This window comes from Streptomyces sp. NPDC087300 (assembly GCF_044744425.1).
In the GTDB taxonomy this organism is placed as follows: Bacteria; Actinomycetota; Actinomycetes; order Streptomycetales; family Streptomycetaceae; genus Streptomyces.
Map to the genome: position 1 here is coordinate 1 of NZ_JBIUYI010000024.1, position 43607 is coordinate 43607.

46 protein-coding genes and 6 pseudogenes are annotated in these 43607 nt (G+C 68.1%); 31 read left to right on the forward strand and 21 right to left on the reverse strand.

What is annotated here, in order from left to right:
• Positions 1 to 951 precede the first annotated feature (951 nt).
• Complete coding sequence (locus ACIO9J_RS43240; protein WP_402011394.1) at positions 952 to 1461, forward strand: hypothetical protein; 510 nt, start codon at positions 952 to 954, stop codon at positions 1459 to 1461.
• Between the two features lie 325 nt (positions 1462 to 1786).
• On the opposite strand, the pseudogene ACIO9J_RS43245 reads toward ACIO9J_RS43240, so the two are convergent.
• Positions 1787 to 2027 (reverse strand): annotated as a pseudogene (locus ACIO9J_RS43245) (IS5/IS1182 family transposase); the annotation flags it as partial.
• Between ACIO9J_RS43245 and ACIO9J_RS43250 the strand changes: the two are divergent.
• The 4 genes and pseudogenes from ACIO9J_RS43250 to ACIO9J_RS43265 all read left to right on the forward strand — a co-directional run bounded on the left by ACIO9J_RS43250 (position 2005) and on the right by ACIO9J_RS43265 (position 4173).
• Complete coding sequence (locus tag ACIO9J_RS43250; RefSeq protein ID WP_402011397.1) at positions 2005 to 2445, forward strand: RHS repeat-associated core domain-containing protein; 441 nt, start codon at positions 2005 to 2007, stop codon at positions 2443 to 2445. The pseudogene ACIO9J_RS43245 and the gene ACIO9J_RS43250 overlap by 23 nt on opposite strands.
• Before the next feature lie 404 nt (positions 2446 to 2849).
• Positions 2850 to 3296, forward strand: coding sequence for a hypothetical protein (locus ACIO9J_RS43255; protein ID WP_402011399.1), 447 nt, complete (start codon positions 2850 to 2852; stop codon positions 3294 to 3296).
• A 25-nt stretch (positions 3297 to 3321) separates the two neighbouring features.
• Positions 3322 to 3725 (forward strand): annotated as a pseudogene (locus ACIO9J_RS43260) (transposase); the annotation flags it as partial.
• Positions 3726 to 3795: 70 nt separating this feature from the next.
• Entirely contained in the window at positions 3796 to 4173 is a 378-nt protein-coding gene (locus ACIO9J_RS43265; protein ID WP_402011402.1) for a hypothetical protein, read from the forward strand.
• Between the two features lie 9 nt (positions 4174 to 4182).
• On the opposite strand, the gene ACIO9J_RS43270 is transcribed toward ACIO9J_RS43265, so the two are convergent.
• Positions 4183 to 5000 (reverse strand): IS5 family transposase gene (locus ACIO9J_RS43270; protein ID WP_402011404.1). Its coding sequence is split into 2 segments (ribosomal slippage): positions 4183 to 4658 and positions 4658 to 5000, totalling 819 coding nucleotides; the frame shifts between segments, so codons are not numbered across the junction.
• A 77-nt stretch (positions 5001 to 5077) separates the two neighbouring features.
• Between ACIO9J_RS43270 and ACIO9J_RS43275 the strand changes: the two genes are divergently transcribed.
• On the forward strand, positions 5078 to 5731 hold the full coding sequence (locus ACIO9J_RS43275; protein WP_402011407.1) for a hypothetical protein: 654 nt from the start codon (positions 5078 to 5080) through the stop codon (positions 5729 to 5731).
• A 17-nt stretch (positions 5732 to 5748) separates the two neighbouring features.
• On the opposite strand, the pseudogene ACIO9J_RS43280 reads toward ACIO9J_RS43275, so the two are convergent.
• A pseudogene (locus ACIO9J_RS43280) lies at positions 5749 to 5832 on the reverse strand (IS5/IS1182 family transposase); the annotation flags it as partial.
• A gap of 262 nt (positions 5833 to 6094) precedes the next feature.
• Between ACIO9J_RS43280 and ACIO9J_RS43285 the strand changes: the two are divergent.
• From ACIO9J_RS43285 to ACIO9J_RS43300, 4 genes and pseudogenes are all read left to right on the forward strand, one after another.
• Positions 6095 to 6955 carry a hypothetical protein gene (locus tag ACIO9J_RS43285; RefSeq protein WP_402011410.1) on the forward strand — a complete coding sequence of 287 codons (861 nt, stop codon included), beginning with the start codon at positions 6095 to 6097 and terminating at the stop codon, positions 6953 to 6955.
• A 358-nt stretch (positions 6956 to 7313) separates the two neighbouring features.
• Entirely contained in the window at positions 7314 to 7577 is a 264-nt protein-coding gene (locus tag ACIO9J_RS43290; RefSeq protein ID WP_402011413.1) for a hypothetical protein, read from the forward strand.
• Positions 7574 to 7939 (forward strand): hypothetical protein, encoded by a 366-nt coding sequence (locus tag ACIO9J_RS43295; RefSeq protein WP_402011416.1) that lies wholly within the window; start codon positions 7574 to 7576, stop codon positions 7937 to 7939. Before ACIO9J_RS43290 ends, ACIO9J_RS43295 begins: the two co-directional genes overlap by 4 nt.
• Before the next feature lie 112 nt (positions 7940 to 8051).
• Positions 8052 to 8222, forward strand: a pseudogene (locus ACIO9J_RS43300) (IS5/IS1182 family transposase); the annotation flags it as partial.
• Positions 8223 to 8280: 58 nt separating this feature from the next.
• On the opposite strand, the gene ACIO9J_RS43305 reads toward ACIO9J_RS43300, so the two are convergent.
• Positions 8281 to 8823 carry a GntR family transcriptional regulator gene (locus ACIO9J_RS43305; RefSeq protein WP_402011418.1) on the reverse strand — a complete coding sequence of 181 codons (543 nt, stop codon included), beginning with the start codon at positions 8821 to 8823 and terminating at the stop codon, positions 8281 to 8283.
• 379 nt (positions 8824 to 9202) lie between these two features.
• The gene (locus ACIO9J_RS43310; RefSeq protein WP_402011421.1) at positions 9203 to 9736 is read right to left on the reverse strand and encodes an NUDIX hydrolase; all 534 of its coding nucleotides are present in this window, start codon (positions 9734 to 9736) and stop codon (positions 9203 to 9205) included.
• 62 nt (positions 9737 to 9798) lie between these two features.
• Between ACIO9J_RS43310 and ACIO9J_RS43315 the strand changes: the two genes are divergently transcribed.
• Positions 9799 to 10230: a flavoprotein gene (locus ACIO9J_RS43315; RefSeq protein WP_402011424.1), complete on the forward strand. Its 432-nt coding sequence runs from the start codon at positions 9799 to 9801 to the stop codon at positions 10228 to 10230.
• Positions 10231 to 11009: 779 nt separating this feature from the next.
• Here ACIO9J_RS43315 and ACIO9J_RS43320 read toward each other — a convergent pair.
• The 4 genes from ACIO9J_RS43320 to ACIO9J_RS43335 all read right to left on the reverse strand — a co-directional run bounded on the left by ACIO9J_RS43320 (position 11010) and on the right by ACIO9J_RS43335 (position 13241).
• Complete coding sequence (locus ACIO9J_RS43320) at positions 11010 to 11390, reverse strand: hypothetical protein (RefSeq protein WP_402011426.1); 381 nt, start codon at positions 11388 to 11390, stop codon at positions 11010 to 11012.
• A gap of 10 nt (positions 11391 to 11400) precedes the next feature.
• Positions 11401 to 11958 carry a hypothetical protein gene (locus tag ACIO9J_RS43325; protein WP_402011429.1) on the reverse strand — a complete coding sequence of 186 codons (558 nt, stop codon included), beginning with the start codon at positions 11956 to 11958 and terminating at the stop codon, positions 11401 to 11403.
• A 469-nt stretch (positions 11959 to 12427) separates the two neighbouring features.
• Positions 12428 to 12685 carry a DUF6192 family protein gene (locus tag ACIO9J_RS43330; RefSeq protein WP_402011503.1) on the reverse strand — a complete coding sequence of 86 codons (258 nt, stop codon included), beginning with the start codon at positions 12683 to 12685 and terminating at the stop codon, positions 12428 to 12430.
• Positions 12686 to 12707: 22 nt separating this feature from the next.
• Positions 12708 to 13241 (reverse strand): DUF6192 family protein, encoded by a 534-nt coding sequence (locus ACIO9J_RS43335; protein WP_402011432.1) that lies wholly within the window; start codon positions 13239 to 13241, stop codon positions 12708 to 12710.
• A 471-nt stretch (positions 13242 to 13712) separates the two neighbouring features.
• On the opposite strand from ACIO9J_RS43335, the gene ACIO9J_RS43340 reads away from it, so the two are divergent.
• Positions 13713 to 14180: a hypothetical protein gene (locus tag ACIO9J_RS43340; RefSeq protein WP_402011434.1), complete on the forward strand. Its 468-nt coding sequence runs from the start codon at positions 13713 to 13715 to the stop codon at positions 14178 to 14180.
• Positions 14181 to 14280: 100 nt separating this feature from the next.
• Here ACIO9J_RS43340 and ACIO9J_RS43345 read toward each other — a convergent pair whose 3' ends face one another.
• Genes ACIO9J_RS43345 through ACIO9J_RS43360 form a run of 4 tightly spaced genes read right to left on the reverse strand, consistent with a single transcriptional unit; the run spans position 14281 to position 15633 of the window.
• Positions 14281 to 14655 carry a hypothetical protein gene (locus ACIO9J_RS43345; RefSeq protein ID WP_402011436.1) on the reverse strand — a complete coding sequence of 125 codons (375 nt, stop codon included), beginning with the start codon at positions 14653 to 14655 and terminating at the stop codon, positions 14281 to 14283.
• A 41-nt stretch (positions 14656 to 14696) separates the two neighbouring features.
• Positions 14697 to 15197 (reverse strand): ATP-binding protein, encoded by a 501-nt coding sequence (locus ACIO9J_RS43350; protein WP_402011506.1) that lies wholly within the window; start codon positions 15195 to 15197, stop codon positions 14697 to 14699.
• A gap of 42 nt (positions 15198 to 15239) precedes the next feature.
• On the reverse strand, positions 15240 to 15401 hold the full coding sequence (locus ACIO9J_RS43355) for a hypothetical protein (protein WP_402011439.1): 162 nt from the start codon (positions 15399 to 15401) through the stop codon (positions 15240 to 15242).
• Positions 15402 to 15456: 55 nt separating this feature from the next.
• Positions 15457 to 15633 carry a hypothetical protein gene (locus ACIO9J_RS43360; protein WP_402011442.1) on the reverse strand — a complete coding sequence of 59 codons (177 nt, stop codon included), beginning with the start codon at positions 15631 to 15633 and terminating at the stop codon, positions 15457 to 15459.
• Between the two features lie 115 nt (positions 15634 to 15748).
• Between ACIO9J_RS43360 and ACIO9J_RS43365 the strand changes: the two genes are divergently transcribed.
• Positions 15749 to 16384 carry a DUF6461 domain-containing protein gene (locus tag ACIO9J_RS43365; RefSeq protein WP_402011444.1) on the forward strand — a complete coding sequence of 212 codons (636 nt, stop codon included), beginning with the start codon at positions 15749 to 15751 and terminating at the stop codon, positions 16382 to 16384.
• 242 nt (positions 16385 to 16626) lie between these two features.
• Here the strand turns inward: ACIO9J_RS43365 and ACIO9J_RS43370 are convergent, their stop codons facing one another.
• Positions 16627 to 16929: a hypothetical protein gene (locus ACIO9J_RS43370; protein WP_402011509.1), complete on the reverse strand. Its 303-nt coding sequence runs from the start codon at positions 16927 to 16929 to the stop codon at positions 16627 to 16629.
• Between the two features lie 235 nt (positions 16930 to 17164).
• Here ACIO9J_RS43370 and ACIO9J_RS43375 point away from each other — a divergent pair, with 235 nt between their 5' ends.
• The 9 genes from ACIO9J_RS43375 to ACIO9J_RS43415 all read left to right on the forward strand — a co-directional run bounded on the left by ACIO9J_RS43375 (position 17165) and on the right by ACIO9J_RS43415 (position 27443).
• A complete protein-coding gene (locus ACIO9J_RS43375; protein WP_402011447.1) occupies positions 17165 to 17557 on the forward strand; it encodes a hypothetical protein in 393 nt (130 codons plus the stop codon).
• A 492-nt stretch (positions 17558 to 18049) separates the two neighbouring features.
• A complete protein-coding gene (locus tag ACIO9J_RS43380; protein ID WP_402011449.1) occupies positions 18050 to 18913 on the forward strand; it encodes a hypothetical protein in 864 nt (287 codons plus the stop codon).
• A gap of 114 nt (positions 18914 to 19027) precedes the next feature.
• On the forward strand, positions 19028 to 19360 hold the full coding sequence (locus ACIO9J_RS43385; protein ID WP_402011451.1) for a hypothetical protein: 333 nt from the start codon (positions 19028 to 19030) through the stop codon (positions 19358 to 19360).
• Positions 19361 to 19647: 287 nt separating this feature from the next.
• Entirely contained in the window at positions 19648 to 20391 is a 744-nt protein-coding gene (locus ACIO9J_RS43390) for a conjugal transfer protein (RefSeq protein ID WP_402011512.1), read from the forward strand.
• On the forward strand, positions 20391 to 20693 hold the full coding sequence (locus tag ACIO9J_RS43395) for a hypothetical protein (protein WP_402011454.1): 303 nt from the start codon (positions 20391 to 20393) through the stop codon (positions 20691 to 20693). Before ACIO9J_RS43390 ends, ACIO9J_RS43395 begins: the two co-directional genes overlap by 1 nt.
• Positions 20690 to 21340 carry a hypothetical protein gene (locus tag ACIO9J_RS43400; protein WP_402011457.1) on the forward strand — a complete coding sequence of 217 codons (651 nt, stop codon included), beginning with the start codon at positions 20690 to 20692 and terminating at the stop codon, positions 21338 to 21340. The genes ACIO9J_RS43395 and ACIO9J_RS43400 overlap by 4 nt, the downstream gene beginning before the upstream one ends.
• An 18-nt stretch (positions 21341 to 21358) precedes the next feature.
• The gene (locus ACIO9J_RS43405; RefSeq protein WP_402011460.1) at positions 21359 to 23911 is read left to right on the forward strand and encodes an ATP-binding protein; all 2553 of its coding nucleotides are present in this window, start codon (positions 21359 to 21361) and stop codon (positions 23909 to 23911) included.
• Entirely contained in the window at positions 23908 to 26334 is a 2427-nt protein-coding gene (locus tag ACIO9J_RS43410) for a hypothetical protein (RefSeq protein WP_402011463.1), read from the forward strand. The genes ACIO9J_RS43405 and ACIO9J_RS43410 overlap by 4 nt, the downstream gene beginning before the upstream one ends.
• Positions 26331 to 27443, forward strand: coding sequence for an NlpC/P60 family protein (locus ACIO9J_RS43415; RefSeq protein ID WP_402011466.1), 1113 nt, complete (start codon positions 26331 to 26333; stop codon positions 27441 to 27443). Before ACIO9J_RS43410 ends, ACIO9J_RS43415 begins: the two co-directional genes overlap by 4 nt.
• A gap of 97 nt (positions 27444 to 27540) precedes the next feature.
• Here the strand turns inward: ACIO9J_RS43415 and ACIO9J_RS43420 are convergent, their stop codons facing one another.
• The 3 genes from ACIO9J_RS43420 to ACIO9J_RS43430 form a co-directional block, all read right to left on the reverse strand.
• Positions 27541 to 27996, reverse strand: a complete 456-nt coding sequence (locus ACIO9J_RS43420; RefSeq protein WP_402011469.1) for a hypothetical protein — start codon at positions 27994 to 27996, stop codon at positions 27541 to 27543.
• A gap of 287 nt (positions 27997 to 28283) precedes the next feature.
• Positions 28284 to 28610, reverse strand: coding sequence for a nucleoside triphosphate pyrophosphohydrolase (locus ACIO9J_RS43425; RefSeq protein WP_402011472.1), 327 nt, complete (start codon positions 28608 to 28610; stop codon positions 28284 to 28286).
• A 242-nt stretch (positions 28611 to 28852) separates the two neighbouring features.
• Positions 28853 to 29431, reverse strand: a complete 579-nt coding sequence (locus ACIO9J_RS43430) for a TetR/AcrR family transcriptional regulator (protein ID WP_402011474.1) — start codon at positions 29429 to 29431, stop codon at positions 28853 to 28855.
• 91 nt (positions 29432 to 29522) lie between these two features.
• Between ACIO9J_RS43430 and ACIO9J_RS43435 the strand changes: the two genes are divergently transcribed.
• A complete protein-coding gene (locus ACIO9J_RS43435) occupies positions 29523 to 29969 on the forward strand; it encodes an anthrone oxygenase family protein (protein ID WP_402011478.1) in 447 nt (148 codons plus the stop codon).
• Positions 29970 to 30132: 163 nt separating this feature from the next.
• Here ACIO9J_RS43435 and ACIO9J_RS43440 read toward each other — a convergent pair.
• Positions 30133 to 31111 (reverse strand): annotated as a pseudogene (locus ACIO9J_RS43440) (IS5 family transposase); the annotation flags it as partial.
• Between the two features lie 277 nt (positions 31112 to 31388).
• Positions 31389 to 31778, reverse strand: coding sequence for a VOC family protein (locus ACIO9J_RS43445; protein WP_402011481.1), 390 nt, complete (start codon positions 31776 to 31778; stop codon positions 31389 to 31391).
• A gap of 204 nt (positions 31779 to 31982) precedes the next feature.
• Here ACIO9J_RS43445 and ACIO9J_RS43450 point away from each other — a divergent pair, with 204 nt between their 5' ends.
• Both ACIO9J_RS43450 and ACIO9J_RS43455 read left to right on the forward strand, forming a co-directional pair.
• On the forward strand, positions 31983 to 32477 hold the full coding sequence (locus ACIO9J_RS43450) for a DinB family protein (RefSeq protein ID WP_402011482.1): 495 nt from the start codon (positions 31983 to 31985) through the stop codon (positions 32475 to 32477).
• A 168-nt stretch (positions 32478 to 32645) separates the two neighbouring features.
• Positions 32646 to 34093: pseudogene (locus ACIO9J_RS43455) on the forward strand (NF041680 family putative transposase).
• 247 nt (positions 34094 to 34340) lie between these two features.
• On the opposite strand, the gene ACIO9J_RS43460 reads toward ACIO9J_RS43455, so the two are convergent.
• Positions 34341 to 35378 carry a hypothetical protein gene (locus ACIO9J_RS43460; RefSeq protein ID WP_402011484.1) on the reverse strand — a complete coding sequence of 346 codons (1038 nt, stop codon included), beginning with the start codon at positions 35376 to 35378 and terminating at the stop codon, positions 34341 to 34343.
• 161 nt (positions 35379 to 35539) lie between these two features.
• Between ACIO9J_RS43460 and ACIO9J_RS43465 the strand changes: the two genes are divergently transcribed.
• The 4 genes from ACIO9J_RS43465 (at position 35540) to ACIO9J_RS43480 (ending at position 39034) form a co-directional block, all read left to right on the forward strand.
• Complete coding sequence (locus tag ACIO9J_RS43465) at positions 35540 to 36145, forward strand: helix-turn-helix domain-containing protein (protein ID WP_402011487.1); 606 nt, start codon at positions 35540 to 35542, stop codon at positions 36143 to 36145.
• A 51-nt stretch (positions 36146 to 36196) separates the two neighbouring features.
• Positions 36197 to 36919, forward strand: coding sequence for a hypothetical protein (locus tag ACIO9J_RS43470; RefSeq protein WP_402011490.1), 723 nt, complete (start codon positions 36197 to 36199; stop codon positions 36917 to 36919).
• Between the two features lie 57 nt (positions 36920 to 36976).
• Positions 36977 to 37450, forward strand: coding sequence for a hypothetical protein (locus tag ACIO9J_RS43475; protein ID WP_402011492.1), 474 nt, complete (start codon positions 36977 to 36979; stop codon positions 37448 to 37450).
• A 912-nt stretch (positions 37451 to 38362) separates the two neighbouring features.
• Complete coding sequence (locus ACIO9J_RS43480; protein WP_402011494.1) at positions 38363 to 39034, forward strand: hypothetical protein; 672 nt, start codon at positions 38363 to 38365, stop codon at positions 39032 to 39034.
• A gap of 753 nt (positions 39035 to 39787) precedes the next feature.
• Here ACIO9J_RS43480 and ACIO9J_RS43485 read toward each other — a convergent pair.
• Positions 39788 to 40288, reverse strand: a complete 501-nt coding sequence (locus ACIO9J_RS43485; protein ID WP_402011497.1) for a hypothetical protein — start codon at positions 40286 to 40288, stop codon at positions 39788 to 39790.
• Between the two features lie 639 nt (positions 40289 to 40927).
• On the opposite strand from ACIO9J_RS43485, the gene ACIO9J_RS43490 reads away from it, so the two are divergent.
• On the forward strand, positions 40928 to 41317 hold the full coding sequence (locus ACIO9J_RS43490) for a hypothetical protein (protein WP_402011500.1): 390 nt from the start codon (positions 40928 to 40930) through the stop codon (positions 41315 to 41317).
• 173 nt (positions 41318 to 41490) lie between these two features.
• Positions 41491 to 43257, forward strand: a complete 1767-nt coding sequence (locus ACIO9J_RS43495; RefSeq protein WP_402011515.1) for an ATP-binding cassette domain-containing protein — start codon at positions 41491 to 41493, stop codon at positions 43255 to 43257.
• Positions 43258 to 43607: the final 350 nt, after the last annotated feature.

The following is a 43607-nucleotide window of genomic DNA, read 5'->3' on the forward strand; positions in this document are numbered from 1 at the left end:
GGCAACGGCGTTCACCAGGCCATGCTCGGCATCGCCCGGCTACACAACCTGGCCCTCACCCGATAACTCACGCCCCATACGGGACAACCTCTAGTTGCAACGATTCCGACATGGGGCTTGCACCGCCGAGGGCTGGCCCCTGCCCGGGTTACTGCGGACTCCAACCAAGGCCAACAGCGGCAAACGGTCTCGCGTTGCAGCGCGGGACTGCCAGGAACCGGTGACCGCAGTGACGGTGCCGGCTCTTTTGGTGCGTGCCGACTCGAGCGCGGGATCGGCATATCAATAAGCAAGTTGCCGATATGGCGTGACCTACGAGGTCTTGCCCTGCGCTTTCGGCTCTCGTGGCAGATCCCGCGGACCCACCCGTCGGACAGAAGAGCCCTGTCCCTCTGCGGAGAAGAGGTGTCAGCAACCGGAAAGAATGTCAAACACGGTACGACCTGCACAGATTATGCCGTTCACCCGAATCAGTTGGTACTCAGGCCGGTACCTGCACCGGTATCTACGCCGGTATCTACGCCGGTATGTACGGCGGAACCCACACCGGCACCGCCAAAGTGGCCATGCCCGCAGCTCATTACTGCTCTCTGCGTGACCGCCTACGTGTTCGCCCGCTCCCCGACCCAACGGAGGAGTTGCTTCCCGGCGAGGAAGCGGCAATGACCAGGGTGACGGCAGCAGGAGCGGCGGGCTGGCTACCTGCACTGCCCAGCCCGGAAGAGAACTGGATCGCGGGAGATTTCACTGACGCGGCCAGAAGGCGACAAGCCGTCCGAACTCGGTCAACTGCGACGGCGTCGACCGGTGGGAGTCGGCGATGTACCGAAACTGCTGCGGGAGCGGCTTGATGTCATATTCAGCCTGCCCCCTCTCAGCTACCCCTCCCCCAGCGACAGATGCGAGTGCTCGCTGTCAGTGGCTGCGTGAGCCGGGCAGACGCTCGAGGGCGTGCAGCCTGGCAGCCTTCCCGACGACCACGAACAGATCGTCGCCAGCACTTGGGCGCTGTCCATCGACCGCGCCAACACCGCCGACCCCGCCGGGATGGCGCGCCCGCTCCTGGAACTGCTGTCGGTCCTGGACCCCAACGGCATCCCCTATAGCGTCCTCACCAGCCCGTCTGTCCTGGCGCGCCTGGCCGTCGACACCCCTGACCAGGTTCGGAGAGGGCTACGGGTACTGCACGGATTCAACCTCATCACCCACAACCCCGACGCCACCCATCGCGAAATCCGCGTCCACCAACTCATCCAACGCGCCACCTACGAAGCCCTCACCCCCGATCAACAACTCGACACCGCCTACCTCGCCGCCGACACACTCCAACAGACGTGGCCAGATATCGAGAGCGATGAACTCGGTACCATCCTCCGCGCCAACATCACCGCCCTACGGGAAACCACCGGCACCGCCCTCTGGCAACGTAACAACGAAATCCACCGAGCCTCGCTCGGCTAGCTCGCCTCGGCACTGACAACTCCAAACGGCCTATGGGACAAATTGTTCTGATGCACCGGCAGGACCAAATGCGGGCTTACTTTCCGTAACAAGGGCGTTGGATGTGTCGGTGAGTGGTCGGGCAGACGGCGGGCCGGAGGAGGGCTTCGTGGGTGTCGTCGCGTCGTTGCCGGCGGATGCGCAGGCGGCGAATGGCGTGCAGCCAGGCGATGGCGCGCTCGACGATTTTGCGGAAAATGCCCAGGCCGGTGTCGTGCGGCTCGCCTTGTTTCGCGATCACGGGCCGGATTCCGCGCTGCACGGGCAGGTGCTGGTACTTGTCGTGGTCGTAGCCGCGGTCGACCAGCGAGCGCCCGGTCACAATCACCACACAGGTGTCGGCGTCGATGACAATCTGGTGGTTGGTGGAGTAGCGGTAGTTCTTCGGCTGCCCCCGGCGATGCTGCGGTCGCGAGTGGGTACCAAGGTGTCGTCGCCGAGGAGCACGTGTCTTTCGCCAACCGCTGGCGCGGCGGCAGAGCAAGCTGCGGACCGAGGCGGTCGATGACTCGGTCGGCGACCTGGCGTGGCGATGCCACTCTGTGGGGCGTCACGGCATGGCCCGGGGAAACGGACAGCGCGTATACGCCGCTCCGATTCCCCGGACAGTATTTCGCCCCCGAAACCCAGTTTCATTACAACTACTTCCGGTACTACGACCCGACGACGGCGCTCTGCCTCAGCCCCGACCCCCTCGGAATGAGCGCGGGACCCAACCCCCGTGCGTATGTGCTCAATCCCCTGGGGCGGATAGACTATTTGGGCCTTCTGGCCTGTCGGCAGGATGCGCGAAGGCTCCGCAGAAACATGCGATTGGAAGGGCGCCCACCGACGCGTGGCGAGGCGGCGGCGCACCTCGTTCCGTCCGGTGGCTCGACCAGTGCCTGGGCACCCGGCGCCCGGAGCAGGACCCTGCTGGACAGATACGGAGTCGATACCAAATGACGCAGCCAACGGAATCGGCCTCGGGCATCCGAGCCCACACAATTACACCCGCTCCGGGCCCTTCATCGACCGCGTCAACAATCATCTGCGCGGGATCGAGGCGAACCGTCTCGCCCGTGGATTCGGCAACCGCGCCATCCGTACGGAACTCAGGCGCGAGCCGCGGAAGGCAGGTCTCACAGGAACTCTCGACCGGCCATCCAGGACCCGACGCGTATGGGACGGCGTAATGTCTGAGAACTCCCACGAGGCTCTCTCGGTGTACCGGCTGATGCCCAGCATTAGCGGCCCTCGCAAGCTTCAGTACGACCGCTCGCACGTCACGCTGATCCGCTGGCAGATCAACGGCTCCGTCCCCGCGGACAAGCCGACATCCATCAGCGGTGAGTGGATCGGGGACCCGCATGCGCGGGCCTCCGAATTCCCGTCGGGTACTCCGGGGGGCTCCGGCGCTCAACGAGGGTGTCGCCGAGCGGTGGAAGGCGGAACTGGCCTCAGCGGGCTGCCTGTTGCCGGTCCGCATCACCAGCGAGGACCCCGCGGCGTCGGCCCCGGGCGCCTACGTGCTCTATCTCGTGAAGAGCGTCGTCGACTGCTTGGACCTGCGGAGATCCTCGAAGCCGAAGAAGACGACAGGGGAGATCAAGCAGGCCGTCTTCCTGCGGGACGCCCTGCCGAGCGGCCTTCCCGCCTTCCGGATTCCTCAATACCCGACTGCCGTCTTCTGGAACGGCTGGGCGGTGGAGCGGCTGAGGGACCTTCTAGGTGACTGCGCCGGCGACATCGAGGCCCGCCTGGTCTGGTCCGAGGACCCGGAGCTCACACCGCATCCCCACCCGTGGGGCTTTTGACATGACGTCGCTCCGGAACCCGATGCGGGTCCACTTGGCTACAGAACGGACCGATCTGCCGCTCACGATCGGGATCCCTGCGGCAAACACCCACAACAGCCTGGGACTTGAGCCCCTTGTGCTCGAGGTACCACCGATCCGGTCCTGCCGCGGTCCCCGGCGACGTATGCCCGCAAAGCTTCACGCGGATAAGGGCTACGACTACGACCTCCTGCGGCAATGGCTCCGCACTCGCCGCATCCTCCCGTGCACCGCCCGCAAGGGCATCGAGTCCTCGGCCCAACTGAGACGGCACCGATGGACTGTCGAGCGGACTGTGAGCCAGCCGGGCGGAGTCCGCCGCTTGCACCGGCGCAATGAACGCCCGAGCACCTCATTGCCTTGGCTGGTATCGCTGCAGCCCTCATCTGCTACCGCCGTCGGCCCCAGCCGAGGCTCCAAAAGTTGACACTCCGGCCGCCGCTGGTCCGCGAGGTCGCAATCCGGAAGGCTGGGTAGCATGCTGCTGCCGCCCACCCATAGGAAGACCGAACTCATCGAGGTCATCCGCATCACCGACCCTGCCAGGCACCTCAATTCGGAGAACTTGGCCGGCGACACTGCCGCCATCTGGGAAGGCGACCAAGCCAAGCAGGCCCTGTCCTTGATCGTCGACCTACCAGGAAGTGAGCTGTACCGCTGCTTCCTCCCGGGCTGGGGTATCCGAGCGCACAGCACCACCGATCAGCTCTTCGAGATCGCCTTCTGCTTCCGCTGTCACGGTGCCCGCATCTGGGGGCCGGAACTTCCTGCCGAACAACGAGGCCAGACCTTCGACGCGGAGAGCCCTGCCGCGCTTGAACTGCTCCGCCGATTTCGCTCTTGCCTGTCGGACTAAGACCGTGTCCTACGTGGTGAGGCGGACGAGCCGTTTGTAGCAGCACAGGGCGGCGGCGAGGCCAAGAAAGGCCAGGTAGTTGCGGGGATTGCGTTCATAGCGGGGGCTGAGTCGGCGGTAGCCGGACAGCCGGGACATGGTCCGCTCGATCACCCAGCGGCGTCGCCCTAATCGTTCGCTGGACTCGATCCCTTTGCGGACGATGCGCACTCCGATCCGCTTCCACCGAAGCCATCTGCGCAGGTCGGCCCGATCGTAGGCTTTGTCCGCGTGCAGGCGCTGAGGCTTGAAGTACCGGCCGCGGTAGGGGTCGTGTCTCGTTTGGTGACCCTCGATCATGGGCTTCAGCCCTTCACTGTCGTGGGTGTTGCCGGCCGAGACACCGACGAGAAGGGGCAGTCCGTTCGCGTCCGACAGGACGTGCATCTTGGAACCCGGCTTGCCTCGGTCCACGGGACTCGGGCCTGTGTGTTCGCCCCCTTTTTAGCCCTAACGTGCGCAGTGTCGAGCACGACGCGCGTGACGTCGATGAGGCCGGCGTGGTCGAGCCGGTGCAGCACGGCCTCGTGCAGGCGGCCCCAGACACCAGCCCTCGACCAGATCAGGAACCGGCGGTGAGCCGTCGACTTCGATATGCCGAAGCACGGCGGAAGTTGGCGCCATCCGCAGCCGCTGACCAGGACGTAGATGATGGCCGCGAACAGCGTCTCATCAGGCGCGTTCGATGTTCCGCCGCCCTGTGGCCGTGCTCGTTGCTCTGGGATCAGCGGCCTCGCGATCTCCCACAAGCCGTCCGGCACGATCCAACTCCACGTTCCCCGCCCCATGCCGAGTCAACGTCCGCCTCACCACGTAGGACACGGTCTAAGATGTCGCTTCTTTTGGTGGCGGTAGGGTCACGATCATGGCGAAGGGGTTGTGGCAGTCGGGGCTGGATGACTGGTACGGGCCCGGGACCCGGGTTGTTCAGCGGGTGCGGGGTTACCGGCCGAACCGGCGAGGCCAGATCAAGCTGGCCCGCTGGCTGCGTGTAGGGCTTCTCAGGGGTCTGTCCTGCGTCGCGGCCTGCGCCGTTCTGGTGCTGGCGGTGGATCCGTCGGTGGTGCATCCATCAGTCGGCGAAGTGGAGCGCTCCTTGGTGTGCGCCTTCGTGTTGGCTTGGGCGTCGTTTCTGTGGCGTGGCTCGCTGATCAGGGTGGTGCTCCGGCCAGGAGAGATTGTGCGTCATGGCGTGTGGCGGCATGTGGTGGTGCCTTGCTCTGACGTGAAGGAGTTGCACCGCAACTCGTGGCGGGGTGGCCTTGTCCTGGAGACCCGCACCGGTGAGAAGGTCGACTTTCTGTGGTTTGACCAGTCCTTCTGGGACCTGCTGTATGACTTCTCTGATGTCTGTGCTCATGCCATGCGGTGTCATGCGCGGGCCGCGTCCACGAGCGGGCGGGCTGAGGTGTCCGCCGGTCTTCAGCGGCGCTTTACCTGGTCGCTGGGTGCTGACCTGCTGGCGGCCGGTGCCACGGTCTTTCTCGGTCTTGCCCTGCTCGCAGCGGTTCGTGGCTGACCAGCCTGGTGATGTGCCAGGCGGCGATGGCAGATGAGCGCTGCGGCGATGCCGACGAAGGCGAGGAAGTGCTCGGCGGCCTTGCGCTCGTAGCGGCGGTGAAACAAAAACGAACGACGTCAAGAACGGGTGTCTCCCCCACTGCTGATGACCGACCCGCCAGATATGTGCCCGGCGATCATGGCGCGCAATGCTTGCGTTCGCGCACAGCGGCCAGCGCGTGCCGAGCCCGGCTCGGACTTCGCCCGGGTGTCGGCGGACCGTGCCCCTGCACCGGCGAGAACCTGATGGCGGAAGCCTCGGCGCCCCGGCCCGACTCAGCGGGCCGAGTTCGGTATGGGTTCCGGTGCTACGTTCGCCCGCATGACGCTCTCGGCATCCTCGGCGCGCGCCGTCGACTTGCGAGTTGAACCGGTCGACAGCGTCCTCGATCACGTAGAGCGATCCCTTCAAGTCGAGCTGGATCGGGACACGGTGGTACGCAAACGCCGCTCGGTCGGGGCGCGGACGGACCGGCGGACGTGGATCCGTATCGAGCGGCGCGGGCTCGACAAGATCGGCGTGCAGGGCTGGAACGGCACCGAGTGCGCCGCGCGTCTCGAAGGCATCGCGCAGCCCCTCTGGCGAGGGTGCGTGGTCTGGCCGGATGCGGACGAACCCGTGATGTGGCGGGCGGATGAGACCGAGCTCCTGCCGAGCGCGCCCGTCGGCAACGCGATCCTCAGCGAGGACCCCGAGCTGCAGGACACGTGGTGGCAGGCGTTCAACGCCTCCCTGGACGCGCTTGCCGCCCAGGACACGCGGCGCATCGCCACACCCGACACCACCACCATCACGCAGGCTCTCGTCACCGAAGCCATCCGCAGCGTCTCCCCCACCGACGGCTTCGGCACGACCGTCGAGCGGTGGGCGCCCGCCCATGCGGACCTGAACTGGGCCAACATGACCGCGCCGACGTTCTCCCTCTTCGACTGGGAGGACTGGGGCAACGCGCCACGCGGCCTGGATTCCGCCTCGCTGTGGGGCAGCTCCCTGGCCGTCCCCGCCCTGGCCGATCGCGTACGGCACGAACGACGCCACGACTTCGAGAGCCGGGACGGCAAGCTGATGACACTCTTCGCCTGCTCGAAGATCCTCGGGCCGGACGCGCACCCGCAGGATCCCCGGCTGGGGCCCGCGCGCCGCATGGCAGAGCAGGTCATCGCGGAGCTTCAAGCAGGCTGACCACGCGATCGGGCCCGGATGAGATCCCGGTACCCCCATCCACCAGGCTGGCCAAGGCTTCCGTCAGCAGGCTGGCCCCAGAGGCCTGGGACGGACAAGGGTGCCGTCAGGTGCCGTGACCGTGGGCGCGCGCAGAGGTAGGTCCTGCCACAGGAGGCGGAGTTCGAGTTCGTCCTTCTGTGCCCTGCGCCGTCCGAGATCGTGTCGGGCGGGTGGCCTCGTCGGCCCTGATGCGCCCGACGTCGGTGTGGTCTCAGGCCGGCGCTTCTGCAGATCACACGCGGGAAGGCGAGCTATCGGCGCGCTCATCCAGCTGCCAGCTAGCAGCCGATACCAATACCTAGCTATGGTGATGCGTATGGGAAAGCAGACAAATATCCGACTGGACGATGCCGTCAAGGCGGCCGCCGAGGAGCGGGCCAAGCGCCGCGGTCTGAGCCTGCAAGGGTACGTGGCCGACTTGATCGAGGCCGACGTGAACCAGTCGCGTGCCGCTTTCATGGCCGGTGCCGCGACGTTCCTGGCCGAGTACGCGGACGCGTTCGAGGCAGAGGTCGGAGAGGACCGGTACCCCGGCCCTCTGGAAGGGCCGGCAGAGAGCGCGCCGAGGGACGCCGCGTGAATCTCCGCATCGACCTCGCCTGGATCTTGGCAGTGGCACAGCAGATCCCGGGAGATCCGCAGGTTGTCGACTACGGCGTGCCCGTCGCCGCGGAGGCTCGCCACCGGGCGGAGGTCCTGGACCGGGAGGTCTATCCCGAGCCCCATCACAAGGCTGCCGCGCTGCTCTGCGAGCTGGCTCGAAACCCCAGCCTGGAGGCCCGCAACCTCTTGTTCGCTGCCACGGTTACCGCGGCCTACCTGTCGGCGTGCGGCCTGCCGGTGAGCCCCGGGCTGGACAGCGTTCTCCCCTTGGCCCGTGCGGCACGGGACGGACTCCCGGTGCGGGAGGTCGCCTCTCAGATCAAGACCTGGACGAGCTGATCCAGCCGGCACGCCCCGGGCGCGCGGCGCGGCGCCCGGCAGGGGTCCCGCCCCTCGACCTGGCGCACCGCTGTCCGCACCGCCACCACATACCGAGATCATCGCGACGCGGGGCGAGGGAGCGCACAACGCGGCGCGGCGCCGGGTGCGGGCCCGGGTCGAGCATGTGATCGGACAGGCGAAGAACCACAGGATCCTGCGCGGCTGCCGACAGCATGGCGACGGCCTCCACCACGCCGTCCAGGCCGTCGCCCACCTGCACAACCTCGCTCGCGCATCATGACCAGGGAACCGTGGTCACGGGCTCTGCCCTGATCGAACACGGCCTTGTACAACACGCTTTAGGCATTGAACTCGTAGCGGAGTTGGTAGCGCTGGGGGTGCAGCACCATCTCATTGACCTCGATGGCTCGCCCTGTGGCGTCGCGGGCGGTACGCGTGACTTGGATGAGTGTCTGGCAGGTCCGCAGCCCGAGCTGGTCGGATTCCGTGATGGTGGCCGACCGGGCGATCACATCTTCGGTGAAGCGGGCAGGTGCGTGTCCGATCTCGGCGAGTCGTGCGTAGGTGCCGCCTGGACCGGCGTCGGCCTGGGTGATGGGGGTTCCGTGCACGAGGTCGAGCAACAGGTATGAGGTGGCCATCTGAACTGGCCGGCCGCCGGTCTCGTAGGTACGGCTACGCCTCACGACGAGCCCTCCCTCGCCGAGGCCGAGAGCTTGGGCGATGTGATCGGGTGCGGCGATTTCGTCGACGCGAACTCCTGTGACCTCAAGGGTTCGTCCGCCAGTATCGGAGGCCTGGATAGACCGCCCGGATTCCCACACAGCGCGGCTGAGCCGCTGCGGGTTCGTGCGGATGATGCGCTCGCCGCCTGCCGTCATGAGGCCGCCTCCTGATTCGTTCGCCGCGACGCCAGTAGTACAGCGCCACGCTTCGCCTGCTCGCGGCGATGTCACCCGCCTCGTTCTACCCAGAGGAGACCACGGTGCACGTGTTCTCTTGGTGCATGTTGCAGGCTGCTGACGTACAAATTCTCGGTTCTGAGAATCTGTCACATGCTCTCGGCGGGTCTCGGCCGGTCTGATGTAGCGGGTTCTCGATGGCGGGTTCTTGAGGGCGGTTAGGTTCGGGCACTGCCGCACCTGGCGTCCGAGCGCGTAACGGGACAACTCAGGGAGTTCTACGACCGGTTGGCCCAGCACAGACGACAGCCTGCAGCCCTGGCCTTCTATGCACGGCCACGGGCGCTTCTCCCACCGGTCAGCGGATCGATTCGTCCATGAGCAAGTACAGGAGGACGACGAGCGATCCACTGCTCACGATCTCCTTGCGGTCGATCATCCCTCGTACCTCGGGGAGGGGAATCCATTCGATGCGGTCGGACTCGTTCTTCTCAGTCGGCGGCCCTGCGTAGGTGGCCCCGTCGATGCGGAAGCCGTGGTGCTGTGAGTCGGTGATTCCGTTGGCAGGCTCCGCATAGTTGAGCGACTTGACGGGGCCAGGCTGGTAGCCCGTCTCTTCCAGGACCTCGCGCGCCGCCGCCTCTTCCGGAGTTTCGCCCTCTTCCACCAGGCCCATGGGCAGTTCCCAGGACCACGAGCTCGTGATGAAGCGATGCCGCCACATCATCAGAACCTCTTTCCGATCGTTCACCACGGCCGCAACAGCCAGGTGCCGAAGGCGTACGACGTGGTACTCCCACCTGCGCCCGTCCGGCTGTTGAACATCGACCAGACACAGATTCACCCATTTGTTGGTGTAGACCTGACGCTCACCTTGGGTCTTCCACTCCATAACCTGCGGCCCCTCTCGACCGACACCCAAGATCTCAGGCCGATCGGGAAGTGGACTCAAGTTTGGACCTGTTTGCGTCCGCTGCCCGCTGGTGGGAGAAACGCCTCGCCGACCTGGAGGAGCTGACCGGGCACACTGTGCGCTCGGAGTACAAACTCCCTGGTGAAGCCGATGCCCTGCCTAAGGCCAGCGCGATGCTCGTGGCACCAATCTCCAGCACAAGCCTGAACAAGTGGGGCGCTGGAATCGCGGACACCCTGGCGATCGGGCTCGTCTCAGAGTGTGTGAACATGGGAGTTCCCGTGGTGGCGATGCCGTATTTCAACCACGCCCAGGGAGCACAGCCTGCGGTGAAGAGAAGCATCGCGGCCCTGCGCGAGCAGGGCGTGCAGTACTTGGACGGCGCCGACGGATACGAGCCGCACCCCCCGAAGCGCGGGAATCCTGAAGTCTTCCCCTGGCACCGGGCGCTGGCCGCCCTGCCGAAAGCCTGAGACACGCAGAAAGGCCCTCTCCCGCCCGAAGGCGAGAGGGGGCGTCGTCACGCGTACTGGCGCCGTGTGGGATCGAGCCCCGCAGCCTGCGGCGCGTGGGGGCGGGCTCCGGATCAAACGCCCCATCACGACGGCACGCGAGCGCGTCGAGGTCGGACGGCGGTGCCTGGAGGCTGTACCCGTCCGGGCAGGTCTGCCGGTTCTTCCCGTCCGCGCCCGCCGGGCCGGGCTCACCCTGCGGGCCCGCGGGCCCCGGCTCGCCCTGCGGCCCCGTAGCCCCCGCCGCGCCGTCCGCACCCGGCGATCCCGTCTGGCCATCGGCACCCGCCTCACCCACACCAGCCGCGCCGTCGCTGCCTGGCTTGCCGATGTCACCCTTCTTGCCGGGCTTCCCCGAGGCACCGGCAGGGCTTCTACGGCCCGGTCACAGAGCGCCCGGACGACGAACCCACCGCATGACGAAGGCCCCGCCCTCACCGAGGAGCGGGGCCTCACCACGACGACAGCAGCGCTAGACGACGCAGTCCTTGGCTTCCTCGTCGTCGGACTTCGAGCAGCCGACCGTGCCTGCGGCGAGGAGCAGGGAGGTGGTGAGCAGGGCGATGGTGGTACGGCGCACGGTGCCCCCAGGCGTGTGGTGAGCCCGGATCGTAGCGGCGCGGTGCGCTGGTGGGGGGAATGCCAAGCCCCGCCGCGACGGGGTGCGCGGCGGGGCGGCACTGTCTGCCGGGCTCAGGGGGCATCGCCCCAGAGTCGCGGCCGCTCTTGTTGGGCGGTGCCTAGAACATGCCCGGCCATAGACCAGCGGTTCCACCGCCGATGATTGGTACCGCAAGGACGAGCCAGGCTCGAATGCCGCGTGTGGGCAGTTCCTCTTGGCGAAGCAGGAGTGCCAGAGCCATACCTGCCGTGGCTGGCAGGAGGACTCCGAGGATTCCCAGTGAGGCGAGGCTCGACACGCCTTGTCGGCTGATGACCCAGCCGACCCCCAGGCTAAGGGTGGCGACGGCGAGCAACCTGGTCGTCGGTTCCAGCAGTTGATGCCGGACTCTGCGCGCTCCTGCAATGCGGACACCGCTGCGGATACCGATCAGCATCCATGCGACCCCCGAGATGACGAGGGCGAGCTCGACGATCAAGACAATTTGCACGGCCAGCATTGAATACCTTCTATGAACAGGCTGTTTTGATCTTGTCCACGCCAAGGAGGATGAGCGCCGCGTCCTTCAAGTCGTTGGGGTACTTCTTCCCCAGGCCCTTGCGGATCCCGAGGACCGCGCTGGCCACTCGCTTGACGCTGTAACGCTTGGCGATCATGGCAAGCTTGACGACCTTGCTGGCAGGGATCAGTGCTCCTGCGACTGCTGCCCCCACGAGACTGACGCATTCAAGGCTCGGCAGCTTCAGCCTGTTTGGGCCGGTGAGACCTGAGTGGGTGGTGTTCAGGTAGGCGAGAGTGGCATCCTCCCCCTGTTCGAGGACCTCGTCGGGTATCGCCGCGAGGAGCCCCAGGAGCTCCTCTATCTCGGCGTCCGAGAGGGCGTTGCCGCTTTCGTGCCGCACACCTTCGATCGTCGAGGCGGCTGATGTTTCGTTCGGCAGCCTGGGCGCCTGGATGTCGGACGCATGTGCGGCCGCTGACGTCGCGAAGATGGCGCCTGCGGTGATCATTGCGAGTAACGCGGATGTGCGCCCAAATATGACGCGGTTGAGCGGGGTCTTGCGCATGCTTCGGTAGACCTCGTGCTTGATGGCCAGACGTGGGCTGGCGTGCTCCCCTTCAAGGGGCGAGACGTACTCGCCTGCCTGTCGAGGCCGACTGCTTGAAAGTAGCAGAACTAATCGGACAAGCAGCAATAGAGGTTCACATATTGCAGCAGTTCATATGTTTGTCATCTGTAACCCATTGCACGGGGCCCGTAGCCGCTCACCTTTCGGGTGGTTAGTGACCGCCGTGCCCTGGGTCGTAGACCGTCTCGAACTACCGTTCATCCGCTGCCGGTTCAGCCTCATCGCCCACGTCGCTCACCGGGTCGCCCTGGCACTGCTCTGTCATGTTGTGTTCCTGTCTCGTGTGGGGATCCGGGGCGGCCGTCAGCTGACAGGCCGGGGGCCGCCCCGGGGCGTGTGGTGGATCAGCAGTAGCCGTGCACGCGCGCGGACGCCAAGCAGGCCGCACGGAGCCCGTTCTCGGGGCTCAACTCCTGCGCGAGATCGCGCTCGGCGGCGTCCAAGTGCGGGTAGTGGTCTGGCTGGTCGGCAATCCGGTGGGGCTGGCTTCCCTCAGCGAAACACGGACCAGGTTGCCGTAGTACTCCGAGAGCGGCTGCGGAGGGCGGCCGCACGCCACGGCCTGCTCGCCCTTGACCAGCCGGGCCAACTGCTCATCCTGAGCGAACTCGCCGTTGTCGAGCGCCCCTTCGAGCCAGTCCGCCGCGGCCCGAACATGCCCGATCTACCGTCGGAGGGTCTCCAACTCATCCTCGGTGAACTCCTGGCCGCACAGGCGAGGAACGAGACAGCCCAGCGTTGCCACGTAGCTGTGGCAGGAAGCCGACCGGGCCCAGATACTCGATGGTGTGCTCGATCTTGCGGATCGCCGGAGTCCGCTCACGGATCCGATCACGAGTCTCCTCGGAGTTGTCGAACTGGACATGGTGACGACCATCCGTACGGTGTTCGTCCCGCATCGCCCGCCGGGCGCCCGCGGGCCGCTTCAGCAGATCGGTTGCCGCCTCCAGAGCGGCCTCGTCATCCCGGGTGAGCTCTTGGACCACCGTCATCCGATCCTGTGCCGGGACCTTCGCAGCCGCCGCCGGCTTCCGCAGCAGGTCCGCAGTCGCCGTTGCCGTGCCCTCGTCATCGCTGGTCAGGTCGGTGACCGTCCGGATCCATGCGACAGCTGACACGGGCCTTCCAGAACGACCCACGCGCCCGATTCGAACAGCAGCGATAGCTGACAGTCGACGGTGATCTCGGTGGCGTCCAAGCCCCGCAACCCCAGGGCCCATCGGTCTTCATGCTCGGTGAGGGCACATGCGCACCACCGCAAAACGGGGCCACACCTCGCTCGTGACGCCGCGGAGAGGTTGTACTCGTCCAGGGTCCTTGAGCGATCCGATCAGCTGGCGGGTCATGAGCGTGATCGTGGCCGCCCAGGCGATGTGGCTGCGACTCCGGGGCAAGTCGTAGCCACCAGAAAAAAGCACTTCGACGCCGACTACGCCTCCAGGGGGCTCAAGTGCGCCCCGTACCCCGTTCCATTCGCCTACTCAAATAGCGGCCCGCCCAACGCGGGAACTCTGCCCGAACCTTCGACCCGGCGGACAACAGGCGTGGAGAAGCCAAGCTGGGACAGCCCTACGATCGGCAACGGATCAACGATAGCGACCCGTTCTTCGGATCGTGCCCCAGCGGTAGCTGGCCCCGCCAGCCACCGAAGCATCAGCCCAGTCCTGCAGCGACGCTGGAAGGGTCGCCACATGACTACCCTCGGCCCGAGGGCCACTGTCAACGGCGCGACACCGCGCATTGAGTACCACCAGTTCAAGCTCGTCGACCTGGACGGCACACTCGACGTTCCCAACAACTGGCCCCAGCATTCCCGCATCGCCACAGCGGCAGGGCATGGGGTGCTGTTCCACACAGCGGGCAACGACTTCCACCCCTTCGTCCGGCTTGAGGCCTGGCCGACAGAGCCGCCACGGCAAGCCGACGGTCTCTGGGAGGTAGCGGGCGAAGCCGAATTCCTCAGTGACACTGGAACATTGCTTCTCCGCGAATGGGACAGCGGCCCCGCCTGTGATCCCATATCGATTGGTCTGCCCGGGGCCTACCGTCTGCGCGCGTACTGCCGAGGGCGCGCCGAGGCGAAGGCGCTCATCGGGCAGGAGATGTACTACGAAGGTGTTGAAGAGTGGCTTCTGCAAGTGTGGCCGCTCACCTGCTAGGCGCCCATATGTCCGCCACTTCGCAACTGAGTGGGCCTTTGTCGACAACGGCGTAATTCCCCAGGGGGTGTGACCAGCCAATTCCCCAGGTGCTCAGCTGTCAGCGGTCGATCGACCAGGCTGCGCCAACAGGTGGGAGCCCCGTGTCGAGAATGTGGCTGATGATGCGCAGAGCCTCGGTGAGGGGGACGGTGTCCTCGTCGGGATATTCGTCGTGCTGCCCGTTGACCAGCACGAAGCCCATGCTTGATCCGTCGGCTGCCGGGCTAATGGCGTGCTGGCCAGGATCGTCTTCGCTGTCGAGCAACAGCACCATCGCGCGGTCCGTGTTGCTGAGGACGGCCAGCGAGCGGCCGCGGGAGCTCGTGAACCAGGTCTCGAGTTGGCCGGCTGTGATCCGGTCGCGCAGCATTTGCGGCGCCACGGCGGCGGTTGCCGGCACGGCGCCGTCGTTGAAGACCCAGGTCTCGATCATGGGGAGGACTCTCTCATGGGGCCGGGTGAGAGAGCCGTGGCCTATTTGGCAGGCGGCTTGTCGGTGGGGTTCTTGGGCCGCTTGTTGGGGCGGTAGCTAGGCCCGTTCATGATCACCTGATGGCTCGCGTTGATCAGCCGGTCCAGGAGCGACTCGGCGACGACGGGGTTGGGGAAGAGGGGATACCAGTCGCTGGGCGCCCTGTTGCTCGTGATGATCACCAACCGGCCCTGCCTCTCCGAGACGAGCTCGTAGAGGTCATCGGCCTGCTGGGCGGTCAGTTGACGCATGGCGAAGTCATCGAGGATGAGCAGGTCGGGCCGGATGATCTCACGCATCCGCCTGTCCCAGGTGCGGTCCGCGTGGCCGCCGGCGAGTTCGGCGAGGATGCGGCTGGTCTTGGCGAAGCGGACGTGGGCGCCCTGGCCGATGGCGAGGTGCCCGAGGGCCTGGGCGACGTGCGTCTTGCCGACGCCGACGGGCCCGAACAAGATGACGGACTCGCCGGAGTGGAGCCAGCTCAGGGCGGCCAGATCGCGGATCTGGGCGGCGGGTAGTTTCGGGGAGGCGTGAAGTCGAGGCCTTCAAGGGTGGCCTGCTACTCGAACTTGGCTTTGCAGCCGCCGTTCGAAGGCGACGGTCTCGCGGCGGATGATCTCGTCCTGGCAGAGGACCTGAAGGAAATCGAGATGGCTGAGCTCGCCGCCGTGGGCCTGGGAGAGGCGGGCATCGAGGGTTTCGAGCATCTCCCCGAGAGCCGCAGGGTCTTGAGCGATTCGCGCAGAGCGGTGTCCATCACGCTCATCGGGCGGCCTCCTCGGCGTCACCGTGACCCTGGTCATCGTGGTATTCGCCTGTCGTCTGGGTGGGGATGTCGGCGGCGAACAGGCCCTCGGGGCCGTGCAGGAAGGCGGCCGCTCCGGCGTCGCCGGTGTCGGGACGGAGATCGCACCCACGACTCCATCCCGTCCCGTCCACCTTCTCGTACTTGACCGAGTTGCGAGGCGTCTGTCGGCGGTGTCAGCCCTCATCACTATGGTTCCTCACCCAGGCCCGTCATCGCGACGGGATCACCGTGCAGGAGGGCGGCCTGATGAGCCAGAGGTCCACAGATAACGGGCTGCGCTGGATAGCGGACGCCTACAACAGCAGCTTCACGCTCACCCTCAGCCACGGGCTCTCGCCTCACGAACTGCTCCGCAGTATGGGTGCCGAGGAACGTTTCATCGTGCCGCTTTCCCGCTCCGCTGCGTATCAGCTGCTCCTCAGGGACGCGGAAGACCACATCAGTGATCTGGACTTCCTGGACTGGGAAGACGAGACGGCGGTCGCCCAACTGACCAGCGGGGGCTTTCTGCCGGCCCCGCCGGACACCATCGTCAGAGCGGGTGCGGTCGCGGAATGGGCGTATGCGCTAGAGGAGTTCAGCTGCCGTGCGGGGAGCCACCTCCCGGCCCTGTCCGAGCGGGGGCAGGCATTTTGCGTGCATCGCAACGCGAAGGGCTTCAGCCGCGTCGACTATGCCCTCCACGGCAGCGCGGTGACCTCGTTCGAGCCTGGGCTGCCGCACCTTACGAACGGGCCCTCGGCCGAGGAGGTGCTCGGCTTCATGCACCATGACGAGGAGATGCCTGATGTTGCATTCCTCCGTTTTTTGGAAGACAAGCTAGGGATCTGTCTGTCCTGGCAGGAGACCGAGGCGTCGTTGCCTGCCGCCGCGTTCGCTTGACGCCGACTGGCCTGTCCAGAACGAGGGCCGTATCTCTGCGTGGCCGGTTTGGCGGTGGCCGACGCCGGAGGCACACACGACCGGAGCAGCGGCTGCTCCGGATGCCTGTTGGCGTGCTGTAGGGCCTCGCGGCCCGTGGCATAACGCAGCGTGTTGAACAGCAGGTTCTCGGGCTGTCTCAGACATTGGCCAGACGCTCCCGTCTCACGAGGAGCGGCATTTCCGCACGCCCGCTTCGGAGGTCATGATGGCCCGGCAGTGATCTGCCGACGGGCGGAGTCCCAGACCTCCTCGAACTCCTCGGAGGTCAGCTGCTCCGGATCGTGCCCCTCCCACTCCGAGACGGGCAGTTCTGCTGTGATCCCGAGCCTGCTGTCGTACTCATCGAGGCGACCTGCCTCGTAGGCCCGCTGCCATTCCGTGAGGGAGGCGGCTGCGACCGGAGTCAGCGCTGGTCCTTCGAGCTCGACCTGCCGAGTCACCCAGCCTTCGGTGTCGACCTCGAAGTAGAACCAGACGTCTTCCTCGTGCCAATAGCAGCGCATCCATGTCGTCACCAGCCCATGATGGCGGAGCCCTCTGGCTGCTCGTCGAGTCGGTGTCAGAGCGGTATTGGAGGATCAAGCCATGCTGATTGCAACTGATGAGGCGGGGCGCGTGGTGAAGAAGCCCACGAAGCCGGCAATAGGCAAGATGCTGGCCAACCTGCAGTAGGGGGAACGCGCATATGGTCCTGGAGCGCGTGGAGGAGGGTATGGAGGGCAACTGGTATGTCCAGGTGTGCGGCGCGAGGACAACACGTACCAACTCGAATTCCGGGACGGTGTGGCGGCCGAGCACCATCAGACTCGGACCATCTCCCAGGAGAAGGTGCAGACCGCCATGCTCGGCTGGGCAGCCAGCAAGCCGGACTGGAAGGACGGCTTCATGTGGAACAACATCGGCGCACTGGTGGGGGCGGGGGGTGACGATTCCGCCGGCGAGGTTGTCGAGCTGGTGAGCGATCGCGACGCGCCCTTTGACGCCCTGCGCCCGGGACTTATCGAAGTCGATGGAGCGCTCGGGTACTTGGGCTTCCTCCTACTCAGCCTTCGTAACCGGGTTACCAGATGGTGCTCTCCCCTTCCCGGGGTCACCAGCCGGTGTAGCGGTGCTTGGCGTTCGCATTGGTGACCGCGGTTCTCTCGGCGAAGACACTCCGCCAGGCGAGCAGCCGGAGCCCGACGGCAACAGGCAGCAAGCAGCAGGCGTGTAGTCCGGGGCGTGCCGCGGCTTGTCCACGCTGGACGCCGCGTGCTGGCCCGGGCCCTGGGTACGGACGTGCCTTGGATACCGCACCGGCCAGATCGTGAGGCATGCCGTGCCCTGGCATGACATGAGCGTCGGCGCGAACCATCGTGCGGCCCAGGTGGGCCTGTGGTGATGGGTTTGCAGTATGCGCCCACGGGCCGTCGTCGGCGCCGAATGGCACGGGCCACGGGCCGTTGGTCCGTTGCTTATCGGCAGAGAGCTGGCATTGCGTCCGGCTCCGGTTACCCGTGGTGCTCCGCGTCGGTAAATTCGCGGCTACCCGGCGTTGACCTGCGTTCTTGCCCTGTCTGGGGAAGCGGTTGGGTAAGGGGAGCCCGGGATGGTTCACGGAAGTTGATCCGAGAGGAGCCTGCCGTGAACACCGCGTACGTCGACACCCATGTGGTCGATCGCCTCAACGCCGAGTGGCGTTGGCTGTGCGACCGTCCCGTCCCGGCCGCCCAGGTGCGCGCCTGGATGCTCCAGGCCGCAGTGGTCGATGAGCGGGCCCCGCACCACCTGGACGACCTGCACGAGCACCTGCAGCGGCGCTCGCGGGCTGAGGGGCGGCGCTTCAGTGACACCTGGCTGACCGTCCTTTTGGAGCGGGCGGTGGGCGAGGGCGAGCAGGCACAGCTGGCGGCCCGGGTGGTGGTCCAGGCGATGCTGCCCGGTGCGGTGCGGATGACGCGCCGCTGTCTACGGGCGGGCGAGGAGTTCGCTGAGGTGGCGCAGCTGGTGATCGCCGCGCTGTATCAGGTGGTGCGCTGTTTCCCGATCGGGCGGCGGCGTCGGCAGGTGGCGCGGAACCTGCGCCTGGAGTTGTGGCATGTCGTCTCGCGGGAGCTGGGAAGGGAGTTCGCGCCAGGCGGCGAGGAGCTGCCCGGCGAAGGAGAGCTCGTCCAGGACGTGGTGGCCGATCCGCTGGCGTGGGCGGAGGTGGTGCTGCTGGCCGATGCCGCGCAGGCCGCCGGGCTGCACCGGGCCGGGGAGCCGGTGGAGGTCCTGGCGGGGGCGCGGGGCGAGTTGGTCGAGCTGCTGGTGTGGGCGCTGGCGCAGAAGGTTCTCACCCAGGACGCGGCGGCGGCGATCGCGGATCACTACCGGGAGGCCGGTGCGGTCACGGATGTGTCGGCGGCTCGCGCGGCGGGGGTGAGCGAGGCGGCGATCCGGCAGAAGCGTCGGCGGGCGGTGGCGCGGCTGCGTACGGCGGTGCCGCTGTGGGCGGCCGCCGCATGAGGCGCGGCCGGAGAAATCTTCGGCCCGGTCTGTCACATCCGGGCCGGGCCGCGTCCCCTTCCGCTGATGTGCGGACGGGCTACCGGCGGGCGGCTGGGAGCAAGGAGTCACGCGATGAGTGAGGAGCCGGACAGCGTGGAACTGCAGGCGGACGAAGAGCGGTTGGTGGAGATCAAGCGGCGGGCGATGCTGGTGGCCACGGCGCTGGTGAAGGAGCCCTTTGCCGCGCGGACTGTGGACGCTCTGCGCGCGTATATGGATGAGGACGCGGACGAGGGCCAGGAGTTGGCTGATCGGCTGCGGGCGCTGCCGGAGGGCGTGTTGCGGGCCCGGATCTCCGAGCTCCAGTCGCGCGTGCGGCCGGCCGGTGAGCTGCGCGGGGGCGCGTCGGGGTCCTCGTGGCCGTGGGACGCGGCCGATGACGGCGATGCGGGGGCGCGGTCATGAGGGCTGCCTGGCGCAAGCCGCCCGCCGCGCCGCCCTCGGAGGAGGAGGCGGATGAGGCCGAGTTTGATGGCGGGGGTCACGCGACGGGGTGGGTCACAGTGTCCAGTGGGGCGGCCGCGAACCTGTCGGCTCTGGTGCGGTGGACGGCTTGGGCGTTGCTGATCGCGGGTCCGGCGGTCGGCTTGTACGCGCTGGTGCAGACACCGGCAGCGGTGGGTGCGCCCGCCAAGCCATCGGGTGCCTCGGCGGTGGTGGCGGACGGGGTGGGGCCAGCCGGGTTCGCTGAGATGTACGTCGCGGCATACGCCCAGGCCGGCCAGGGCGGCGAAGCGGCTTTGGCACCATTCTTTCCGGGCGCGCGGGGTGTGGCGCTGGACGCGAAGGCGGGCATGCAGCGGGCCGGGCAACTGGCCGCGGTGCGCGTGCAGAAGACCTCGCCCCGAGCCTGGTCGGTGACGGTCGCCGCCCATCTGAGCGGTGTTGCCAAGAAGAAGACGCCGCCGCCCGCGGAGGATCAGGAGCCGCCCGGCGGAGTGCTGCGGTACTTCCAAGTTTCGGTCATCGCCTCCAGTGCGGGCGGCGGGTATGTCGCGGCCGCGCTGCCCGCCGAGGTCGCCGCCCCCGGGCCGGGCGAGGAAGTGGAGCTCGGCTACGGGGCCGCGGTGCCCGCGGACAAGAAGGACCCGGCTACCGCCGCGGTGGGCGAGTTCTTGGCCTCCTATCTGACCGGTGCGGGCGAGCTGGACCGCTATCTGTCGCCGGGCACCGCGCTCAACGCCGTCTCCCCCGCCCCCTACACGGAGCTCGAGGTCGACCAGCTCGCCGAGCGCGGCAGTGACTTCCGCACGGGGCTGGCCGCCGACGAGGGCGTGCGACGCGAGCTGCGCGTCGATGTGAACGCCACCGACCGGGCCGGGCAGACCCGGCCGTTGACCTACGCGCTCGCGCTGACGGCGCGCGATGGGCGCTGGGAGATCTCCGCGCTCACCGCGGCTTCGGCCGCCGGCGCCACCGTGAAGGGAAACCAGTGATGGACAGCATGACCACGCTCGTGACGGCCGCGGGGATCCTCGGCGATGCCAAGGGGATCGGCACGGACGTCAAGGACCTCCTGATCAACGTGGCGACGCCGCTCGCAGGCGTCATCTTCGCCCTGTGGGTGTGGGGAAACACCAAGTCCGCGGTCAAGACGCTGGTCGCGACGGTGATGGCCGGGGCGATCTGGTGGGGCGTGGCCAACATGGACGCTCTGCGGGACAAAACGGGCGAGGATCTGGATGGCCAGGCGGCCGCGCAGGTTCTGGTGCTGTCTGACGGGCGGGACCACGTGTGAGCGGCGCGACCCGGGCGTCGTCCAGCGTGAGCGACCAGCCGGAGAGGGACGTCCTGGTCGGGCGCTGCTACACCAAGGCGCGCCGCCACCCGCTGGTCATCGGCCGCTTCCCGGGCGGTGGGCGGCTGTGGGGCGGCCCGTACACGATTCCGCAGTTGGTCGTGCTGGTCGGCTCGTTCGTGGTGCTCATCCTGTTCCAGCCGGTGTGGGCGCACTTCGGATGGGTGCTGAACATCGTGATCGCGGTCGGGGTGCCGTTCGCGCTGTCGTTCGCGGTGCGCCGGGTCAGTGTCGACGGGCGTAATCCGCTGGCGGTGGCCGGCAGCGTGCTGGGCGTGCTGGCCGGTCCCGCTCAGGGGCGGTTGGGCGGGCGTCCGCTCAAGGCCTTCGCCCGTCCCACGCCGGTGCGGAGCCGGTGCACCCTCGCCCTGCGGCCCTCCCCGACCCCGGCCGCCGGGCAGCAGGCCGCAGCCGCGGATCACCGCCCGCAGCTGTCCCGGCGCTCTGTTGAGGCGGTTGGCGCACTCGGTCCCAACGCCCGCCCTCCGGCGGCTCCCGCGCCGGTGCGCGCTCCGGCCGGGCCGGTGCGGGTGCGCTCCGGGGCACAGGCCCTGCTCGCCGCCCGCGCCGACACATCGAATGAGTGAGCAAGGGGGAATGACGTCATGCGGATTCCGGTGAGGCACCTGTCCGGCAACGTGCTCTGGACGGTGCACGGCACGGTATGGGCGCTGTGGCGGGTGGAGGGAGCGGCGCACGCCAATGCTTCCCGGCGGGCGAAGAAGCAGCGTCTGGACAGCATGGAGTCGCTGGTCAAGCAGCTGCGCGGCGAGGCCATGCTGTTGTCGCTGTGCCCGCAGGTCAACCCGGCCACCGTCGTGGAGAAGATGACCGCCGGGGTGAACCTGGCCGCCTCCGAGCGCTACACGAGCCTGGCCCACACCGTCCTGGACCAGCTGGAACAGCTGGAGCTGACCGGGCGTACCGACTGGCTCGCCATCCAACTGCCCGCCTCTCGGCGCCAGGCGGTGGGCGAGGCGCTGCGCGCGGCCAAGGCCGAAGTGGCCTGGCAGCTGGGCCTGTTGCCCGCGCCGGTGTCGGCCGGGGATGAACTGGAGCGCCTGGAGCAGGCCGCCGATCTCGCGGCCAGCTGGCCCTCAACGGTACGCATGCGTCCGGCGCGCGAGGCGGAGATCATGTGGATCTACGGGCACAGTGCGCGCCGCGGTGTCATCGAGCCGCTGCTGCCCGAGGAACCGGCGGCACACACCACACGCGGGCGCGGCCGCTCGGTGGCCGCGCTGGGCCAGGTGGTGCTCGCCGAGGGCCGCCTTCCCCCAGAGCAGGAGGTGGCGGCGTCCAAGAAGCGGCGGGGCACGGCGCGCACGCCCGTCTTCGAGCGGCGGTGGCTGTCCTCGACGACCGAGTGGGGCACCTCCTACCAGGCGCTGCTCGGGCTGTCGCAGATGCCTGAGAGCTTCGTCTTCCCGGGCAGCGAATACCTCGCCGACGTCGACCAGTTCCCCTACCCGGTGGACTGGGTGGTGCGCCTGGCGGTGGAGGGCGGGGCGAGCGCCGAAGCCAAGTCGCGCCGCCAGGCCCGTGAACTGGCCGGCCAGTACAGCGAGTACGAGGGCGAGGCGGCGGGGCCGCCGGCCAGCATCGACAAGGCCGCCTCGGGGATGGATGAGTACCGCGACCGGCTGACCTCCTCGGCCAGCGAGGTCGAGGTGCGCGCGATGACGACGCTGTGCGTGTGGGGGGACAGCCCGGGAGAGGCCGAGCGCCGTGCCACCGAACTGCGCGGCCACTTCGCCGGCAATGAGTACGTCTTTGACCGGCCGCGCGGCGAGATGGAGAACCTCTGGTACGGGATGCTGCCCGGGGCCCGGACTCCGCGCGTGATGGTGCAGTACGCCCAGTACCTGCTCGCCCGGGACTTCGCGATGGCCGGCCCCTTCTCCGGTGGCGGGCTGGGCGATGATGCGGGGCCGCTGTACGGGCTGCAGCTGGCCGGCGGCGGCTTGCGGCCGGTGCACACCGACTTCCCGCGGGCGCCGCGTGAGAACGCTTCCGCCTCGGCGGCGTATGTCGGCGAGCTCGGGGCGGGCAAGAGCGTGGCGATGAAGTCGGCTGTCTACGCGATCCTGGCCGCCGGGCGTCGGCTGGGCACGGGCGGCAGCCGCGGCCGCGCGGTGATCGTGGACCGCACCCCGAAGCAGGAGTGGGTCAAGTTCGCGCGTGCCTGCCCGGGCGAGACGCAGGTCATCACCATCGACAACACCGCCTCCGTGTCCCTGGACCCGCTGCGGATCTTTACCGACCCGCAGGAGGCCCAGCGCTTCACCGAATCGTTTCTGACGCTGCTGCTGGGCATGTCACCGATGAGCGACGAGGGCATCGCGCTCTCCGAGGCGATCGCCTCCGTCCTCGCCGGGCCGCGCGCGTCGTTGCGGGTGCTGGCCGAGGAGCTGGCCACCCGCGGCGCGGAAGACCCCGCCTCGCGCACGATGGCCCGCCGTCTGGCCGCGGTGGCCCGCAAGGACCTGGGACGCGCCCTGTTCGACGAGAAGCTGCCCGTGGTGCGCACCTCCGAGGCCGACTCCGTTGTCTTCTCCGTCGCCTCCCTCGCGCTGCCCAAGAAGCGCGAGCTGGAGGGATCTCGCCTGGACCGCCTCGAGTTCGAGAAGTCCTTCGGCCGCTCGGTGATGTATCTGATCGCCGCCCTGTGCCGGAAGATCGCCTTCGCGCGGGACGAGGAGTTCACCGCGGTGGTCTGGGACGAGTGCTGGTGGCTGACCTCCAGCCCGGAGGGCTGCGAACTGCTCCTGGAGGTCGTCCGCGACGGCCGCAAGCACAACTCCGGCGCCCTGGTGGGCTCGCACGACCCCAACGACATCGGCCCGGCCGACAGCGAGATCGGACAGGTCATCCTCGGCCTGATCCCCCGCCGGTTCCTCTTCCGCCACACCGACCGGCACCTCGCCATCCGCGGCCTGCGCTTCCTTGGCTGCGACCCGGGCGACGAAGACCTCATCAACCAGGTCACCACCAGCCTGTCCCCCATCAACGTCGACGACCAGGAAAAGGCCGCACGCGCCGGAGAGTGCCTGCACCGCGACCTGAACGGGCGCATCAGCGGCATGCAGATCCTCATCCCCGCCGACGAACAGGCCGCCGAGGCCATCCACTCCCAGCCCCTGGGGCTCGTGGCATGAGCACCGGCGCCGGCAGCACGAGCTCGCGAGGCAGGCGCCTGCTGTCCAGCGCCCAGAGCTGGGCCAGTCCGCGGCGCGCCTTCGCCCTGGGCGCAGCGCTGCTGCTCCTTGCCACCTTGCTGTCACTGCTGACGGCCGGCAGTGCCGGGGCGGCTCCGGAGCCGCCGCCCGCTCCTCCGCCCTCGCGGTACGAGCCGGGCCTGGAGCCGACCACACCCGGGCTGCTGCCTTCTGAGGAGCGGGGCGAGGACCCCCCGGTCCCCTATGCCCCCGACGCGCGGGAGGAAGAAGAGAAGGATGAGGCGGACAAAGATCAGGAGCGCGCGCAGAAGCGGGCTCAGTGGCTGGCCGACTGGAACAAGCGGATCGCGAAGTACAAGCAGGACCGGCGCAACGGTGGTGTGCTGTCCGCGTTCGAGGTCACCGACCGGTATGGCAATCCGGTCTCCGCCTACCGCATCTACTCCGACACCGGCAGCTGGAAAGACTGGGACCTCAAGATCCAGGCGTTCCTGGTCGAGATGCTGTTCCTCGCCACCAAGTGGCTGGTGTCCTTCGCGTGCTTCCTGATCGCCTGGTCGCTGTCCTTCAAGCTCGCCGGGCTCCTCCTCAAACCGGCGCTGATCGTCTCCGACGCGCTGTACGCGAACGTGATCGTGCAGATCGGACTGCCCGGCGTGTGCCTGACGTACGCGGGGTTCATCGCGGGCTGGCACCTGATGTTCGGTCAGCGCGCCCGCGGCTGGGGCGAGGCCGGTGCCGCGCTGGTCATCTCCGCGCTCGCCGTCACCACGCTGGCCGCCCCGCCGCAGATGCTGCTGTCCGAGCAGGACGGCGCCGTGGCCACCACTCGCGCCCTGGCCGTCGAGGTCGCCGCCCTCATCCTGGACAACCAGGATGGCAAGAACGACAAGCCGACCACGCTGGACAACTCCGGCAAGGGGGGCGGCGGGTGGGAGTCGGAGGAATCGCACCAGCTGTCCCGCCCGATCACTGACGCACTCGCCGACGCCTTCGTCGTACGACCCGCGATGCTGCTCTCCTACGGGCAGACCTTCGAGGACGCCTGCGAGAGGAGGTTCCAGGAATCGCGGATCGAACAAGCCGTCGTCGACAGCTACATCGACGAGCTCCTGGACATGGACGAGGACATCGCGCGGGACAAGATCCCGTGGGTCGGCGGCGCCATCGGCAGCATGCTGGACAGCTACAGCAGCCTGCCCGACGCGATCGTCAAGGAGAAGATCCAGGCCAAGGGGCCGGTCGCCAAATTCGAGAAGGACTGTGTGAAGGGCGATGCGACCGCGTCGCTGAAGAAGGCCTCGATGGACAAGGTCGGCGGCGCCTTCTTCATGCTCCTGGCCGCGTTCCTCACCTCCCTGTTCATCACCGTCCTGGCCGGCAGCTTCCTGTACGCACAGTTCTGCATCGCCAAGGAAGCGATGATCGCCAAGGTCGCCCTCGTGGTCGGCGTGCTGCCCGGGGCGGGACGCTCCTGGCTGTGGTCCCGGGCCACCTCCATCCTGCGCTCACTCGCGCTGATGATCGTCGCCATCATGGCCCTCGCCGTGCTGATCGTTGTCATTACCGCGGTCATTAACGCCTCCGAAAGTGCTCTGCCCGGCGGCGTCACCACCCGCTTCATCGTCATCGACATCATCTGCATCAGCGCGTTCGCATACCGCAAGCACCTGATGCAGGCCACCGAGAACGCCGCCGCGCGCGTGCGGACCCGTCTCAACTCCAGCATCTTCGGCGGCAATCCGAACGCCAGCTCCTCCTCGCCGGCATCAGGGCGCGGCATCGGCCGCAAGCTGCTGGCCGCCCGCCCGCCACGCGGTACCGGAAAGCTGCTTTTGGGGACCGCCCGGGCGACTGGCGCGGTAGCGCTGGGCGCGGCCCGGGGCAGCGTTGCGGTGGCCAAAGCAGGGCTCAAGTCGACGATCGGCCTGCCGGTCTACGGCCCCCGGGCCGCGCGGCGCACCGCGGCGGCCGCGGCCGCCGTTCCCGGCCAGATGGGAGGCGGGGCACAGCAACTGGGCAAGCGCCTGACGAAGGTGCATCAGCGGTACATGCCACCCGTGCAGAATTTCGGAGCCGAGTACTGGCACAACCTGCGCTCGGTGGGCCGGATCACCACCGGCCGCCCGCCATTGGGCCGCTACGCCCCGCCCCGCACTCCCACGGCCGGCGGTGCGGGCAGGCTCCGACCCGTCAGGCCGAGGCAACCCAACCCCGCGGGGGCACAGCGACGCCTCGCTCCGCCGCGCATCATGCAGCCGCCGGCCAGTCCGGCCCAGGCCGCGCTGCAGCGGCGCCTGCACCGCATCCAGCAGCGTGCTCCGCAGCCTCGTCCAGCCCCGCCCGCGCGGCCCCGCCCGGGCAGAAAGCCCGCACCACAGCGGCGCCGGAGGCGTCCGTGAGCGGTGTGAAGAAGGCCCTCCTCGCCTCCTCACTGCTGCTCAGTCCGATCGCGTTCGTGCTCGGCCTGTGCATCCTGTTCGTCGCCGCGGTGGCCGGCGGCGCCGCCGAGCACGAGGACCAAGCAGGCGGCGCCCCGGGCCTGGGGCAGGGCGTTCCGGCGAAGGTGGACGGGGTGAGCCCGGTGATGCTCGCCGCCTACAGCAACGCCGCTGATCGCATCCGCACACTGCGCCCCAAGTGCCGGGGGATGCGCTGGTCGGTGATCGCCGGGATCGGGAAGGTCGAGTCCAACCACGCGGGCGGCCGGCAGATCTCCCCCGGCGGAAACATCACCCCGCGCATTCTGGGCCCACGCCTGGACGGCAGCGGCATCGGTGGCAACACCACCCCCTTCCGCGACACCGACGGCGGCCGCTGGGACGGCGACGCGTCCTTCGAACGGGCCGTGGGCCCTATGCAGTTCCTGCCCTCCACCTGGGAAGGCGCCTCGGGCCAAGACGGCAACAACGACGGCACCAAGGACCCGCACAACGCCTTCGACGCCGCACTTGGCACCGCCGCCTACCTCTGCGGCACCGGCAAAACCGACCTCAGCGACGACGCCCAGCTACGCCGGGCGATCCTGCGCTACAACCACTCCGGCACCTACGCCGACGACGTCACCGGGTTCATCCGCCAATACGACCAACTCGCCCCCGCCACGAGCGACAACACCGCCGTCAGCGGCCGCGCCGGCGACGTCATCCAGGCCGCCCTCGCCCAACAGGGAACCCCCTATGTATGGGGCGGCGGCACCACCCGCGGCGCCAGCGGAGGCGGCTTCGACTGCTCCGGACTGCTCGTCTACGCCTTCTACAAGGGCGCCCACATCACCCTGCCGCGCACCTCCCAGGCCATGCGGTCCCTGAGTGGCTCCGTCTCGCGCTCCGACCTCAAGCCCGGTGACATCGTCGTCATCAACAACGACGGCAACTGGGGACACGTCGGCCTCTACATCGGCGGCGGCAACATGGTCCACGCGCCCCGCCCGGGCAAGACCGTGGAGACCGTCCCCCTGACCAAGGGGTATTGGACTCAGTTCGACTGGGCCATCCGCCGCGTCCTGTGACCTGTAGGACCGCCTGCGCACTCTCGTGCTCCCGTCCTCGCCATCGCCTGCGCCCGCACGAGGAAACCGGCCATGGCCGACCAGGCTTCCCCGCAGTTCAGAGTGCGATCGGCCGGTACCTCAAAGCCGCGTCGACGATCTGCTCCGCAGATGCGTGGCTGAGATCGTCAGCGGGGTGGAAGACCAGATCGCTCACTCGGGGGTGCGGAACGTTCGCCTGTAGAAGTCTCCGGTAGTAGTCGCTGTCCGGGGCGGCCGTCAGAAGTCTGCGGACAATTTCGACGAGTTCGTCCCGGGACATGTCCGCGATCACGGGGCGCACCGGCCGGGCCGCCTCCATCGCGAACTTTTCCAGCCCCCTGCTCCCGTCGTACTCGGTGAAAGCGGAGGCCTCGTAGTCGTGCCCAGTGAACGCGTTGAAAGCGGAAATCGCTTCATCCGCCGCCTCCGGGCAGGACGCCAGCAAGTCAGCGATGCGCTCGATCTCCGAGCACAGCTCGTCCAGCCGCTGCCGGCTCACGGACGGCGGCGACAACTCCGGTCTCAGGTCCACGCCTGCATTATGTCCCGTGATGCCGCCCCCCTGCCGGCCACCTGACGTGCCGCGGCGAGGCCACGACGCGGTGCGCCAGGCCCCGCGGCATCCGCCCGGTCCAGGAGCCCCCGGGACGGGCTGCTGCCAGCGTTCAGCCACACCATCTGGCCAACCAACAGCGCAAGAGGTGCCGGTGAACGCTCCAGCGGCGCACCGCACGGTACGCAGTGCCGAGTACCTGCCAACGCCCCTGATCGCGCGCCCAGTTGTGCACGCCATCCTGCACCGACGCCGCGTCGAGACGATCAGCGGTTGCCGGTCCAGACGATCCGCTCAGCGAATTCGCCGCGCTCCTTCGCCTTGGCCTGGCGGATCTGTTCCAGTTGGGCTGCGCGGATCCCCAGGTCCGCGGCGAGCGCGTGCACAACCTCCAGTACGTCGGCGAGCTCTTCGGGTGCCTTGGTGTCGTCGGCCTCCAGGAACTCGGCGACCTCCTCGCCGAGCTTGTCCCGCAGGCGATTGCGATACTCCCCCGCATCCGCGGTGTAGATGACGGGTTCGGATCCGCCCTCGCGGATGATCTGCGGAATCCGGTCTCGCACCAACTTGCCGTGCTCCCTGGAGCGGTTCACTGGTCGTTCTCCCGCGCTCATCACGTCGAGACCAGCCCCATGGCGGCCCGTGCCGAGGCAGCCTAGGGCGCGTATCGGGTCGTGATCAATGAGCATCGCAGCTTGCGGGGCGGGCGCCCCGTCGGGGGTACGGGGCCCGGCGATCTGCGGCTGCGCCGCGAGCGCGCGAGTGACCGGGAGCGATGCCGCAGGCAGGCAGCGGCGGGGCCCGAGGGCCTCGCCGTGCCCGCCGGGGTGGTGTGTCAGGCCATGGCGAGCCGGTCCACCAGCAACTGCACCCTGCGCTCGGTGTACTCCGGAGGCAATCGCCCTTCCCGGGTCAGGGTCGCGAGACCGTGCAGGGATGCCCAGAACGTCTCGGTGAACAGGCCCGGGTCGACGCCGTCCCCGGCGACCTCGCCGAGAGTCTCAAGGAGTGCGGCAAAGGCGTCCTTGAGGGGTGCCGGGGTGTCCTCCTGGGCGTATGCGAGGCCGCCGTCGAGCTGGAACAGGGCGTCGTAGACCGCCGGGTTACGTGCGGCGAAGTCGAGGTAGGCACGGGCCAGGGCGGCGACCCGCTCGCGCGGTCCTTCCGCGGCGGCGGTCGCGGCTCGCGTCGCCACGGCCATCTCGGAAGCGCCCTGCAAAGCGACGGCGCCGATGATCTCGCGCTTGCCGCGGAAGTGGCTGTAGAGGACCGGCTGACTGTATTCGATGCGCTCGGCGAGCCGACGGGTGGTGACCGCGTCCCAGCCCTGCTGCTCGGCGAGTTCGCGGGCCGTCGCCACGATGAGGCGCTCGCGCTCCGCCCGTTCGCGCTGCTTGCGTTCCTGTACCGACATGCTTCGACCCTAGCATCGCTAGACAACAGAGCGGCAGTAGCAATAGCATTGCTTTATCAGCTAGCAGCACTAGATCTCAGGAGGGGTCATCATGCTCAACGCACTCCAGGTCGTCACCACCGTGGTCGTCGGCGTGATGGTGGGGGTGGAGTTCGCCGTGCCCTTCTTCATCAACCCGACCCTCAACTCACTCCCCGACGACAGCAACCTACTCGGCCGCGCCCACGGAGGCCGGAGGGGCGGCGCCGTGATGCCGTTCTGGTACATCACCTCGCTCGTCCTCGTCGCGATCTGGGCCATCGCCGGACGGCACCACCCCGGCACCGGCCTCGTCGTCACCGCCGGCGCGCTGCTGATCCTCAGCGTGATCATGTCGATCCTGCTGCTCGTCCCGATCAACAACCGGGTCAAGACGTGGACCCCCGAGAGCCGGCCCGCCGACTGGAAGCAGCAGATAAACCGCTGGGACCGCTTCCACTACGTCCGCGTCGCCGTCATCATCGCCGCCTTCGCCCTACTGGTCGCCGCCCTCGCCTGACCCCGCGGACCGACACCGCGCTGGTGGAGCACGATCCCCACTTCCCGGGCGGCAGCGGGCCACCGAAAAATCCCGACATCCGGGAACGCGGCTGCCGCTGAGAGCCCGCCACTGCGATCCCGACAAACCACGCCCCTCGACGACCTGTGCGGCTCTCGGCTCTGGTGCGGGTGAGGTCTTTGATCCCGATCGCCGAGGCACGCAGGTGAAGCCCGGCGAGGTAGCTTTCGGGGGTCTTGTCGTAACGGGTCGCGATGCCCCGCCACGCCTTGAGCTTGTTGATCAGGCGCTCGACGGTGTTCCTCTCCTTGTAGAGCTCGGCGTCGTGGTCGACGGTGCGTCCCCCTTTGCGGCCCTCCCTCTTCCGGTTGGCGGCCTGGTCCCGTTTCTCCGGGACGACGGCCTCGATGCCGCGCCTGCGCAGGCGGGCGCGGTTGCCGCGGGACGAGTACGCCTTGTCCCCGGCGACCGCGTCCGGCCTGGTGCGAGGCCCCACTGGGCCGCGGACCCGGATCTTCCCCAGCACCGGGATGAACTGAGGGCCGTCGGCCGCCTGTCCCGCGGTCAAGACGAACGCCAACGGCCGGCACTTGCGGTCGGCGGCGAGATGGACCTTTGACGTCTGCCCGCCCCGTGAGCGCCCCAGCAGAGCAGCCTTCAGCCGGACCCGGACGCGTCGCCGCTCGTCCCGATCGGGATCGGCACCACTGTCCTGCCCGGTTCGTCCCTCGGGACCGCCCCCTTTGACCTGGCCTCCTCCTCTTCGGCGGCAGCCTTCTCCAAACCGGCGAGCACGTGCTGGCTCGTGTGCATCCCGGCGGCATCGCGATGGGCCCGCACGGTGGTGGAGTCGATACTGACCAGCGACAGATCCGCCTCACCCCGCTTTGCGGCCTCCGCGATCAGGCCCTCCAGCAGGGCCTCGAACACGCCGGCGTCACGCGACTGCCGGAAACGATTGGACACCGTCGACCAGGCACCGAATTCCTGCGGCATCTCCCGCCACTGCCCGCCGGTCCTGAACCGCCAGACCACGCCCTCGAACTGCTGGCGCAACCGCTCGGGTACGGGCCATAGTCGCCGATCGGCAGGTACGGCTCGATGAACTCCCACTCCACATCGGTCAGCTGCGTACGCGTCACTGATCTCCCACAGCGAAGCCCACCTCACCTGGACCATGATCACACTCATGGTCCGCCGCCTCACTCGCCCACCCCGGCCTCCGCGCAGCGAGCCCCACCCCGTCGAACGGCCCGATGCCGTCGTGAAGCCCAGGCCGATCCGCCTCCGAGCCGAGCGGCTGCCGCACACCATCCGCCTCGCCCCCACCGCCCTCGCCTGACCAGCGCGGCATCGCCACACAAGCGCGCCTGCGTTTTCAGCACCACACTCTCGTGAAGCGTGACCATGCACTTCTGATCAGTCGTCCCGTCGGCCTTCGACGCAGAACCGGTTGCCCTCCGGGTCGGCCAGTACGACGTACGGCCGTTCTGCAGGCGCTGGATTCTCCGGGTAATGCCGCCAGTCGACACGCTGAGCGCCCAGCGCCACCAGACGGGCGACTTCCTCGTCTAGCGCGCGCTCTCCCGCGTCGAGGTCGAAGTGGATGCGGGGAAACTCCACCGCAGGGCTCTCGCTCACGTCCAATGCGATCGGGATGCCGGGCACATCGGTGGGGGGCTCCAAAACGATCCAGTCGTCACCCTCGAAACGCGGAGGCCGCCGCACATAACCCAGGGCCTGACGCCAGAACTCACCTGCTCTCACGTCATCGATCACGCCCAGCGAAACCTGCCTGATCGTCGTCATGCCAGCAGCCTAGGTAAGCCATCCCAACCAGACTGTCGTTTTCCGTCCTGGAGTCCATCCGTCACCGAGCGTCATGGATCAGAGGGATTGAGCACAGCTACTCACCTTGTTCCTTAACCTCGTTCGTCACGTTCGGTGAGGGCGACAGGGCGCCGACCACTTGCCAGATCAGCTGTTGTCAGACCACGCTGCTACGTTCCGCGCATGATCAAGCATGTGCCGTTCACCGGCAATGAGAAGCAGAGTCTGCACGCCAGCCTTGACCGGCACCGTGATGCGGTCCTCTGGAAGCTCGATGAGCTGGACGATGACGCATTGCGGCGGTCGATGACTCCGTCAGGGACGAATCTGCTGAGCCTGGTGAAGCATCTGGCGACCGTCGAGTACGGGTGGTTCTGCACGACGTTCGGACGCGAGACCGAGCCGTTCTGGTTCGATCCCTTCACCGAAGACATGCTCGTGACCACGAATGAAACCACCAACCAGATCGTGGAGTTCTACGGACGGGCCCGGGCAGCCGCGGACGCGACGATCGCCGAGCTGGACCTCGACGACCTGGGCACTGCCTGGAACGGCAACGAGGTGTCCTTGCGCTGGGTCCTCATCCATATGCTCGAGGACACCGCCCGGCACGCGGGTCACATGGACATCGTGCGTGAACTCCTCGACGGCACCACCGGAGACCACCCGCAGACCTGATCTTGGGCTCCTGAATTACCCGTCCTTGGTCCCACTCCCCATTTTCAGGGGCTCGAACAGGCCCCGAACTTGGGGGCGGATTTCAGTAGGCGCCGGGCACGGGGGCGGCCTTCCTCGCGATCCTGAGCTCCGCTACTGCGTACGGGAGTTCAGCAGGAAGGCCGTGGGGTGAGTGTGTTAACGCAGGTCGGCGGGCGGGAGGAGCTCGTGGAACTGTCCCGCTTCCGGACGGCCTTCTACGGATGTCTGTCTGCGCGGGCGGATGCGTTCTTCGAGCTGACCGACGCGCTGTTATGTGCGGACGGTCCGACGCGGACGCCGGTGGAGTTGTCGCTGCTGGCTGAGCACCAGCGCGGCTACGGCTCGCTGTACGGCGCCCTGAACCATGCACGGCTCGACGTGAACGCCCTGCGTGACCTGCTGGTTTCTCTGCCGCTTCCGCGGTTCGACGGGCGGATCGTGCTCACGGTGGACGTCTCACCGTGGCTGCGATCGGATGCCGCCTGCTCGCCGGATCGGCTGTTCTGCCTGGTCCACTGCCGTAACGGCCGCTCATCGGACCACGTGGTGCCGGGCTGGCCGTACTCGTTCGTCGCCGTGCTCACCCCGGACCGCACGTCGTGGACGCAGGTCCTGGACGCGGTCCGGCTTGGGCCGGCCGACGACGCCGCGGCGGTCACCGCTGGCCAGCTGCGGGCCGTGGTCGAGCGTCTGGTCGCGGCCGGGCAGTGGCAGTGCGGTGACCGGAACGTCCTGGTCGTGATGGACGCGGGCTACGACGTGATGCGCCTGGCCTGGGTGCTGCGCGACCTGCCGGTCGAGTTGGTCGGGCGGCTGCGTTCGGACCGTGTCCTGCGACGGCCTGCGCCCTCGCTCAAGGAGTACGCCCAGTCCTATCCCCAGGGCGGGCGGCCGGGCATGGCAAGGAGTTCAGCCTGGCCAGGCCCGCCTCCTGGCCCGAGCCATCCGTGGTCACGGTGAACGACACAGCCCGCTACGGCAAGGCCGATGCCCGCGCCTGGGACCGACTGCACCCCAAGCTGCAGCAGCGATCCGCGTGGATCGACCACGACAGCGAACTCCCCGTCATCGAGGGCACGTTGATCCGGCTCAAGGTTGATCACTTGCCCGGTGACCGCGACGCGCCGCCGGTCTGGCTGTGGTCCTCCGCGACCGGCGCCAGCCCGGTCGCGGTCGACTTCGTCTGGTCGTGCTACCTGCGCAGGTTCGACCTGGAACACACATTCCGCTTGTTCAAGCAGTCCCTCGGCTGGACACGGCCTCGGCTTCGGGACCCGCAGGCAGCGGACCGCTGGACCTGGCTCGTCATCGCCGCGCACACCCAACTCCGCCTCGCCGCACCGCTCGCGGTCGACAGGCGCAAGCCCTGGGAGAAGACCACGCGTCCCGGCGAGACGCTGACACCGACGCGCGTCCGGCGCGGGTTCCGGCACATCCATCCGCACCTCGCGTGTCCGGCCCGTGCACCGAAACCGTCTCGTCCCGGCCCAGGACGACCACCCGGCACCAGAAACCGGCACCCCGCCACTCGTTACGACGTCGGCAAAACCCTCAAACGCCCCGCAACCCTCACCGAACGTGACCGCCGTGGATAAGGAACAAGCTCACGGAAGGCGCGACGCGCGGCAGCCTGATGGGGCCCAGAGCGCTGCGGGGCGATGGCGCGGACATCAACACCTGGGGAAGTGAGTGCGTGGCGCGGTGGCGAAGGGTACGTCGCGGCCGCTGAGATCGGCCGTGCGGCAGCAGGGGGGCGCCCCGGCCAGCCTCCGGCGGAAAGCCAGGTGCTTTCGCGGGTATGCCGAAGGCTCGGTGTGAGGGGACCGGGGCCTTCGGCCCCTTTCACACCGTCCTCCTGGGCGCCGAAAAGAGGTGGCGAAGCGCCTCGTCCAGCTCCGGAAGCGCGTCCAGCAGGCGCCGCAGGGCTACCACGTGCCGTTCCCATTCCGCCGGTGCGGCCGAGGACACCGGGGTGCACAGCATGTCCAGGGCCGCGAGCCGCGGGCAGGCGGCCAACTCGGCTACGGGGAAGTGCTCATGGGCTTTGTGGTAGGAGTACAGCAGGGCGAGGGCGCGCACCTGCCAGTCTTGGCCCTGGGCCACGGTGCGCGGGTTAAAGGCGGCCCGGGCCACCTCCCACGCCACATATCCGGTGCGGGCCAGAAATCCACTCACCACGGGCAGGCCCGTAGCCGCCTGGACGTAGGGCGGCATGAACTGGCCGTGGATGGCGTGAGCGGTCAGATCCTTGGGAGCGGGGACCGCGCCGCGCAGCTCAGCAAGATGAGTCGACAGGTATCGCCGGATCTGCTGTAGTGCCAAGGCGACGTGTCTGGCCGCGGCGCCCCGGGCCACGATCTGCACCGAAGCGGCCTCGTGAGCTGCCACTGCGTCGGCCGCGCACAGGACTGCCCAAGCCCTCTCAGCGCCGACGGGTTCTTGGGACGGCAGGGGGTAGCCCGCCAGTACCTGGTGCATGCGCCCCAGCGCCAGCCCCATGTGCTCCGCCTGGTCTCGGGTGTAGGGCCGGAGACCTCCCGCGCCATGGTCGGCATCGACCACGGAGCACGTGCCGTGAAGAGTGCCCTCATCGGGCAGGGTGCACAGCAAATCACCGTCGCGGTCAGGGCGGACGCGGGGGACGGACAGCTCTGCCGCACGGCAGAATTCAGACATGCCCAAGGCGCGCCGCGCCGCGGGCAGCTCGTCCCGAGCCAAATACTGCGTCACCAGGACCGTAGATGCGTCTGCGCACTCAACATGCCAGGCCACAGCCGTGCTGTCCGAGCACCTCAGAGGGAAGACATGATAGGCGTCCAGCCGATATCGGTCGCCAAGAACCTTCAGGACGTTCGCGTCCGTCCAGTCAGCATCGAGCAAAACAGGGCACCTCCTCAGGAAACGGGATGCCAGAGCAGCGGCCGAAGAGGGAGAGTGGCACGGCTCGTTGCCAAATCCCATCCCAATTGGGATATGACATATGCGAATCCCCATAGCCTAAGGACTAAAAGATCTCTGCGGCAGGGGAGTTCGGGAGTGACGTGGCCAGGAACAACCGGTGCGGCAACGCCAGGTGCGGAGCACCACTCAGCGCCTACAATTCAGGCCCGCTGTGCGGGATTTGCCGACGCGGAGGGTGGCTGCCCGCACACATCTGGGACAATCCCTCGCTGCAACAGGCTCTCCTGGAAAGAGAGTTCGGCGCCGTCATCACCACAATCCGCCGACTGGCCGGAGTCACTCAGCGCGACATCACCGCGCACACCGGGCTGACCCAGAGCGAGGTGTCGAGGTTTGAGGCGGGCACCCGCGAGCTGACCCATGTCGACAAGATGGTCGCTTTCCTCAAGGGACTCGGTGTGCCAACGGATCTGTGGCCCATCCGCACCCCTGACACGGCGCTGCCTGGCGCGCCCGCCAACGCGTATCGATGGGACAGCCCGGTCGACGTGGCGACCGCGATGGATGACCTGCTGGCATCCAATACCGCGGCCACCCGCATCCAGAGCGCACACCGCGCGCTGGACCACATCATCGACATCTACGAGTCCGACGGCCCTACCGGAACCCAGCGCCTGGCCAAGCAGGCCAGCCACCTGCGGGGCCACCTGCACCAGCTACTGCGCGGACGACAGCCCCCGTCGTAACGAGCTCGCCTCTTCCAAGCGGCCGCGCAGACCTCCGCGGTCTTGGCCTACATGGCCGTCAACGCCGGCCGCCACACCCTGGCCGAGGCCCTGTGCGACGAGACCATCGGCCTGGCCCAGGACATCGACGACGTCGCGACCATCATGTGGGCGCACGGCACGCGCTCACTGTCCGCCTACTACCGGGGCGACTTCACCGACGCTGCGGCCTGGGCGAGCTCAGGCATCGCGCTCGGCCCCCACCACCCGCAGGCCATCCGCCTCAACGTCAACGGCCTCGCCCGGGCACTGGCCCGCCAAGGCAATACCAACGGTGCCCTACGTGCGATCGGCGCTGCCGAGGACCTGACCGCACAGCACTCGGTCACCATGGCGCTGACCTCCTGCATCTCGCTGGAGCCCTACGGCGGCTCCCGCACCCTGGCCAATGCGATCACCGCTCACGTCGCACTCGGTGACAGCACCGCCGTCCTGCGCTACGAGGAAGAGATCAGCGGCCATGTCGCCGCCTCCGCCTCGGACTGGACCCGTCAGCTAGTGCGCCTCGACGTCGCCACCACGCTGGTCACCGGCCGCCGCCGAGACCTCGAGCACGCCATGCTGCTCGGCCAGCAGGTCCTGCGCGACGCCCAGGATGGCCCGCTCATTCTCTCCGTCGTCCAGCGCGCCAATGACCTCGAACAGAGCGCACGCGACTGGAAGGCCTCCCCCGCTGTCCGCGAGTACGGCGACGCGCTGACCGCTGGTCCGCCACCCCCCGCGTACGGGAGCTGACCAGCTCTGTCACGATGCCTGCATCGGCACACGCTTCAGGAAGGACACCGTCAGGGGATGACGCCACCGACACCGCTCCTGAAGTCGCACTCGGACACGTTTCCGCCCGCCCCTCCCTACGATCTCGATGACCCGGTGGCCATCACTTCCTGTGATTGGGGTGCCTTCGACGAACTTACGGAGATGGGCAACCACTGGAGTCGGCCCGGCTGGTCTGCCCAGACACGCGCGTATTACTGGCTACTCGCCATCACGGACCCGCTGTTCGTAGCCCAGGCCCTCTACTGCCAGGAAGCCCTGAGCCATCGCGACGGCTTCGACTGCATCGCTCCCGATGGCTATCACCTCACGCTCGGACGCATCGGTCTCACCGAGGAGGTCACCAGCCACGACCTGGAACGGCTCATCGGCACGGTTGAAAAAGGCGCCCCCAGCTCCTTCGATCTCACGGCACTGCCTCTCACCGGCTCGCGGGGGGCCCTGCGCTACAGCGTCGCCCCGTGGACACCCATCGTCGCCCTCCACCAGTAGCTGGCCTCGGTGGCGATGGAGTGCGGACTGCCGCCCATGCGGAGCAGCAGCCGCCTCAGACCGCACGTCGGCATCGGGTACTGCCATAAGTCCATCCCCGTCCAGCCCGTGCGGGCCGCGGTAAGGGAACTGCACGAGATGCCGCCGGTTCCTGTTCTGATCGATCGCGTTGAGCTGGTGAAGATGCGTCGTGAAGACCGTTCTTACCGTTGGAGCACGGTCCACTCCGTGCGGCTTCGGTGACGATGGCAACGCCTCACCTCAGCGTGTTCGCGCCTGTCACGGCAGAAGACAAAGGCATGAACAAGTGCCGCGCTATCGCACCCCCATGGGAGGCATAGTTGGGGCGCTGCTCCTCCTTCGTGGGGCGTTGAGAAAGCATCACCGAGGACCAGCGATGACCGCTGACCTCGCCCGCCGCGACGAAGCCGGAGGCCCTGTCGCCTGCGAAGAGGACGCCCCCATGGCGAGCGCTTTGAGTCGTGGATGCCACGAACTGGTGGAGGGGGTGCGACTTTTCAAGGGAGGGAAGGGCACTCCTCGACAGTTCACACGCAACGTCACAAGCTCAACCGCGACACAGGAACGGTCAAAGGACTTGCGAAGAGCGACGTCTCGAAGCTGACCCGGGGCCCGTCAATGAACTCTTCGAGGCCTCCACGCGGAAGGTGCCGTCAAGGATGGCTACCGTGCGTCGGCACGGGCACTCAAGGAGCGCGGGAACGGCAGTTGAGGATCGGGAAGTCGTTGGCCTTGGCGAACCGGTCCGCGGCATCGGCTCTGAGCGAAGGGCCCGGGCAGGAGTTTGGGCGAAGGGATGTGGTGAGCACGAGGCCGTGTGGGGCGGCGCGGATAGGCATGGCTGGCAGTGGACTCACTGCCAGCGTCCTCATTCTTTGGCGAGGTGTCGTAATGGAACAGGAACGTCAGGATTCAACAGCGAGTTCGCCGGGCCCTGAGGACGATTACCTTGTTGATCTCGACTTCGATGATGGCTGGCTCGGGCTGACGCTCCACTTGGGTATCCGGGCAGAGGCCCGGTATATCGCCGCAGAGCGCGTAGAACAGTTCGCCCCACAGCGTCTCAGCGTCAGCAGGGCAGCGCTCCAGCAAGAGCTGGAGAAACGTGCTCTGACGGCATACAAGTCCGGCCCCGTCTTGACCGCAGCCGCCTATACGGAGGGCGGCGTATTCCTGGCAGAGCTCTCAGCCTTCGCCTACGGAGAGGACGGTGTCCAACGGCCATCGCCTGAGGAGTACCTGCCCCGGCTGGTGAGGTGGCCCCACGCTAAGATGCAGGGCCAACCGCGGGTATCTGACGTCCAGTTGCCGCTGGGCCCAGCCGTCCGCTTTCAGGCGGTGCTCGCCGAGAAACGGCGCTTGGGCCGGGGCAAGAAGCTCAGCGAGGCCCTCCTGTACGGAGTCTGGCCCGATGGACGGGAGGAGATCCTGGTCGTCGAGGCACGATGGTTCGACTTCGAGCGTACGGACGAGCTGGCGGACCTTGTGGACGGCCTCATGCCGACCATGGGCCTTCTGCCCGTCCCCGCGGAGCCCGCCACGGACGCCTCCGGCGAGCACTGACATGCCCCTTCCGAACCGAAGGAGACACCTCTCCCAGCGACTGCACATTTCGTCCCCGCGGGCTGGTGCCAGCTCTACCTCGACTGCGACGAACGCGACCGCGACGTCCTCCTCTTGCCCGACCGGCAGTTCACCCCGTGCTCGGCAACTCGCCGGACACTCGCGCTCCACCGCACACGGTGCCGGGCCGGCCCGTAGGGCCCCCTCGTGAGCGCCGCTGAGTCGATGGCCCTCGGCTGCGGAGCGACGAACGTGGTCCTGTCCATCGTCTCGTCCGCGCCCCTCCACTGCCCACCGCGGCGGCAGGCTGGACGGTGCTTCGGCGTTCCCCGACCTCGTGGAGGCGCCGGGCTGGCACAAGTCCAGCTCGGCGCCCGGCCGGTCAACTACGCGCCCCACAGCATGAGTTATGACTCCCGAAGCGCAAGCGGTCCTGGTGTTGCACTGGTGCATGGGCCACACCTGGGCGGCACGCAAGGAGCTGACGCCTCCCGTCGTTCCATGGCGTCTCCACGTCAAGTACGTCAGGGATCATAAGTTCGAGCCGAACCGTGTGACATGGGCCTGGGCGATCTTCCGCCGGGCGCTCCTCGCGGCGTTCCTCTGGTCGCTCGACGCCACTCGGCGCGCCACGGCCTGCCCGGGCTTCGCCCCACCGGGCCGCTCCCCTGGGCCCCACAGGCCGCAAGCGCGAGTCGGCCCTCAGGGCACACCACGGCACCCCGGCAAGGCCCGCAGGATCCGGGGCTGCCGTCAGGCTTCCCCCAGTGAAGAGCGGATCCGACTGACAGCGCGGAGGACCTCGTCCCGGCTTTTTGATCGCTTGATCCATGCCGGGAGGCGGGCCACCAAGGTCATCTTGAGTCCAGCGTCGTACCAGGGTCCTCGTTCTCGCAGTGGCGCTTGGACGAAACACCTGATCAGGTCGAGATGCTCGAGGTTGTACGCCCACAGCCACCCATGGCGGGTCTCAACTTGGAGCCACAGGGGCATGCCGAAGTAGGGATCCGTCGCGGGTTGAGTCGTGCCGCGCGAGAGCGTCACAAGACGGCCGTCCCATACCCGCGACAGTCCGCAGCCACGGCAGACCAGGCGCCGCGGCGTGAACAGCGTCCGTTCCGCGGAATCCGAGTCCTCGGGTGCTGGAACGACGCGGGCCGCCTTCGCGCAACCGGAACACCGCACGATGATGAAGCTGATGTAGTCGTACTCCGTGCTGCGCGGATCCCGGAACCGACCGAAGTGCAAGGCCATGCAGTGATTATGCCGCCGCCTCGCAGAGCGGCACGACTCCCGTGTGACCGTGCACGCCGATGCCGAGCGGCCCCTGGCCACTCGGCACACCCGTTGCCAAAAGTGCTGATGCTAGCCGTCGGCGGGCCGGTGGGTGGGGACGCCTCGCACGATTTCACCCTGCCCGAGAGCAGTTCTGGCCACGTCGAGATCCCCTGACCTCCGGGCCACTGCGCTGTCGTTCAAGAAACCTTTCCGCTGTTTCCCTCGCAGGTCACCGGCTCGCGCCCGCACGGCCGCTCGACGTCCCGCAGCCGCTTCGGGTTGTCCGGATCGCGGAAGAGACCGCCTCTGATTGTCAGCGGTGGCGGCGAAGCTGCCCTCCGCGGATCACTCGCCGGCCCCGACACAGGAGACCGGTGGCCCGTCGGCCTGGGGCCGTCAGCCATCGGCGCTGTCGTCAGGGGGCTGACCGAGCGCTCCGCTCAGTCACCGCGATCAAGGAGAATCCGTGCATACCGTCCACGTGCTTGCCGCCCTTCGTCCCGTGATCGAGAATCCTCCTGCCCAGGCCCCCGGGGCCATCGCGTTCCAAGGCCCTCTCGACGCGCGCCGCATGGTGTTCGCCTCCGCATCACGACCGTCATCGGGGTGGGCCGCATGACCGATCCGCGCATCCCCGCCCCTCGTGCCTCAGCCTTGATCACCTGCCTCGGCCGGGTCCTGGTCCTGGGCGCCCGCCCGTCGATCCGTACCACCGACGATCGGCGGGTGGACTCCGCTATCTGGCAGCTCACGGTGCGCGGCAGCGCCCCCTACTGCCCGCACATGTCCCCGTGGTTGCCGGCCGACGAGCGCAAGGCCCGCACGCCACGGCATTCCGGCCCGGCCCTCAAGGCCTTCGGTGGAGCCCAGCGGCACGCCTCGCGTACTCACGGCCAACGCGGCGCGGCCTTGTGCCAGTTCTGGCGGCCCCGGGCCGACGGCCTGCGCACCACCGCCCGCGGCCGTTGCACCGCGCACCGGCTCACCGCGGAGGTGTCCGCGTGAGCGCCCCGGATGAGAAGACGACCACGCCGACTCCGGACGCGTCGGGCGCTTACGACGAGGCTGCCGCGGTGCCCGGTGCCCGGACCGGAACCCCGCGGCCGTCGCTGCCGCCGGAGCTCGACTTCAACGGCCGTCGGCACCGGCGGGCGATGGACGAGGTCACCTTGTGGCAGATGGCCCGCCGCATCCCGTCCGCCCTGGCCCAGACAGCTCGTCTGGCCTGGGCGGTCGACCGCCGTATGACCCTGACGATCATCGTGTGCCAGTTGCTGTCCGGCATCGGCACGGCCGTGATGCTCAGCTCGGTCGCCCGTGCGCTGCCCCGGCTGACCGTCTCCGATCCGCGTACGGGTCTGGCCGACGCGTGGCCGGCGCTGACCGTCGCCGTCGTCGCGATGGCCACGGGGGCGGGCATGTGGATCCTGGCCGACTGGGCGACCCGGCGGTTGAACCCGAAGATCGCCTCCGCCGCGGACCTCCAGCTCGTCGACCTCCACATGCGTGCCGAGCTCGCCGCGTATGACGCGGAGGGTTTCGCCGACCGGAGCCAGGCAGCGGAGTTCGGTGCGCTGCGCGCCGTCGACCTGGCCGATGACGCCAAGACCTTCACCAACGGACTCGTCCAGCTCGCCTCGGCGGCCGCGGTGCTCACGTCCCTGCATCCGATGCTGCTCGGCGTGCTGCTGCTGTCCGTCGTCCCCCGGGGGCTGGGCGGCGTGATCGCGGCGCGCATCGACTACCGCGTCCACGACCGGACCCTGTCCGCCCGCAACGTCCGCGGAATGATGCGCTGGTGGCTGACGACCGAGACCCTCGCCGACGAGCTACGGGCCAACACGATGCGGCCCTACCTGCACTTCTGGTACCAGGCGATGAGCGATCGCATCATCCGTCGCGAACTTCAGGGCGCCCAGCCCTACCTGCGGATCACGCTGCTGGCCGCATCTCTCGGCGGTCTGTTCACCCTGGGGATGTGGGCTTCGCTCGCCGCGCTGGTGCTCGCGGGCGCCATGTCCACGGCGATCGCGGGCACCGCGGTCGTCGCGTCCCAGACCGCCGGCCGCGCGCTGAACTCAATCATCAGATACAGCACGGTCATGTTCCACCACGGCCTCTACCTGTCCGACTACTACGAGTTCATCGACGAGGTCCACACCATGGCCACCGCCCGCGGCACCACGCGGGCCGCCGCCCCGCAGCGGATCCGACTGGACTGCGCCTCCTACACCTACCCGAACAAGAACAGTCCGGCCGTGGAGCCCATCACGCTCACCGTCGACCGCGGCGAAATCGTCGCGCTGGTCGGAGAGAACGGCGCCGGCAAATCCACCCTGATCCGCATGCTCACCGGACTGACCGTGCCCACGCACGGCAAGGTCCTCTGGGACGACGTCGACCTGGCCGGCGCCGACGCCGAATCGGTGTGGCGGCATGTGGGCCTGGTCCCGCAGAAGAACGGGCACTGGCCCCTCGCCGCCCGCGAGAACATCACGCTCGGCCAGCCGCGCGAGCACGGCGACGAGCGGATCTGGGATGCCGCCGAGCGCGTCGGCATGACCAAGGCGCTGCGCGAACTGCCCGACGAACTGGGGACGTTGCTCGCCCGCTCGGTGTGGGGCGGGCACGAACTGTCCGGCGGGCAGTGGCAGCGGCTGGCGTGCGCGCGGGCGATGTATCGCAGCCCGGCCGTCCTCGTCCTGGACGAACCCACCAGCGAGATGGACGCCCGCGGCGAACACCAGATCTTCCGCGAGCTGCGGGCCACCGCCCCCGATCGGATCACCGTGGTGGTGACACACCGGCTGGACAACGTACGGATGGCCGACCGGGTCATCGTCCTTGAGCGGGGCAGCATCCGGGAGCAGGGCACCTTCGACGACCTCATCGCGACCGAGGGGAGCCTCCTGGGCGAGCTGTACGCCCTGTCCCAGGATCGCTGAGCCTTTCCCCTCATCACGCCTCCTGGCGGGACCGTGCAGCCGGCGCGGTCCCGCTCCTCTCCGGCTCCGACCGGGCACGGCGGGCCTGGCGGTGCGCGGCGGACTCTGCCGACTGTGCGGAGATCCGACCGTGACTGTCCTCAAGGCAGGGACGTGATCCGCCGGGCGTGGCAGTGTGAAGTCCTATCAGGAGTGTGACCCGGGTTTAGAGGAGTGGTAGACGTGGCGGCGGGGACCAGCGCGATACCCATCCGGCTGACACGCACCCACCGGATACTCATCGGGGTGGTCGTAGCCGGTGCCGTCGTCATCGCCGGCATCGGTTTCGCGGGGTCGTACGCGGCCGTGCG

Bases quoted from the DNA above. Each gene is read 5' to 3' on its own strand.
- ACIO9J_RS43255 (WP_402011399.1), top strand. From the start codon at position 2,850: ATGCGCGGGCCTCCGAATTCCCGTCGGGTACTCCGGGGGGCTCCGGCG.
- ACIO9J_RS43275 (WP_402011407.1), top strand. From the start codon at position 5,078: ATGGCGAAGGGGTTGTGGCAGTCGGGGCTGGATGACTGGTACGGGCCC.
- ACIO9J_RS43490 (WP_402011500.1), top strand. From the start codon at position 40,928: ATGACCGATCCGCGCATCCCCGCCCCTCGTGCCTCAGCCTTGATCACC.
- ACIO9J_RS43325 (WP_402011429.1), bottom strand. From the start codon at position 11,958: ATGCGCAAGACCCCGCTCAACCGCGTCATATTTGGGCGCACATCCGCG.
- ACIO9J_RS43475 (WP_402011492.1), top strand. From the start codon at position 36,977: ATGACGCCACCGACACCGCTCCTGAAGTCGCACTCGGACACGTTTCCG.
- ACIO9J_RS43410 (WP_402011463.1), top strand. From the start codon at position 23,908: ATGAGCACCGGCGCCGGCAGCACGAGCTCGCGAGGCAGGCGCCTGCTG.
- ACIO9J_RS43445 (WP_402011481.1), bottom strand. From the start codon at position 31,778: ATGACGACGATCAGGCAGGTTTCGCTGGGCGTGATCGATGACGTGAGA.
- ACIO9J_RS43470 (WP_402011490.1), top strand. From the start codon at position 36,197: ATGGCCGTCAACGCCGGCCGCCACACCCTGGCCGAGGCCCTGTGCGAC.
- ACIO9J_RS43285 (WP_402011410.1), top strand. From the start codon at position 6,095: ATGACGCTCTCGGCATCCTCGGCGCGCGCCGTCGACTTGCGAGTTGAA.
- ACIO9J_RS43310 (WP_402011421.1), bottom strand. From the start codon at position 9,736: ATGGAGTGGAAGACCCAAGGTGAGCGTCAGGTCTACACCAACAAATGG.
- ACIO9J_RS43430 (WP_402011474.1), bottom strand. From the start codon at position 29,431: ATGTCGGTACAGGAACGCAAGCAGCGCGAACGGGCGGAGCGCGAGCGC.
- ACIO9J_RS43265 (WP_402011402.1), top strand. From the start codon at position 3,796: ATGCTGCTGCCGCCCACCCATAGGAAGACCGAACTCATCGAGGTCATC.
- ACIO9J_RS43345 (WP_402011436.1), bottom strand. From the start codon at position 14,655: ATGATCGAGACCTGGGTCTTCAACGACGGCGCCGTGCCGGCAACCGCC.
- ACIO9J_RS43250 (WP_402011397.1), top strand. From the start codon at position 2,005: ATGACTCGGTCGGCGACCTGGCGTGGCGATGCCACTCTGTGGGGCGTC.
- ACIO9J_RS43485 (WP_402011497.1), bottom strand. From the start codon at position 40,288: ATGGCCTTGCACTTCGGTCGGTTCCGGGATCCGCGCAGCACGGAGTAC.
- ACIO9J_RS43385 (WP_402011451.1), top strand. From the start codon at position 19,028: ATGAGTGAGGAGCCGGACAGCGTGGAACTGCAGGCGGACGAAGAGCGG.
- ACIO9J_RS43355 (WP_402011439.1), bottom strand. From the start codon at position 15,401: ATGCTCGAAACCCTCGATGCCCGCCTCTCCCAGGCCCACGGCGGCGAG.
- ACIO9J_RS43320 (WP_402011426.1), bottom strand. From the start codon at position 11,390: ATGCTGGCCGTGCAAATTGTCTTGATCGTCGAGCTCGCCCTCGTCATC.
- ACIO9J_RS43340 (WP_402011434.1), top strand. From the start codon at position 13,713: ATGACTACCCTCGGCCCGAGGGCCACTGTCAACGGCGCGACACCGCGC.
- ACIO9J_RS43395 (WP_402011454.1), top strand. From the start codon at position 20,391: ATGGACAGCATGACCACGCTCGTGACGGCCGCGGGGATCCTCGGCGAT.
- ACIO9J_RS43495 (WP_402011515.1), top strand. From the start codon at position 41,491: ATGGCCCGCCGCATCCCGTCCGCCCTGGCCCAGACAGCTCGTCTGGCC.
- ACIO9J_RS43480 (WP_402011494.1), top strand. From the start codon at position 38,363: ATGGAACAGGAACGTCAGGATTCAACAGCGAGTTCGCCGGGCCCTGAG.
- ACIO9J_RS43390 (WP_402011512.1), top strand. From the start codon at position 19,648: ATGTACGTCGCGGCATACGCCCAGGCCGGCCAGGGCGGCGAAGCGGCT.
- ACIO9J_RS43290 (WP_402011413.1), top strand. From the start codon at position 7,314: ATGGGAAAGCAGACAAATATCCGACTGGACGATGCCGTCAAGGCGGCC.
- ACIO9J_RS43405 (WP_402011460.1), top strand. From the start codon at position 21,359: ATGCGGATTCCGGTGAGGCACCTGTCCGGCAACGTGCTCTGGACGGTG.
- ACIO9J_RS43305 (WP_402011418.1), bottom strand. From the start codon at position 8,823: ATGACGGCAGGCGGCGAGCGCATCATCCGCACGAACCCGCAGCGGCTC.
- ACIO9J_RS43335 (WP_402011432.1), bottom strand. From the start codon at position 13,241: ATGGGCCCTGGGGTTGCGGGGCTTGGACGCCACCGAGATCACCGTCGA.
- ACIO9J_RS43450 (WP_402011482.1), top strand. From the start codon at position 31,983: ATGATCAAGCATGTGCCGTTCACCGGCAATGAGAAGCAGAGTCTGCAC.
- ACIO9J_RS43370 (WP_402011509.1), bottom strand. From the start codon at position 16,929: ATGCGCTGCTATTGGCACGAGGAAGACGTCTGGTTCTACTTCGAGGTC.
- ACIO9J_RS43365 (WP_402011444.1), top strand. From the start codon at position 15,749: ATGAGCCAGAGGTCCACAGATAACGGGCTGCGCTGGATAGCGGACGCC.
- ACIO9J_RS43435 (WP_402011478.1), top strand. From the start codon at position 29,523: ATGCTCAACGCACTCCAGGTCGTCACCACCGTGGTCGTCGGCGTGATG.